General features: G+C 39.5%; 48 protein-coding genes, 1 pseudogene and 1 riboswitch (1 of these 50 running past the window's edge). Of the genes and pseudogenes, 20 read left to right on the top strand and 29 right to left on the bottom strand.

Annotation, left to right across the window (positions count from 1 at the left end; genetic code table 11):
* Positions 1 to 177 carry the 3' end of an alternative ribosome rescue aminoacyl-tRNA hydrolase ArfB gene (arfB, locus tag IQ259_RS12010; RefSeq protein WP_193884932.1) on the top strand. Its footprint begins 237 nt before the window's first position, so the window shows 177 of its 414 coding nt (coding positions 238–414); the start codon falls outside the window, past its left edge; the stop codon is at positions 175 to 177.
* A gap of 13 nt (positions 178 to 190) precedes the next feature.
* Here the strand turns inward: arfB and gntT are convergent, their stop codons facing one another.
* Positions 191 to 1,549 (bottom strand): guanitoxin biosynthesis MATE family efflux transporter GntT, encoded by a 1,359-nt coding sequence (gntT, locus tag IQ259_RS12005; RefSeq protein ID WP_193884930.1) that lies wholly within the window; start codon positions 1,547 to 1,549, stop codon positions 191 to 193.
* Positions 1,550 to 1,795: 246 nt separating this feature from the next.
* Positions 1,796 to 4,732: a zinc-dependent metalloprotease gene (locus IQ259_RS12000; protein WP_193884928.1), complete on the bottom strand. Its 2,937-nt coding sequence runs from the start codon at positions 4,730 to 4,732 to the stop codon at positions 1,796 to 1,798.
* A 673-nt stretch (positions 4,733 to 5,405) separates the two neighbouring features.
* Here IQ259_RS12000 and IQ259_RS11995 point away from each other — a divergent pair.
* Positions 5,406 to 6,329: a DMT family transporter gene (locus IQ259_RS11995; protein WP_193884926.1), complete on the top strand. Its 924-nt coding sequence runs from the start codon at positions 5,406 to 5,408 to the stop codon at positions 6,327 to 6,329.
* A gap of 96 nt (positions 6,330 to 6,425) precedes the next feature.
* Here IQ259_RS11995 and IQ259_RS11990 read toward each other — a convergent pair whose 3' ends face one another.
* Both IQ259_RS11990 and msrB read right to left on the bottom strand, forming a co-directional pair.
* Positions 6,426 to 11,036, bottom strand: a complete 4,611-nt coding sequence (locus IQ259_RS11990) for a tetratricopeptide repeat protein (RefSeq protein ID WP_193884924.1) — start codon at positions 11,034 to 11,036, stop codon at positions 6,426 to 6,428.
* Between the two features lie 296 nt (positions 11,037 to 11,332).
* On the bottom strand, positions 11,333 to 11,827 hold the full coding sequence (msrB, locus tag IQ259_RS11985; protein ID WP_193884922.1) for a peptide-methionine (R)-S-oxide reductase MsrB: 495 nt from the start codon (positions 11,825 to 11,827) through the stop codon (positions 11,333 to 11,335).
* A gap of 530 nt (positions 11,828 to 12,357) precedes the next feature.
* Here msrB and IQ259_RS11980 point away from each other — a divergent pair.
* Positions 12,358 to 12,765, top strand: a complete 408-nt coding sequence (locus IQ259_RS11980; protein ID WP_193884920.1) for a DUF2267 domain-containing protein — start codon at positions 12,358 to 12,360, stop codon at positions 12,763 to 12,765.
* Positions 12,766 to 12,855: 90 nt separating this feature from the next.
* A complete protein-coding gene (locus IQ259_RS11975) occupies positions 12,856 to 13,083 on the top strand; it encodes a hypothetical protein (RefSeq protein WP_193884968.1) in 228 nt (75 codons plus the stop codon).
* 218 nt (positions 13,084 to 13,301) lie between these two features.
* Here the strand turns inward: IQ259_RS11975 and IQ259_RS11970 are convergent, their stop codons facing one another.
* Together IQ259_RS11970 and IQ259_RS11965 are read right to left on the bottom strand one after the other, a co-directional pair.
* On the bottom strand, positions 13,302 to 13,508 hold the full coding sequence (locus IQ259_RS11970; protein WP_193884919.1) for a ChaB family protein: 207 nt from the start codon (positions 13,506 to 13,508) through the stop codon (positions 13,302 to 13,304).
* A gap of 20 nt (positions 13,509 to 13,528) precedes the next feature.
* On the bottom strand, positions 13,529 to 13,990 hold the full coding sequence (locus IQ259_RS11965; protein WP_193884917.1) for a pyridoxamine 5'-phosphate oxidase family protein: 462 nt from the start codon (positions 13,988 to 13,990) through the stop codon (positions 13,529 to 13,531).
* A gap of 278 nt (positions 13,991 to 14,268) precedes the next feature.
* On the opposite strand from IQ259_RS11965, the gene IQ259_RS11960 reads away from it, so the two are divergent.
* From IQ259_RS11960 to metK, 3 genes are all read left to right on the top strand, one after another.
* A complete protein-coding gene (locus IQ259_RS11960; protein ID WP_193884915.1) occupies positions 14,269 to 14,823 on the top strand; it encodes a DUF5132 domain-containing protein in 555 nt (184 codons plus the stop codon).
* Positions 14,824 to 14,959: 136 nt separating this feature from the next.
* Positions 14,960 to 17,971 carry a cation-translocating P-type ATPase gene (locus tag IQ259_RS11955; RefSeq protein WP_193884913.1) on the top strand — a complete coding sequence of 1,004 codons (3,012 nt, stop codon included), beginning with the start codon at positions 14,960 to 14,962 and terminating at the stop codon, positions 17,969 to 17,971.
* Between the two features lie 54 nt (positions 17,972 to 18,025).
* The gene (gene metK / locus IQ259_RS11950) at positions 18,026 to 19,210 is read left to right on the top strand and encodes a methionine adenosyltransferase (RefSeq protein WP_193884912.1); all 1,185 of its coding nucleotides are present in this window, start codon (positions 18,026 to 18,028) and stop codon (positions 19,208 to 19,210) included.
* A 690-nt stretch (positions 19,211 to 19,900) separates the two neighbouring features.
* Here metK and IQ259_RS11945 read toward each other — a convergent pair.
* Together IQ259_RS11945 and IQ259_RS11940 are read right to left on the bottom strand one after the other, a co-directional pair.
* Positions 19,901 to 20,734, bottom strand: a complete 834-nt coding sequence (locus IQ259_RS11945) for a metallophosphoesterase (RefSeq protein WP_193884910.1) — start codon at positions 20,732 to 20,734, stop codon at positions 19,901 to 19,903.
* A gap of 87 nt (positions 20,735 to 20,821) precedes the next feature.
* Positions 20,822 to 21,652 (bottom strand): metallophosphoesterase, encoded by an 831-nt coding sequence (locus tag IQ259_RS11940; RefSeq protein ID WP_193884908.1) that lies wholly within the window; start codon positions 21,650 to 21,652, stop codon positions 20,822 to 20,824.
* Between the two features lie 167 nt (positions 21,653 to 21,819).
* On the opposite strand from IQ259_RS11940, the gene IQ259_RS11935 reads away from it, so the two are divergent.
* Positions 21,820 to 22,164: a hypothetical protein gene (locus IQ259_RS11935; protein WP_193884906.1), complete on the top strand. Its 345-nt coding sequence runs from the start codon at positions 21,820 to 21,822 to the stop codon at positions 22,162 to 22,164.
* Positions 22,165 to 22,247: 83 nt separating this feature from the next.
* On the opposite strand, the gene IQ259_RS11930 is transcribed toward IQ259_RS11935, so the two are convergent.
* Positions 22,248 to 23,933 (bottom strand): DUF262 domain-containing protein, encoded by a 1,686-nt coding sequence (locus IQ259_RS11930; protein WP_193884905.1) that lies wholly within the window; start codon positions 23,931 to 23,933, stop codon positions 22,248 to 22,250.
* Positions 23,934 to 24,156: 223 nt separating this feature from the next.
* Positions 24,157 to 24,266, top strand: a riboswitch (cobalamin riboswitch).
* Here IQ259_RS11930 and cobG point away from each other — a divergent pair.
* The 3 genes from cobG (at position 24,240) to IQ259_RS11915 (ending at position 27,156) form a co-directional block, all read left to right on the top strand.
* The gene (gene cobG / locus IQ259_RS11925; RefSeq protein ID WP_193884903.1) at positions 24,240 to 25,820 is read left to right on the top strand and encodes a precorrin-3B synthase; all 1,581 of its coding nucleotides are present in this window, start codon (positions 24,240 to 24,242) and stop codon (positions 25,818 to 25,820) included. (Overlaps the previous riboswitch by 27 nt.)
* Positions 25,821 to 25,822: 2 nt before the next feature.
* Entirely contained in the window at positions 25,823 to 26,449 is a 627-nt protein-coding gene (locus tag IQ259_RS11920) for a precorrin-8X methylmutase (RefSeq protein WP_193884901.1), read from the top strand.
* A gap of 2 nt (positions 26,450 to 26,451) precedes the next feature.
* Entirely contained in the window at positions 26,452 to 27,156 is a 705-nt protein-coding gene (locus IQ259_RS11915; RefSeq protein ID WP_193884899.1) for a precorrin-2 C(20)-methyltransferase, read from the top strand.
* A gap of 361 nt (positions 27,157 to 27,517) precedes the next feature.
* On the opposite strand, the gene IQ259_RS11910 is transcribed toward IQ259_RS11915, so the two are convergent.
* From IQ259_RS11910 to IQ259_RS11890, 5 genes and pseudogenes are all read right to left on the bottom strand, one after another.
* Positions 27,518 to 30,010, bottom strand: coding sequence for a glycoside hydrolase family 31 protein (locus tag IQ259_RS11910; RefSeq protein WP_193884897.1), 2,493 nt, complete (start codon positions 30,008 to 30,010; stop codon positions 27,518 to 27,520).
* Entirely contained in the window at positions 29,967 to 30,152 is a 186-nt protein-coding gene (locus IQ259_RS11905; RefSeq protein WP_193884895.1) for a hypothetical protein, read from the bottom strand. Before IQ259_RS11905 ends, IQ259_RS11910 begins: the two co-directional genes overlap by 44 nt.
* 70 nt (positions 30,153 to 30,222) lie before the next feature.
* Complete coding sequence (locus IQ259_RS11900) at positions 30,223 to 31,026, bottom strand: hypothetical protein (protein WP_193884893.1); 804 nt, start codon at positions 31,024 to 31,026, stop codon at positions 30,223 to 30,225.
* A gap of 213 nt (positions 31,027 to 31,239) precedes the next feature.
* Positions 31,240 to 31,506: pseudogene (locus tag IQ259_RS11895) on the bottom strand (hypothetical protein); the annotation flags it as partial.
* Positions 31,507 to 31,657: 151 nt separating this feature from the next.
* Complete coding sequence (locus IQ259_RS11890; protein ID WP_193884891.1) at positions 31,658 to 31,957, bottom strand: hypothetical protein; 300 nt, start codon at positions 31,955 to 31,957, stop codon at positions 31,658 to 31,660.
* A 422-nt stretch (positions 31,958 to 32,379) separates the two neighbouring features.
* Here IQ259_RS11890 and IQ259_RS11885 point away from each other — a divergent pair, with 422 nt between their 5' ends.
* A complete protein-coding gene (locus tag IQ259_RS11885; protein WP_193884889.1) occupies positions 32,380 to 33,411 on the top strand; it encodes an AI-2E family transporter in 1,032 nt (343 codons plus the stop codon).
* Between the two features lie 403 nt (positions 33,412 to 33,814).
* Here IQ259_RS11885 and IQ259_RS11880 read toward each other — a convergent pair whose 3' ends face one another.
* The 4 genes from IQ259_RS11880 to IQ259_RS11865 form a co-directional block, all read right to left on the bottom strand.
* Entirely contained in the window at positions 33,815 to 34,390 is a 576-nt protein-coding gene (locus IQ259_RS11880; protein ID WP_193884886.1) for a DUF411 domain-containing protein, read from the bottom strand.
* A 165-nt stretch (positions 34,391 to 34,555) separates the two neighbouring features.
* Complete coding sequence (locus tag IQ259_RS11875; RefSeq protein WP_193884884.1) at positions 34,556 to 34,981, bottom strand: anti-sigma regulatory factor; 426 nt, start codon at positions 34,979 to 34,981, stop codon at positions 34,556 to 34,558.
* A gap of 3 nt (positions 34,982 to 34,984) precedes the next feature.
* The gene (locus tag IQ259_RS11870; RefSeq protein ID WP_193884882.1) at positions 34,985 to 36,658 is read right to left on the bottom strand and encodes a SpoIIE family protein phosphatase; all 1,674 of its coding nucleotides are present in this window, start codon (positions 36,656 to 36,658) and stop codon (positions 34,985 to 34,987) included.
* Positions 36,659 to 36,844: 186 nt separating this feature from the next.
* On the bottom strand, positions 36,845 to 37,561 hold the full coding sequence (locus tag IQ259_RS11865; RefSeq protein WP_193884880.1) for a response regulator transcription factor: 717 nt from the start codon (positions 37,559 to 37,561) through the stop codon (positions 36,845 to 36,847).
* 516 nt (positions 37,562 to 38,077) lie between these two features.
* On the opposite strand from IQ259_RS11865, the gene IQ259_RS11860 reads away from it, so the two are divergent.
* Both IQ259_RS11860 and ftsE read left to right on the top strand, forming a co-directional pair.
* Positions 38,078 to 38,830 carry a WecB/TagA/CpsF family glycosyltransferase gene (locus IQ259_RS11860; RefSeq protein ID WP_193884878.1) on the top strand — a complete coding sequence of 251 codons (753 nt, stop codon included), beginning with the start codon at positions 38,078 to 38,080 and terminating at the stop codon, positions 38,828 to 38,830.
* A gap of 160 nt (positions 38,831 to 38,990) precedes the next feature.
* Positions 38,991 to 39,728 carry a cell division ATP-binding protein FtsE gene (gene ftsE / locus IQ259_RS11855; RefSeq protein WP_193884876.1) on the top strand — a complete coding sequence of 246 codons (738 nt, stop codon included), beginning with the start codon at positions 38,991 to 38,993 and terminating at the stop codon, positions 39,726 to 39,728.
* Positions 39,729 to 39,743: 15 nt separating this feature from the next.
* On the opposite strand, the gene IQ259_RS11850 is transcribed toward ftsE, so the two are convergent.
* Both IQ259_RS11850 and IQ259_RS11845 read right to left on the bottom strand, forming a co-directional pair.
* Positions 39,744 to 40,535, bottom strand: coding sequence for a hypothetical protein (locus IQ259_RS11850; protein ID WP_193884874.1), 792 nt, complete (start codon positions 40,533 to 40,535; stop codon positions 39,744 to 39,746).
* Between the two features lie 148 nt (positions 40,536 to 40,683).
* On the bottom strand, positions 40,684 to 41,277 hold the full coding sequence (locus tag IQ259_RS11845; protein WP_193884872.1) for a hypothetical protein: 594 nt from the start codon (positions 41,275 to 41,277) through the stop codon (positions 40,684 to 40,686).
* A gap of 436 nt (positions 41,278 to 41,713) precedes the next feature.
* On the opposite strand from IQ259_RS11845, the gene IQ259_RS11840 reads away from it, so the two are divergent.
* Positions 41,714 to 42,616, top strand: coding sequence for an alpha/beta fold hydrolase (locus IQ259_RS11840; RefSeq protein WP_193884870.1), 903 nt, complete (start codon positions 41,714 to 41,716; stop codon positions 42,614 to 42,616).
* 97 nt (positions 42,617 to 42,713) lie between these two features.
* Here the strand turns inward: IQ259_RS11840 and IQ259_RS11835 are convergent, their stop codons facing one another.
* Positions 42,714 to 43,247 (bottom strand): DUF4330 domain-containing protein, encoded by a 534-nt coding sequence (locus IQ259_RS11835; RefSeq protein WP_193884868.1) that lies wholly within the window; start codon positions 43,245 to 43,247, stop codon positions 42,714 to 42,716.
* Between the two features lie 653 nt (positions 43,248 to 43,900).
* The gene (locus IQ259_RS11830; RefSeq protein ID WP_193884866.1) at positions 43,901 to 44,848 is read right to left on the bottom strand and encodes an ADP-ribosylglycohydrolase family protein; all 948 of its coding nucleotides are present in this window, start codon (positions 44,846 to 44,848) and stop codon (positions 43,901 to 43,903) included.
* Positions 44,849 to 45,335: 487 nt separating this feature from the next.
* On the opposite strand from IQ259_RS11830, the gene IQ259_RS11825 reads away from it, so the two are divergent.
* Positions 45,336 to 45,872 carry a hypothetical protein gene (locus IQ259_RS11825; RefSeq protein ID WP_193884864.1) on the top strand — a complete coding sequence of 179 codons (537 nt, stop codon included), beginning with the start codon at positions 45,336 to 45,338 and terminating at the stop codon, positions 45,870 to 45,872.
* A gap of 461 nt (positions 45,873 to 46,333) precedes the next feature.
* A complete protein-coding gene (gene sir, locus IQ259_RS11820; protein ID WP_193884862.1) occupies positions 46,334 to 48,298 on the top strand; it encodes a sulfite reductase, ferredoxin dependent in 1,965 nt (654 codons plus the stop codon).
* A gap of 120 nt (positions 48,299 to 48,418) precedes the next feature.
* Here sir and IQ259_RS11815 read toward each other — a convergent pair whose 3' ends face one another.
* Together IQ259_RS11815 and IQ259_RS11810 are read right to left on the bottom strand one after the other, a co-directional pair.
* Positions 48,419 to 49,216, bottom strand: a complete 798-nt coding sequence (locus IQ259_RS11815; protein ID WP_193884860.1) for a hypothetical protein — start codon at positions 49,214 to 49,216, stop codon at positions 48,419 to 48,421.
* Between the two features lie 202 nt (positions 49,217 to 49,418).
* Entirely contained in the window at positions 49,419 to 49,781 is a 363-nt protein-coding gene (locus IQ259_RS11810; RefSeq protein WP_193884858.1) for a four-helix bundle copper-binding protein, read from the bottom strand.
* A 787-nt stretch (positions 49,782 to 50,568) separates the two neighbouring features.
* Between IQ259_RS11810 and IQ259_RS11805 the strand changes: the two genes are divergently transcribed.
* Positions 50,569 to 53,154: an adenylate/guanylate cyclase domain-containing protein gene (locus IQ259_RS11805; RefSeq protein WP_193884856.1), complete on the top strand. Its 2,586-nt coding sequence runs from the start codon at positions 50,569 to 50,571 to the stop codon at positions 53,152 to 53,154.
* A gap of 80 nt (positions 53,155 to 53,234) precedes the next feature.
* On the opposite strand, the gene IQ259_RS11800 is transcribed toward IQ259_RS11805, so the two are convergent.
* Positions 53,235 to 53,822, bottom strand: coding sequence for a DUF2808 domain-containing protein (locus tag IQ259_RS11800; RefSeq protein ID WP_193884849.1), 588 nt, complete (start codon positions 53,820 to 53,822; stop codon positions 53,235 to 53,237).
* Between the two features lie 289 nt (positions 53,823 to 54,111).
* Between IQ259_RS11800 and IQ259_RS11795 the strand changes: the two genes are divergently transcribed.
* Complete coding sequence (locus IQ259_RS11795) at positions 54,112 to 54,603, top strand: DUF4149 domain-containing protein (protein ID WP_193884847.1); 492 nt, start codon at positions 54,112 to 54,114, stop codon at positions 54,601 to 54,603.
* Positions 54,604 to 54,797: 194 nt separating this feature from the next.
* Here the strand turns inward: IQ259_RS11795 and IQ259_RS11790 are convergent, their stop codons facing one another.
* From IQ259_RS11790 to IQ259_RS11780, 3 genes are all read right to left on the bottom strand, one after another.
* Positions 54,798 to 55,100, bottom strand: a complete 303-nt coding sequence (locus IQ259_RS11790; RefSeq protein ID WP_193884845.1) for a TMEM165/GDT1 family protein — start codon at positions 55,098 to 55,100, stop codon at positions 54,798 to 54,800.
* 42 nt (positions 55,101 to 55,142) lie between these two features.
* Positions 55,143 to 55,571, bottom strand: coding sequence for a TMEM165/GDT1 family protein (locus IQ259_RS11785; protein WP_193884843.1), 429 nt, complete (start codon positions 55,569 to 55,571; stop codon positions 55,143 to 55,145).
* A 149-nt stretch (positions 55,572 to 55,720) separates the two neighbouring features.
* Positions 55,721 to 56,071: a YkgJ family cysteine cluster protein gene (locus tag IQ259_RS11780; protein ID WP_193884841.1), complete on the bottom strand. Its 351-nt coding sequence runs from the start codon at positions 56,069 to 56,071 to the stop codon at positions 55,721 to 55,723.
* Positions 56,072 to 56,199: 128 nt separating this feature from the next.
* Here IQ259_RS11780 and psb30 point away from each other — a divergent pair, with 128 nt between their 5' ends.
* The gene (gene psb30, locus IQ259_RS11775) at positions 56,200 to 56,334 is read left to right on the top strand and encodes a photosystem II reaction center protein Ycf12/Psb30 (protein ID WP_193884840.1); all 135 of its coding nucleotides are present in this window, start codon (positions 56,200 to 56,202) and stop codon (positions 56,332 to 56,334) included.
* A 112-nt stretch (positions 56,335 to 56,446) separates the two neighbouring features.
* Here psb30 and IQ259_RS11770 read toward each other — a convergent pair.
* A partial coding sequence (locus IQ259_RS11770; protein WP_228014493.1) for a DHH family phosphoesterase occupies positions 56,447 to 57,671 on the bottom strand: 1,225 nt, incomplete at its 5' end.

Genomic DNA, 57,671 nt, shown 5'->3' with positions numbered 1-57,671 from the left:
CAGGAGAAAAACCGGGAGGAGGCTTTACAACGACTCAAGCAACTTATATTAAGCGCTGTCATACTACCCCAAATCCGCAAACCCACCAAACCAAGTCGCAGTTCTCAAAAAAAACGTCTTGATAGTAAAACTAAGCGAGGACAGATTAAATCGGCTCGAAGACAGGTTATTGATTAAAATGTGAAAAATACTAACTAGATGGTAGTGGTTGCTGATTTTCTAAAGTTTGGCCACCCAATGTCCGAGGTATTTGGATTGCCAATACGGTCATATTAATTACCATATAAGCTACAAGAGACATCCACAGAAGTTGGTTATTGTGAACATACCATGCTGTCATAGCTAGAGGAAAAAAGCCCAATCCAAAGGCAATTAAGACGGCGTTACGTAGGGTAGCACCTTCCTTTAAGCCGATGAAGTAACCTTCTAACATAAAGGCGATCGCGGTTAATCCCAAAAGCGGCAGCAACCAGATAGTATAAGTTGTGATGTGTTTGTTGACTTCGGCGTGATTAGTTAACAATCCAAATACTGCATCGGGAAACAGCACTGACACTGCGGCAAAAGTTAATGCAATTACCAAACTAGTTAACACAGAGACAGTTAGTAGTGAACTCATCTGTTCTTTAGCACCTTTGCTGTAAAAGTTACCTGTCAGTGTTTGAGTTGTCATTCCCACACCTTGCACTGTGAACTGACTCAGCAAAGCAATCTGTAAGAGCAAACCGTTTTCTGTTAAGATTTCCGTTCCCATTGCTGCACTGAAGTTGGTGAAGATGGCATAAGTAGAAATCAGCACTAAAAATCGGATGAGAATGTTACTCTTGAGCGCCACAGTATCTTTGAGGGCTACCCAATCAAAAACTTCTTGCAAGGCGGCTGGTAAAGTTTGCCAAGGAATACTAAAGCAAGCATATATAATCCCAGTTATCAGCGCCAGATATTGACTAATAGCCGTTGCTAGTCCGGCTCCCATGCTTTCCCAACCCCACCGCGAAATCATCAAATAGTCTAGCAGCACGTTAGAACCATTACCAATCACAGACATCAGCAAGACTACGCTATTCTTTTCTTGTCCCATAAACCAGCCGATGAACACAAAGTTCAGCAAAACAGCTGGCGCTCCCCAAATTCTGGCTTGGAAATAATCAGCCCCAGCGATTTCAATGTCTGGGGAACCACTCAAAATTGTAAAGCCTATCTTTTGTAATGGGTATTGCAGCAACAGAATTAGCAAGCCAATTCCTAGGGCAATTAAGCCACTACGTATCCCTGCTAAGAGTACAGCTTTGTGGTCATCGAGTCCAACAGCTTGTGCAGTCAGCGCATTCACACTAGAGCGTAAGAATTTTAATACCCGGTAAAGGTAGTCAAAAATAATGGTTGCTAAGATGACTCCCGCCAAGTAACGAATGTCTGCTAGGTGTCCCAAAAAGGCAATGTCAACTAAACCTGCTAAGGGAACCATCATGTTGGATAGTACGCTAATGCTTGCCAGTTTGTAAAAGCGAGGCAAGAAGTTGTACTTGCTTGAGACCGCAATTGTCATAGATTGTTGTCTGTACTGGAATTTATCTTCCAGTCTGAACTATTTCCCTAAAAAATGACAGATTATATCGGCATCCTATTTGATTTAAGTAATCAGACAGAATTAATTACACAAATTTTTGACTGTAACCTGTAACCTTTAACCTGTCACCTATCTCCACCCATGAATTTTATTGTGTCCGACTACTTAAAAACATTGAGAGCTTCAAATTCCCGACTTCTTAAAAAAGTCGGGGATCTTGTTGTTCTAATTTCCTTGCAATGGTGCATTCAAAGCTTTTTCAATGCGATCGCGTGTTTCGAGAATATGGGCTTTGCTATACTCGTCTTGAGAACTTACCTGGGCGAGTTTTTCGTCTAATTGCTTGAGTTTATACCAAGCTAAAGTCCGGGCATCTTCTGGGACATTTTCTTTACGCAACACCATACCAATTAAGAGGTTAAGGTATTCTCGTTGCAGTCCTCGCCGCAGACTGGATATTTGCAAATCTGATCCTTGTGGTTTAACTACTTCTGTCCAAATTCCACTTTGCAGCGTATCAAATAATTCTGGTAAAGTCAGTGCTTTTTCTGCCTGAGTTTTGAGTTCCATATCTTTGAGACGGTTGAGGCGATCGCCTGAAAGTAAATCGCGCAACACCGCACTCTGTAAGAATAAGACTAGTTCGTGAATGGGATAATCTAAACGTCCAACCCGTGGATAGCTGCCCCAGTGCCGCCAACGGGAAGGTGCTAATTTATTCAAGAGGTCTGGGGAAAATTTTAAGGCATCTTCAGCAAACACATATTTGTGGAGAGTTTTTAAAGCTTGCCGTTGTTCTTCTAAGGGGACTGGTTGAAATGGTAAACGATTTTGGCCGCGCTGTTTGCTAGAGTCAATATCACCACCTTTGATCCGGTAAAATGACTGTCCACCAATATACTTACTGACATAGTAAATTTGCTGGAAATAGTTCCCTAACACTGTACTAAAGCGATCGCTTATATCGCTATAGCTTTCCCCGGCAGTGGGGTAACCTCTGTTCAGACGTTCCCACATCACCCGTGAATTATCTAGCTGCCATTGGGAATAAATCAGCACGTTGTTACTATTGTCCCAAGCATTGGCGGTGGGGTCGAGGTCGTAGACATCCTCATCTGTGGAATAACTCAACTCTGGCTTATAGGATTGGTTAGCGATTTCCTGCAACAATGGTTTTTCTGCTATGGGAGTTGTCGCTTGGGTGGAGATATAACCATATTTAATTACCCATTCATCATAAGCCCCCACCGCACTTGGAAAATAATCGCCTTGCTTTGTCCCTTGAGGTGCAATGTTTGGGGGAATGTAATCCATGACAGAAGCCGTCAACCCTTTATTGTGGGTGATATCTTTATTGTTCATCTCCTGGGGTGATAGTAGGGTACTACCCCGGAAGTTATGTCGCAAACCAAGGGTATGACCGACTTCGTGGGCAATAATTAAACGTAAATATTGATTGATATATGCTTTTACTTGGTCTTGGCTGGGTGTACCGTCTTTCAAAAGGGTCATCGCTAGGGAACCAAAAGAAAACTGGTTAGCTGCTTCTATGCCGTAGCATAAATCATACTCTCCAGCTAGTTTGGATAAATTTTGCAATAATCCATTCTGTTCTAACTGCGGCGAATTTTCGTCTTTTGCAGTTTCACCACCACAAAGAAAGCGATTTTGCATCCATGTTGATAAGGATGTGCGGTTTTGGGTTTGGTTGGGTTGGACAATTTTACGATACTCACCCTTCAGCAACCGCACAAAACTGGCATCTACTAAAATGTCTGCATCTAAAATTTCTCCAGTTAGGGGGTTAACCCGCGATGGCCCCATTGCAAAATAACCATCAACTGTATTGATCCAGCGAATTGTGTTGTAGCGAATATCCGCAGGGTCCCAAGTAGCATTATCTGGCATTTGTCGGGCTTCGATGGCATCTTTAAACCCTGCTTTGAGAAAAGCTTTGTTCCACATCAGTATGCCTTCTTTGATGGCATCACGGTACTCAAAGGGAACAGCATTATCAATCCAGAAAACAATTGGTTTTTTGGGACGGGAGATTGCAGCTTTCGGGTTTTCTTTTTCTAAATGCCAGCGATTGATATAGCGGACAAAGGGATCGCCGCTGTCTTTAGTTAAGTCTTGGTAAGCAGTGATGAAATAACCAACTCGTTCGTCAGCTAAACGAGGGCGATAACCATTATTTGGCAGTTGTGAGAGACTATAGTGGACGCGCAAAGTAAAGCCGCGATCGTCAGCCAGTGAGGCAAAACGCAGCTTTTGATTGTTGCGAACAATACCACCACTACCAGAAAAATTCAACACCGACTCAATTTCGACGTTATGAGGAAAAGCCTTAGCATCACCAAAGTATGACTGATCTGTAGTAGTTTTCACACCTAAACTCGCAGATAATCCCGCTAAGTCGGACAGTAACAAGTCATTTAGGTCGATGAGGATAGTTTTGCGTTGGGGATGAACGCTTTTGACAGGTAACATGTACAGAATCGAATCGCTAAATGAACGGGCAAGCGATCGCGCTTGTGGATCTCCTTCTCTTGTGCGAAAATTTACGTTTCGCACGACGAAGTGTAATTTGTTTTCTACACGTTGCCAATAAAATAAAAAATCTTGCAAAGGTATACCACTGTAAATGCCTCGTTCGCCAATTCCCGATTCTAGTGTGGCAGTCGCTAGGTAATTATTATTTAGCTGTTCTGGTTTAATTTCGAGATAAATTTTATTCTTTTTTTTACTGCGATAGAGGGTAAACAGTCCCTCTTTTTTTTCTGTATCTTTAACTACTTCATCAAATTTTTCTAAATCGTCTTTGGTTGGTGGTTTAACAGTTGAATTAGGCTTAGTTTCTGGCTTTTTAGCTGGTTTACCAACTTCTAAAAATGGTTGTTGTTGTGCTTGTTTTATATCTTTCACCACCCAAGTAAAAGGTTGACTTTGGACTTTTTTATTTTGATTAATTACCCAAACTTGCGATGATGGTAATTTTTTCCAAACCGCTTGTGTGGCAGTAGTGTTAGTGTTAACTTCTGCAATCTGGTTAATACGTAAAGCTTTCATGTCTCCGGGATTACGCGATGACTCGGCACTAGCAGTTGCTATTCCTACTAAAAAACTATGCAACAAAATCACATAAAAAGTTACTTTATTCATTTAGTCTAGCCCTGATAAAGATTACTAGTTAGTTTTTAATGTTTTACAAAGAAAAAATTTTGATGCTATTAGTAAAATCAACCTAAAAATACCTAATTTATCTGATATCCAAAAGAGATTTTTGTCTTCAGTTTTTATAGATATTTTTCTATTTTTGTTGTACTGTGGCAATCTTCCTAACAATTTCTTATGGAATAAACAGTACGTATTATTGTGCCAGCACCTGAGTAACGATGCTGGTAAACCTTACACAATTTAGGCAAAAACTTCTAAAAAATATAAATTCACTGATAAATAAGCAAATTTTAGCGCCAAAACTAAAGTTTATTCCCGATAAAAATCCCTCTTTGCCTGAGATTTAGCTGTTGTTAAGTCTTTTTGTCAATAGAATATATAGGATTTCTATTTGATTTTTGAACAAAACTCAGTACACATTTATTCTTTCTTCCCTGTTCCCTGTCACCTGTTCCCTATCTCTACGAGTGATTCAAAAATCAAAGCAGGTTACTATATATACTACTTTATACTTTTATCTTTGGCATCTCGAAACTAGACTCAACAATAAAAAATTAAGAAATTTTTAAAGATTTCTTGTTAATAGTCATTTGTTATTCTCCTTCTTGTTTTTAGAATTTAGCACTTTTTTTAGCCAGAGTTTTGATAGCATAACTAAATGTCATTACATCAAAACTCTGGCCGCTGGCGTTTAGGGCTGGCATTATCTCTACTGACTGTTTTCTTGTGGGGAATTTTACCTATCGCGCTGGTGGTGATACTGCAAGCGCTTGATGTCTATACAGTGATTTGGTTTCGCTTTTTGGTATCATTTGTGCTGCTAAGTGTCTATTTAGGGGTGCGTGGTAAATTACCAAAGTTACGACAATTGCATTCTGCTGCGTGGAAGTTGTTAGCGATCGCTACACTAATGTTAGCGGCTAATTATTTTTTATTCATGCAAGGTTTAGCGCTGACATCCCCTACAAATGCAGAAGTACTGATTCAATTAGCGACTTTGCTATTAGGCTTAGGTGGGTTAGTAATTTTTCAAGAACGTTATACACTCCGTCAATGGATTGGTGTTAGTGTACTTATTTGTGGTTATATTATATTTTTCCGCGACCAACTAAGCAATTTAATTACTGCACAGGGTACATATATTTTTGGTAGTAGTTTAATAGTATTAGGAGCAGCGGTCTGGGCAGTTTACGCCTTAGCACAAAAGCAGCTATTACAATCATTATCTTCTGCTAATATTATGATGCTGATTTATGGAGGGTGTGCTTTATTATTTACACCTTTAGCTAAACCAGCAACTATTTTACAACTGAATACTTTGCAGTTAGGAATATTAATTTTCTGTGGTTTAAATACTTTAATTGCCTATGGTGCTTTTGCCGAATCATTAGAACATTGGGAAGCGTCAAAAGTTAGTGCAGTCATTGCTTTAGCTCCCATAGGGACATTAATATCAGTTGAGTTAGTGGCAATATTCTTACCTGCTTTAATTCCAGCAGAAAATATTACCCTTGTTGGCATTATAGGTGCAGGTTTGGTAGTAAGTGGTTCTATGGCGATCGCTTTGGGTAAAAATAGTTAATTAACGCCATGTGGAACTTATTCTTAAAACCCCTCTCCATAAAATTATTTTGCATTTATCCAACGTCACTATTTTAATTGAGCGATCGCCATATCATCACAACCCATTACCAATTAAAATAAATGGCGACCAGTAATAAGGGTGAGAATAATCACTTTCGTTAGTACCGGGTTTGCTCCGTAGTAAACTTAATTGTGCTTGGCGTAAAGCTTCAGCTTTCGTTGGGCGATTTTTATTACCTAGATTGCGGTAAAATTGCTGCATGAGTAAACTGGTGCTGCGATCGTCCACTAACCACAGAGAAGCTATTACAGCCTTTGCACCTCGATTCAAAAAGGAATACGCCACACTAGCAATTTCTACTCCATCTTGACGAGAACCTGCAAGGGCTGTTTGACAAGCAGATAAAACAACTAAATGAATATTGCTTAACCCTGTTAAAGTTTGAATTTGAGGAATTGCCAGTTTTTCACCATTTCCTAACAATAAATAAGAAGCATCTTTGCTATCAGGAACAAATTCACCATGAGTAGCAAGATGTAAAATCTTGTTACCAGTAAGATTGTCTCGCAGATTCCGAAAATCAAAAGCATTGTTGAGAAACTCTTGTCCTGGATATATACCTTGTTGATTTTTCTGCGTTTTAACAATTGCATTCAACTCTATGGGGACATTTTCTAGCGCATCGAAACCAGCAACCGCTTGAGAAAGTCCCATTGCTAAAACCGAAGCATTTTGCGTTCCTGCGGGTAAAGTAGTAGCAGTATCTGTTAAATCTGCGGACAAAACATTGTAGATTGTGTAATTTTCAATTAAATATTGCTTACCATCAAACAAAGCACTCATAGGGACATAGCGTGTTACCCTATCAAGAGCAAACACAAGATTTTTTACTTTATTTTCTTTCAGTTCTGCTTCTAAAGGTTTGATTAACCAGTTATGCAGTTTTTGACTAACTGACTGAATTTGAGCAATTTCCTTAGCATCACAATCAATATTTTGGCATCGTCCTATAAACTTGCGAAATTCTTGGACTGTATTTCCTAATTCTTCTCGTCCAACTTTGACTTCAAACTTTTTAGCCGCATCGCCAGAATACAGCAGCAACCAAAGTTTATCTTCTAGTACCAATGGGTAAATCATCACTGTACCTGGTTGTGCTTTGACTATTTCTAAAACTTTCGGACTGTCAGGACGAAATGCACCAGGATCTTTTGCTAAACGTTCTCTAATTTCTGTTTCAATTTTATTTAATTCTTGATTAAATTCAGCAACTACGTTTGTAAGTTTATCGTTGAGTTTAGTTTTATCTTTGCAGTTAGTTTGTTCACACTCGCTAATTTGTTTTGCTAAAGCAATAATCGATTGATTAGGTGCAGCAATTTTTGTCTCATTCGGATTTAAAATAACTTTTGGCTTCTCTGTTGGAGAAACGCCAGTAGTAGCAAAATCTTTAATTTCTTGAATCTTGAGCAGTTCTAAAACCTGTGTTGCTTCTTGTTCTCGATTTTGAGATATTAATAAACTTGCCAATTGACGATAAACATCAGAGGTTGTTACTTTACCAAAATCAACCTTTGTTTGCAAAAAAGAAGCTTGTAACTGTGGTGGTAATCCTTCAATATTGCGGCGGACTTGTTCAATACCATTAATGGCTTGTTTGTAGTAAGTAATAGCAATATTTGGTTGATTTAATTCAGCATAAGCACGACCTAAACCAGCATCAATACCCCAACTACCACCTGTAACTTCTGTAGGTGTTTTAATTGCTAATGCTTGTTGATAAGCTGTAATTGCTTGCTGTTTTCTCCCAAACTTGCGATGTAAATCTCCTAAAACATTGAGTGCATCTTTTTCATAAATTGGGTTCTGTACTTTTCTCGCAAAGGCTAAATAAATTTGGATTTCTTGGATTGCTTGTTGATCATTACCTAATTCACCATAAGCAAGGCTTAACATTCGATGTGGTACTATCTCCCAAACTGGTTTTTTACTTTCTTTTAAAATAGCTAAACTTTGTTGGGCAAAGTCTACAGTTTTTTGTCCTTCTCCGGTGTTGTAGTAGTTACCTGCAACAGCCAGTAAAGCAAAAGCTTCGCCGTTGCGATTTTGTAGTTTTCGCTGTTTCGTTAATAGTTGTTGATAAAATTCGTTGCTTTTTTGATAATCACCCAAATCGCTGTAAATATTGCCAAGAGTATTTAGTGGAGATATTTCAACAGAAGGGCTTTTGATTTCTTGAGCAATTTTTAAACTTTGCTGGGTGAACTCTAAAGCTTTGGGATAATCTCTCAGATTTCTGTAAACGTTACCGAGATAAGCTAATGCTTGAGCTTCTGAAGGGCGTGCTTGAATATCTCTGCTAATTGCTAAACTTTGTTCTACTAATTCTTTGCCTTTTTGGTAATTACCAATATCGGTGTAAGCACTACTCAAATTAAGTAGTAATTGTGCTTCTGAAGGACGATCCTTAGTTTTTCTAGCTTCTAATAATGGTGGTTCTGCGACTGCAATAACTTTGCTATATTCACCCAAGGAATTATAAATATCAGCTAGATTAATTGAAGCGGTGACTTTACCTAAGAAATTGTTAGTTTTTTCTGCTATTACCAAGCTTTGTTGAGTATATTTTATGGCTTCCTTATATTCTCCTCTTACATAGTATATTCTACTCAGCCTTAACAAAGGAATTTGTAGTGCGAAATCGCTTTTTAACTCCCTTGCTATTACTAAAGACTGATTGGCAATTTCAATAGCTTTTTGTGTATCCCCAAAGGAAAGATAAATTTCACTTAGACTACTTAAAGCTAAAAATTCTTTACCACGCTGATTGGTTTTTTTTAAAATTGCTAATCGTTGTTGAGTAAATTCTACTGCTTTTTGATAATTACCTTGTTTGTTATAAATATCACTAAATATATTTAAAGCTTCGGCCTCTAAGTTTGGGTTTTCTAAGCGTTTAGCAATTTCTAAAATTTGCTGCGCTGACTCAATAGCAGAGTTATAATTTCCTTGCTTTATGTAAATACTACTAATTTGCTTTAAAGCTCTTACTTCTAGCGGCGGTTCTTTAATTTGGCGAGCAATTACTAAAGCTTTCTCAGTCACTGCAATAGCTTTAAGAAAATCTTTCAAGTTATCATATACAAAACCTAAATCAATTAATGCATCAGCTTCTAATTGCGGCTGATTAAGATTTTGTACTACACTTAAACGTTGTTGAGCAAAATCTAACGCTTTATTATATTCTCCAAGACCAATATGAATAAGATTTAACAAACCTAAAGCATCCGCAGGTAATCTCCGAGCATAATTTTGTGTTATGGGCGACAATTCAGCAATTTTTATGTCTCGTGCTTTCACTAAACTCTGTTGACAGGCTGCTATTGCCTTTTGAAACTCTCCCAAGACATTATAATTACTACAAATAGAGTTTAAAATTAAAACCTCATCAACGAAATCTTTTTGTTCTCTAGCAATTTCTAATTGCCGTTCGTTCAACTCAATTAATTGACGATATTCTCCTTGTATATTATAAATTACTCCTAGCTGAGATAGAGAATTATACTCAGTATTAAGCACCTTAATTTGTCGAGCAATTTTAATTGCTTGTTGAAATAGTTCGATGGCTTTTTTATTATCTCCTAAATATCTGTAAGCCACTCCTAATGATTCTAATGTACTTGCTTCTTCTGCTTGCCGATTTAATTTTTTGGCAAGAATTAAAGCTTCTTCTGCTAACTTGATTATTTGATTAGATGCTTCTTTGACTTGAGATATCATGCCACGTGAATCAGCATTGGAAGCAATTAACTCATATTGATTAGTAATTGCTATTAATGTTGTAAGTTGGAAATTTTCTGCTCTAATTTCCCGTTGAACTACTAACGCTTGTTGATAAAAATCTAGAGCGCGGTCATTTTTATTTAGCCGAGCATGAGTCAGTCCAAGATTATAGAGACTTCTGCCTTCTAAGTCACGGTTTCCTACTGCGCGACTGATAGCTAAAGCCTTACTATACCAGTCTAAAGCGTTAGGATAGTTTGACATATTCAAGTGAACTGATCCTATTCTAACTAAGGTATATCCCTCTTGAAATTTATCTCCTAAGTCTTGATGTATTTTTAATGCTTGCTGTGAAATTTCTAAAGCTTTCTCAGCTTGTTTTAAATAAGAATAAGTCAAACCTATTCTACTGAGAGTAATACCTTCTCCAGTTTTGTCTTTTACTTCACGGCGAATTGCCAAAGCTTGCTGTAATATTTCTAATGCTTTCTCATTTTGATTTAAATTAGAGTAAGCTGCACCAATATTATCAAGAGTTTCGCCTTCATTTGCACTGTCTTTAATTTCTTTGTGAATTGCTAAAGCTTGTTGTAGTATTTCTAATGCTTTCTGATATTGAAATAATAAGTTATAAATCTGTCCTAAATCGTTTAGAGTTTGCCCAATACTTTTTTTATCATTAATTTTGCGATAAATAGTTAGTGCTTGTTCATAAGTTTTTATTGCATCTTCATAATATCCACTGCGATATTGTTGTACGCCTTGTTCATAAAGTTTATCTGCTTCGGCTTTGCGGTTAGATTGAGCTACAGTTTGTGCTAATGTCTGCTTGATTAATATATTGTTTGCTGATATTGCTACAGGTGAAAATAGAGAAAGTAGGAGGGTGGTGATGGTGATGTTTTTTAGTTGGGGACGCATGGTTATTTCTCTGGGGGAACAATTTGTTGAATGAGTAAAAATTGAGAGGTTCAGATTCCCGACTTCTTTAAGAAGTCGGGAATCTTGTTGTTCACAAATGATTTAGGACTGCCATAGACAGAAATACAATATATGAGTACGTTTTTACAAAAATATATAACTCTTTTTAATAACTCGGAATAAAGAAAAAACCCAGCTTTATTACAAACTGGGTTTTTGAAGTTGTTAATTATCTAAATATGATAGCGATCGCACCACATAATACAATGGAATACAATGAAGCGATCGCACCTTAATTAAGCCGGAATAAACTCTAACGCCACACCATTCATACAGTAACGTTGACCGGTGGGTGCAGGGCCATCACTAAACACATGGCCTAAATGTCCACCACAACGTCTACAATGTACTTCAGTGCGAGTCATAAACAACGACCGATCTACAGTAGTAGCGATCGCACCTTCAATTGGTTGAAAGAAACTTGGCCAGCCCGTGCCACTATTAAATTTGGTATCAGACTTAAACAGTGGTAATTCACAAGCAGCACATACATAAGTACCTTGTGCATACTGCTTATCAAGGGGGCTAGTAAAAGCGCGTTCAGTTCCGTGTTTACGCAAAACATGAAACTGTTCTGGTGTTAGGCTTTTGCGCCATTCTTCTTCAGATTTGGTAACTTCATACTCAGTGTTAGAACTTGCCACAATTTCTGCCCTCGGATTAATCAACGGTGATAATAAAGCTGCACCTGTTAATACAGCACCAGCCTCTAAAAAATAGCGTTTCTTCATATATTTATTATTAGTTTTTGCTTAATTGCATTTCACCATACATAGAAATTGTGTCGAAGCGTGATGCTTCCTATCTCTAATAAAACATATAACTGTTTTCAATTCTGTGCAAGACATGTTTTCTGACTCCGTATCCCATTCCCACGATAAACGTCAGATGTTTCATTAAAACCACACCTTCCATTAGATAGATATTTGAAATCAAGATATCGCTCCATCAGTCAGAGGACAAGTAATTGTTCGCTTTTTAGGATCGGGGCAGAAGATTGTAAACAGTCACCAGAATTAATTAAGTAGAAAGGTGCAAATAAACCGAACTATGTAACGGAAAGTAAAGTAGCTTGAAAACCTCTTCCCTTCTGCCTTCTGCCCTCTGCCTCCTGCCTTGTCATAACGACAATTTTTAACACCGACCTGGTTACTCATCTGTCATACATATTTTCAAAATGCACATTGACTTGTGAGTGTCTTTGTTTATTAACACAAAGTAGTCAGCCAAAATTACATGTTAATCAAAATCTGGAAGAAAAATGAAACACGATGAGTTTATTGGACAGGTGCAACATCGCGCCCATCTTAGTTATCGCGGTGATGCAGAACTTGCCACTCGCGCTACTTTAGAAACTTTAGCCGAACGCCTAGCAGGAAGAGAGCCGTTAAATGCTGCGGCGCAACTGCCAAAAGGCTTGGCTCAATATTTGCAACACCAATATGCAGGTGCTGGCACACGTTTTTCTCTAGATGAATTTTTTCAGCGCGTCAGTTTAAAAGAAGGCGCACAACTTCCTGACGCTGTTCATCATGCTCGTGCGGTGATTGAGGTATTGCAAGAAACAATCAGCCCCGGTGAAATTAATGATATCCGCTCTCAACTTCCATCAGAATATGACCCATTGTTTGATTCAGGAAGTCAAGGACGGATGCGGGTTAATACTTAAAAATTTAACAACAATCTGCTGAAATTATGGTGGCTATGCCTGTTGCCGTAGCTGAATAATAAACAAACTTTAAATCGGAGTAATTAGCGTGTGAACTTACAAATCTATGAATTGAAAGAAACAGCAACTCAATTACTAGCAGCTATGCTATCTAATCCCCACATTTACCCGCAAGTCAGTGATGAGGGAGGTTATGGACAGATGGAACAGCAGTTAATTATTGTGGCTGTAGAGATGGCTGAAAGCTTAATTCAGCATATCAACAATGCTCATCCCCATAGTGAACCAGAACTAAATTCTAAAAACGAATCTTGTTGATGACTTTTAAAAGAAGAAATAACCTGGGAATATCACAAACTTTTAGCTAATCATCTTGAATTTTCAAGACTTTTACTTTTGCTCGTTCAAATCCCCAGGATGGAAGTTTACTACTACTGCCAGTAAGAAAAATAACTTTTACCATTTCTTTTATCGTCTAACTAAAGAAAGAGCTTTTTTCGCTCTTAACTCTATAAGCAGTAGAATTAATTACACACTTAATTATTCGGCTTTTTGTGCCACTGCCCATCCTCACCTTTTTCATAATCGCGCTTTACTGCACTCCAAGCAACACGAAAAGCACGCTCTTCTTCACCATATTCTTGTTCAGCGTTGTTAAATGCAGCCCGAAAAATTTCTTGGGCGTGTTTGGGCAAGTATTTTTTGACTGAATCTGGTAATTCGTCAATCTGTTGATAGGGCATAAAATTTTTACCCTGCTGATTTAAACTTGTGATAGTAAAGATAAATTTATAGTTTGTGGGTGATAACTAGAACGACTATCCCAATAATCAGCTTGTTTAATACTGACCTTGAGTAAAGCTAAATCTGGTTCATTTAATCCTTGCGGAAACCAAGTTTGTAATTCTGGTGTCCACAGTTCTTCAAGTTTCTGGCGGTCTTTTATTAGTTGTGCTGTTCCAGAAATGGAAACATAATGCTGTTTTTCGCATGATGTAAAACTAACATTTACTTGCTGATTCTGTGCAATTTCACTCACTCTATGAGAATTAGCGCTAGTAAAAAACCAGAGTGCAGCATCTGCATCTATCTCATCATTTGAGTACATAGGACAGCTGTGCAAGCTGCCATCATTATTAACTGTAGTCAACATGCCATAGTCAATATCTTGAATTAATGTTTGCAATTGTTGAATCTGGCGATCGCGATCTGTGGAAGTTGTCATGACTTTATTTTTTCTATTAGTTATTGTGTAACTATTTTTTATTCTTAACATTTATATTGGCTAATTTCCTGAACCTAAAGAGAGAATTTCACTTCGTCAACTAAGAAATCCCCAATTTTTGTAAGAAGTCGGGGATCTGAATCACCTTTAATAACTAATCATAATTATTGCTAGAGGCATAAATTTCATATTATCTTTGTGACTTTTGGATGATGGAAAGATTTAATAGTTTGATTACGCTTCTATAGTGATTAGTCGCTTTTAGAGGATGTATACTCATGGAATCTACCTTCGATTGGCAAAAAGTGAATTTACCCGAAATTGTTGACGGGTTGACTGCGATTATTTTTACACCTGTGATTGTGCCTGTGGCTGAGATAATCAAACAACCTGTAGTCAAAACAGCTATTCAAGAAGGTGTGACTTTATCACAAAGGTATCAAGAGGTAGTTGCAGATACAGTTGAGGCATTTGAGCATGTAGGTGCAGCAGCAAGAGGAGAGCGCACTCTCCAAACAACAGAGCGATTTAATTATAGAAATACTCAAATATCTCAACCTTATTTAACAGATGGCAAATCTGCGGTAACTAAAGATTTGTTAAATATAATGTCTGATTTTAATGCTGATGTCTATAAGATGACTAATGGTGCTGCTGATTTGCGGTTAATAGTACCATTAGGACTTAGTTTATTAGCGCTAACTCAATTAATCAAACAGGGTTTTAAATTTGAAGATATCCCTTGGTACATACTAGCGTGGTTTGCCTTTGATAGTTTCATAAAACTTAATGTTACTGAGGAATCACAGCGAGTAAACACAGAGAAAAACTAATCATTGGGTGATAGCTTTGAAACTCTTAACATTGCCAATAACAGCAATCTAGGTGGTATCTACTATAATTTTTTTACAAGGGATAAAAATCCCAGATTGCAGTTTTGCAAGATAAAGTACGGGGGCAAAAATTGCAGTGATTCAAGCAGTACACACCAAAGTTAAAGGCAGAGCTAGATATAAAATCAAAGAACTTCATAATTCAGCAGTTCTCAAAGCTTATCTAGAGCGATCGCTCTTAAATTATCCAGAAATAAGTTATGTTTCTGCTAACCCATTAACTAGCAAAATTTTGGTTTATTTTAAACAAGAAAAAAGTTATAAAGATATAGCCAGAATACTTGAAAGTATTTTGTTAACTTACAAAGAAAAAAGTCAGTTAATTCCAGCAAAAAAAGTCGTAAAAAAATTAACTAAGCCAACCATTACCAATCCCAAAGAGCAAAAGTCAGAAAACTGGTATTTAATGCCAGCCGATAAAGTTCTCCATAGCTTAAATACCTCTCAAACCTTGGGATTATCCCACGAGTCCGCCACTGCAAATCTGCATAAATATGGAGCTAATGTCCTTTCTCAAACAGAAACACGCTCTGATTTAAGCATCATCATTGAGCAATTTCAATCTCTACCAGTGGCTTTATTAGGAGTTGCGGCTGGGGTTTCTATTTTTACTGGGGGAGTGATTGACGCGGCGGTAATTTTAGGAGTTGTATTACTGAATGCTGCAATTGGTTACACCACAGAAAGCCAATCAGAAAAAATCATTCACTCCCTGAAAAATCGAGAACCAGCATCAACTTTGGTAATTAGAGACGGCAACCTGCAAGAAATCCCCACAGAAAATGTAGTTTTAGGGGATATTTTAGCTCTCAAACCTGGTAGTTATATAGCCGCAGATGCGCGACTAACTGTAGCAGAAAACCTTAGTATTGATGAATCGGCTTTAACTGGCGAGAGTTTGCCTGTAACTAAAATCAATGACTCCCTTATTGGTGAGGATATCCCATTAGGCGATCGCTTGAACATGGCTTATAAAGGCACATTAGTTACAGGCGGTCAAGGTTTGGCGGTAGTTGTCGCCACAGGTCGATATACCGAAATGGGCCATATCCAACAACTAGTTGGCCAAGCCACCGCAATGGAAACCCCTCTAGCTAAACAACTAGACCAAGTAGGCAGCCAGTTAGTATTAATCAGCATGGGTATTTGCGGTCTAGTCTTTGGTTTGGGAGTGTGGCGGGGATATGGCTTAGTGCAGATGCTCAAATCATCTATTTCCCTCGCCGTAGCTGCGGTTCCCGAAGGCTTACCCACCGTTGCAACTACCACCCTGGCTTTAGGTATCCGCGACATGCGCCGTAACCGCGTCCTAGTGCGTAGCCTTAGTGCAGTCGAAGCCTTGGGTTCCGTCCAGACAATTTGCCTAGATAAAACCGGGACACTGACAGAAAACAAAATGTCAGTTGTCGAAATGCAAAACAATAGGCATAACATCAAAGTAAGCGACGGTGAGTTTATCTCCGGCGAACAAACCATTAACCCTTACAGCAACGATGAACTGTTAAAGCTGATTCATGTGTCAGTACTCTGCAACGAAAGCCAAGTTAGCCGCGAGGGGAATGGTAAATATGAAGTCACAGGTTCAGCCACCGAAAATGCCTTAATTTATATGGCGATTAATTCTGGGGTAGATATCATCGACCTCAGACAAAAATATCCCCTCGTGCAAACCAACTTGCGTTCAGAAAATCGTAACCTCATGAGTACAATTCATGAAACTCATGATGGTAAAAACTTTGTCGCAGTCAAAGGAAGCCCCGCCGAAGTTGTAGAACTTTGCCAAACATGGGTAAAAAATGGGCAAATAGTCCCATTAACAGCAGCAGATAAAAGAGCGATCGCTATTGAAAATGATCGCATGGCAGGTAAAGCCTTACGAGTATTAGGCATAGCCTACAACCACATTAACGAGTGGCAAACCAACAACAATCATGAATCAGACCTAATTTGGTTAGGTTTAGTAGGAATGGCAGACCCCATTAGGAAAGGCGCAAAAGAACTAATTGGGGACTTTCATCAAGCAGGAATCGCCACCGTCATGATTACCGGAGATCAAAGTCCAACAGCTTATGCGATCGCTAAAGAATTAGAATTAAGTCGAGAGCAACAACTAGAAATCCTCGACTCCAGCAACCTAAATGACCTTACCCCAGAAGCTTTAACCGCACTCAGCGACAAAGTAGATGTCTTCGCCCGCATCAGTCCCAGCAACAAACTGCAAATTGTCCAAGCCTTGCAAGCCGCAGGTAAAGTTGTCGCCATGACAGGCGATGGCATTAACGACGCACCCGCCTTAAAAGCCGCCCAAGTCGGAGTCGCAATGGGTAAAGGTGGTACAGATGTAGCCAGAGAAGTTGCAGATATCGTTCTCGAAGACGATAGACTCGAAACCATGATTGTCGCCGTCAGCCGAGGAAGAACCATCTACAAAAACATCAGAAAATCCGTACATTTCCTCCTCGCCACCAACCTCAGCGAAATCACAGTCATGACAGTCGCCACCGCCGCAGGTATTGGCGAACCCTTAAACGCCATCCAACTCTTATGGTTGAACTTAGTTACCGACATCTTCCCCGGTTTGTCCTTAGCAATGGAAGCACCAGAACCAGAAGTCTTGAGTCAACCACCTCGCAACCCCAACGAACCAATCATCAAAAAATCCGACTTTGGCAGAATCCTCTTTGAATCATCTACCTTATCCGTCAGCACCTTATCAGCCTACGCCTACGCCCTCCGCAGATATGGCTTGAGTCCCCAAGCCAGCACCATCGCCTTTTTCACCCTCACCTCAGCCCAACTTTTGCATACAATTAGTTGCCGTTCCGAACAACACAGCCTATTTAGCAAAGAAAAACTCCCTCGCAATAACTACTTACATGCAGCCTTAATTGGCTCATTTGCCATTCAAATTTTAGCGATCGCAATTCCACCTTTGCGAAACCTCTTAAAGATTACCCCCATTAACTTTGTAGATATCGCCGTCATTTTTGGTAGTGCATTGTGGCCCCTCTTAGTGAATGAAACAACAAAATCTATTCAGCCACAAAATACTGCTTTACCCTTTCTACTTCCAGAACACATAACTTAAACATTTCTTTCTTATCTTTGCGTCCTCTGCGCCTCTGCGGTTCGTAAAAATCTTATGAAAAAAGACTTCATGTTCACATCAGAATCAGTCACCGAAGGGCATCCTGATAAATTGTGCGATCAAATCAGCGATGCCATAGTAGATCGCTTTCTACAACAAGACCCCTACGCCAGAGTTATTACCGAATGCGCTGCTGCTACAGGCATTTTGTTTATCGCTGCCCGATTTGAACCAAACGCCAATGTAGACTTTACAAACATAGCAAGACTTGTAATAGAACAAATTGGTTATGAACAAAAACAATTTAACAGTAAAACCTGTAGTATTTTGACTAGTTTGCGAGAATTACCTGCTGGACAATCTCACTTATTTGATGAGCATAATTTATCTGATGAAGAGATAGAAAAAATTACAGTTAGCAATCAAGTTACAGTCTTTGGCTTTGCCTGCAATCAAACATATACACTCATGCCATTACCTATATGGCTGGCACACAAATTAGCCAGAAAATTAAGTGAAGTCCGACACAAAAATATCCTACCCTATTTAACACCTGATGGTAAAACACAAGTCGGAGTAGAATACCGCGATCGCCGTCCCTATAGAATTCATAGCATAACAGTTATTGCCAGTCAAAACAAAGCCAGTAAACCTGATTTGCAGCAACTACAAAATGATATTCAAGAAACAGTAATTAATCCTGTATTTGACACAGAAGAAATTCGCCCAGATGCCAAAACTAGAATATTTATTAATCCCGAAGGAGCATTTATTAAAGGCGGGCCTGCGGTACATTCAGGATTAACCGGCAGAAAGAATGCCATAGATACCTACGGCGAATATTCCAAACATAGTGGTTCAGCTTTGAGTGGCAAAGACCCCATTAGAATTGATAGAATCGGAGCCTATATCGCGCGTTATGCAGCCAAAAATGTAGTCGCTGCTAAACTTGCTGATGAATGCGAAGTGCAGCTAAGTTATTCCATTGGTTTGTCTCGTCCGGTGAGTGTGCAAGTAGAAACCTTTGGTACAGGTAAAATTTCTGACGAAGAAATTACCAATCTACTAGAAAAGCATTTTGATTTCCGCTTGGCAGGAATTATTAAAAAATTTAATTTAAGACATTTACCGACCATTTATCCAGGTGGTTTTTATCGACAACTCGCAGCCTACGGCCATGTAGGCAGGATGGATATAGATTTACCTTGGGAAAAAACAGATAAAGTTAGTGTGTTTTGAGAGTGAATAACCGGAACAGATAGTCTCAACATTCTCAAGTTGATCAAGGGCGCTTTCATACAGGCAAGGATTTGATTGTGCCTGAGAATGTGTTTTTGTTGTTTCAACTACCTTACTGCAACGTCTTTTAATAAAACAGTGATTAAATAATATCAAAATCTTAAGAAAAATTCCTCTAATATTAAGACAAGTTAATGGTAGTCAACTTTAGTAAATAGAGATACCACTCAAAATTAGAGCGTGCTAAATTAAGAACAAGGTACAAAAAGGTTAAATTTAAGTGAAATTAAGAACTTGAAATTAGAGCCTGTACCTCCTGCTCTAAGATCCGCGCGATCGCAACTCAACTGTCACATCCTATGGAAGTGTTTTTGCTTTGAGTCTATTGATTTTGTTGGAGGTTTTTGAACATACAGCCAGAAATGCCTGCCTATTAGAATCAAGGATGTTGAAGCCTGAGAAAAACGATTGCGGAATTTGTCCACCTTATTTGAGTTAGTTCTTCTGTTTTTTCCATCTTCTCAAACGATTGCATATTCAATAAACCGCCTGAAGTTACTGATGTTGATCGGTCGTAGCTTTTGGCGGTTAATCGTTTTAAGGATGTAAACACCCTTTCTGTCGCTTCCCGTAGGGTAAGCGAAAGGATGAAATTGATATTTCACACTACACTCTTCATACTTCAATTGATCATTGACTAACTAAAGTAATCACAGTAACTTCAGGTGGGCAAAAAAAGCGTCCTGGTCGATAAGTCCCTAAACCACGATTAACATATAACTGATTATTGGCTACTTTGTGAAATCCTTGCGCCCACTCCCAATATCGCACTACTTTTGAGCAATCGCCCAATAAAAAAGGTACCCATCGCCGCAGTTTTTTCGGGATTTGCTTGAGTAACTTTTTATAATAAAAAACCGCAGGGCCAAAGCCGGGAATAACAATGTGACCGCCGTGAGTATGACCAGATAGCTGTAAATCAACTCGCCACTGTTCTAATATTTTGGCAGTATCTGGGTTATGAGATAAAACGATGCGGGGAATTAAGGGGTCTAGTTGGTTCATAACTGGTACAGGATTAAACTCCCGTGACCAATAATCAGCTAAACCTACTATTGGTAATTCTTCTCCTAGTGGATAGGCGATTTGATTCCAAAGAACATTTACGCCAATACTAGAGAAAGCATTTGTAACTTCGGCTTGGGAATGACTGTAATGTATATCATGATTGCCGAGTACAGCATAAATACCGCAGCGACTTTGTAGATGTTTGAGTCGCAGTACAAGTTGGTGAATTGGCGTAGGATCATCAGTTACATAGTCACCAGTTAAAACAATTAAATCAGCTTCAGCTTCATTGCTAACTGCGATCGCTTCTTGTAACATGTCTTCTGACAGGCGCATACCATCGTAGTGAAAATCTGATAGCTGTACTAACGTTGTACCTTCTAAAGATGGCGGAAGTTCGGCAATCTTAACCGTTAATTTATCTACGCTTAAACGTCCTGTAAACAACCAGTGCATAATACAACATAGACTCCTCATACCAGCGTCTACAGCTTATCAAATATCAAAATATATCTTAAAAAATTGTAAAAACTTAACAACAATTTATTTATTTTGTAGAGTGATGACCGTTACTTCTGGCGGACAAAATAGCCTTCCTGGGAGATAAGTTCCTAAACCACGATTTACATATAATTGATTGCTTCCGATACGATGTAAACCCTGCGCCCATTCCCAATGACGGATGACAAAATTTTCTCTGCGTAAAAATGGGAAGTAGCGCCGGATTTTGTAAGGGATTTTTCGCATTATTATTTTACGATAAGCTACAATCACCCCTAGTCCAGGAATAACTATTTGACCGCCGTGAGTATGACCAGACAACTGCAAATCAACCCGCCATGCTTGTAAGCTTTCCGCAGTATCAGGATTGTGGGATAAAACAATGCGGGGTGTAGTTGCGTTTAGCTGATTCATAACTACAACGGGATTAAAATCTGGAGAATAACGGTCAGCTAGTCCAACTAGTGCTAATTCTTCGCTAAAAGGATAGACTATTTCATTCCACAAAACACTCACTCCAATGTTAGTTAGGGCGCTAGTAATTTCGGCTTTTGAGTGTTTGTAATATATATCATGATTACCGAGTACGGCATAAATACCAGTTTGAGCTTGCAATTGCTTCAGTCTTGAAACCAGTTCGTGAATTGGTTGCGTACTAGTAGTAACGTAATCACCAGTTAATAGTACTAAATCTGGTTTGACTTGGTTGCTAAGTGCGATCGCTGCTTCTAACATCTCATTAGACAACCGCAAACCATCATAGTGAAAATCTGACATCTGCACCAACTTCTTACCTTGTAACGATGCAGGTAAACCCGCAATCTTAACCGTTATTTTTTCTACACTCAACGGCCCAGATAATAACCAGTGCATAATAAATTTAATAAACTTCAATCATAGCGTTTAAAGCTTAACTAATAATCTGCTATTTGAAAGTTGCCAGGAAAACACTTTTTAGAAATTTGATATTATTAAACTCTGTATTTTCTGTACTTGTGGGTTTAGTATAAAAATAATAGAAATAAAGAACTTCAAAAATAATGACCGACTCTGTAGAACAGCCACCAAGTAGACTCGACCAAATTGAACAAATGCTGTTACTTACAGTTACTACAGTAGGAGATATTGCCAAACAGCAACAAACCAATACTCAAGCGATCGCGCAAGTCACTACCAGACTGGATCAATTAACCCTCAAAGTAGATCAATTAACCCTTAAAGTTGATAACTTGACTGATGACGTTAACTTGCTCACTGATTACTTTACCCAGATAATCACTAATGCGGAAAGCGATCGCGCAGCATTCCAAGCAGAAATTCGGCGTATTTGGGAGTATCTTTTACAGCAAGGTCGGAATGGACATAATGGTGATACAGGTGTATGAAAACACTTTTAGCAAAGTTTACTTAAGTGCGATCGCTCTCTGAATGGCAAGATGATATGGATGCGATCGCGCATAGTCTAATATTATAAACGCCAAACTTTTTTCAACTTCTCAATTAAAAGTTTTTGCCGTCTTTCAATAACTTCCGGTGTCCATTCTTTTTCCATAAGCACTTGTGTAGTGAGTGCAAAGTTACAAATACCTTTTTTAGTTGTGAAATATTTTTGCTTCTTTTTTTCAAAATCGTAGTTTTGAGCTTCGGAATTTTTACGAGAAGATAGCAAAACTAGATTCCCTAAACTATGAACGTATTTATCCCGTTTTTCCTGACTAGGAAACCAAGTAAACCAATTACTATTAGCATATGGATTTTGTGGTAAAACGTGTTCAACTGTAATATTGGGAAAATCATAGGTGGCTTTTCCTTCAGAGAGTGCAGTATCTAAGCGCAGCAAGACATAAGTTCTAATTTTTTTCATTAAATAAAAGTCACTTTTCAAGACATTGAAAATCCCTTTTTTTTCCTCAAGACTCAATTGTAATGGTGAGGATTGCGTATATAAATTTTCTTGTTTTTCGATTGCGTGTAGTAACTTACTATAACGTTCAATACGTTCATTAATGTTAGCACGCTGAATCATTAAACCAGACGCAAGCCTATCTAAATCTGAAAAGAATCGCAATAACAAATCCGGATTATTATAATTTTGCGATAAATAGAGAATAGCTGGTGGTATCCAATCAGAATTATCAATAAATTGCAACCATTGAAACAATATATTAATTTCATCTGTCCATAAATTTCCTTCATAAACTTGATGCTGAATATCATAAAAAGCTTCAGCTAGAGGAAGTAAAGTTTTATCAATAAACTCTTGAGGTTTTTCAGTAGGTATTGGTGTAACCTGTTTATGAAATTCCTTAAGTATGCTTTCACGGGGTTTTGACTTACCATGAATCATTCTTATATAAGAAAAAAGGCTCTTAAATATTTCTCGCCCTAACTTTTCTTCTGCATTTTCCCACTTTCTACTATAATTTTCTTGCTGCTTTGTTGTAATTTCTCCAATAATTTCTGCCTTAAATATATCTGCATGAGATAAATCCATTCCTCGGCTATTCAACACAGAAAATATTCGATATGCTGAATCAATATCAGGAGTCGACACTACTACTAAAAAGCATCGTTTAGTGATAAATTTAAAAATCTGAATAATTTGAATTTCAGATAAATTTTGAAGTTTAGCTAAAAACAATAGCGTATTTTCTTTACAATTTTTACAGCTATCTGAAAGTTGTTTATTATTTAATTGTTTTAATTTATCAATACCTGATTCTGCTTGAATATATTCTTTAAAAAACTGTGCATCTCTTGGACGTAGAGTTAAACGGTAAATATTATTTTCTGGCTCGAAGTCATCTTCTTGATATAAATATTTAGTAATTTTGTGTTTATCTTCTTTAGAAACAAATTCTCTCAAAGCTGCTAATAATATGGTTAGCGTTGTGAGACGCTGTTGTCCATCAACAACTTGGGCATCTCGTTTATCTCCTTTGATCAGTACAATACTGCCTAAGAAGTATGGATTAATATCATCAATCTTCTCGTCACTATCGCCCAAAGCACTGACTAAATCTTCAAACAGTTCTCCCGCTTGTTCAGTTGTCCAAGCATAGGGACGCTGATATAGAGGAATGGTAAAAACAAAATCATCACTAAATACTTTATGAATAGGAAGTTGATTAGCCTGAATTGTGACTGTACTCATTGGTATATCCTTTAGCGGCGTAGTAGATTACACTTTCACTAAAGTTAGTTTTCCCAACTTTCAAGGCAATATTTGAGAGCAGTACAATCTATAGAATTTTATTTAATTGGCAAAAATTGAAAGACTCAGATCCCCGACTTCTTCAAGAAGTCGAGGATCTATTTGTTTACCAATCATTAATGAAAAATGTGAAGCGTTGAGCATTCTGAAGGCTGTCTCATGCTAAATTACTAAAGCTTAGGGTTGGGAAACTCCGGTGAAATTCCGGGACTGTGCCGCAGCTGTGAAGGGAAAACCCAAGTCAGAATGCCAACTCTGGGTGTGTGTTCAAAACACAACGATTATCTACTCTCTGCGTCGCACAGAGAAGGAGTTGGAACTTTGGTTTCGGGATTTACTGCCTGTCCAGGCTTATTTTACGCTACATCTGCCAAAGATGGCATTTTATCTCGCCTCAGAATACCAGGCGGGATACTTAATAGTAAACAATGTCAGGCGATCGCAGAGATCGCAGATATTTACGGTGGTGGCTATGTGGATGTCACGAATCGCGCTAACCTACAAATCCGCGAAATTAGTCAGGATATCAACAGCGAAGTTTTAAAACAGCTACAAGATTTGGGTTTGGGTTCTCGCAATTCGGCTGTAGACCACATCCGTAATATTATGATTAGCCCAACAGCAGGTATCGACACAGCAGAATTAATCGATACTCGCCCTTTAGTTAAAAGCTGGGATGATTATATAGCAGTGCATCCTGAACTATCAGGACTATCGGCGAAGTTTAGTGTTTGCTTTGATGGTGGTGAAAAAGTTTCGGTAAGCGATCGCCTCAATGATATCCTGTTAGCATCTGAGATAATAGACACTCAAGTTTACTTCCGCTTGCACTTGGGTCTTACAAAAGGAAAACCACCCATTGATACAGGAATTTTATTGTCACCAGAGCAATGTTTGTCAGTTTTGGCAACTTTAGCTCATGTTTATTTAAATCATATTGATATTAACAGTAAGCGCAAGCTGCGTTTGCGAGAAGTGGTGAATAGTTTAGGATGGGAAAATTATCTTCAGCAAGTTGAACAGTGTTTAACTTTTTCTTTAACGCGTTGTGAGAAGTTTATTCAGAAACCTTCTTTACTCGAAAAACAAGCATGTTTCTGGCACATTGGTATTCATCGCCAACGACAGCAAAATTTATTTTATATTGGTGTAGTCTTACCTTTGGGTCGATTGGAAAGTAAACAAATGCGACGTTTGGGCGATTTAGCGGAAAAATATGGTAGTAAGACTATCAGACTCACTCCTTGGCAAAATTTGCTCATTACTGATATTCCCCATAAGTTGATTTTTGATGTTCAAAGTGAAATAGCTGACTTAGGGCTAGATTCTACAGTCACTAATATTAAAAGCGCATTGGTTGCGTGTTCTGGTAAACGGGGTTGTGCTGCTTCCGCTACAGATACCAAAGGACATGGGTTAGCATTAGCCAATTACCTAGAAACTCGTGTTAAGCTAGATTGCCCAATTAATATTCACTTTAGCGGCTGTGAAAAATCTTGCGCCCAACATCAAAACAGTGACATCACCTTACTAGGTGTCAGCGATGGGCTACATCCCGCCTTAGGCGATCGCAACACAGAAACTTATCACATTTATGTTGGGGATAGTAACAGTTACGAAAAATTCGGTCGCCAAATCTATCAATACGTGAGTTTTGCACAACTTCCTGCACTTATCGAACAAATGCTCAAAGTATATAAAATTTATCGCCTCAATCCTGACGAATCCTTTGGGAAATTTGTCAATCGATATAAGCATACCCAACTAAAAGAGTTGTTTTCTCAGCCATCAGAAATTTATCTGCGTTCATCTGCGGTTTGTAATTGAAAATGTCCGACTATATCCGAAACGCCAACGAAATCTACCGTAACTCCTTTTCTATCATTCGGTCAGAAGCAAACTTAGATTTGCTGCCGCCAGATGTAGCAAAAGTTGCTGTACGTCTCATTCATGCCTGTGGAATGACGGATATTGTTACAGAATTGGGATATTCATCAACAGCAGTGCAATCTGCACGCGCAGCACTCATAGCCGGAGCGCCAATTTTATGCGATTGTCGGATGGTTGCGGAAGGAGTCACAAGACGGCGACTACCAGCCAATAACGAGGTTATCTGCACACTGAATTATCCAGCAGTCCCAGAACTCGCTCAAAAGCTTGGTACAACGAGGTCAGCCGCTGCTTTAGAATTATGGCGATCGTACCTAGAAGGGTCAGTTGTTGCCATTGGCAATGCACCCACCGCACTATTTAGGTTGCTCGAAATGCTAGACGAAAGAGCGCCTAAACCTGCGGTAATTTTAGGCTTTCCTGTGGGATTTGTGGGAGCAGCCGAATCAAAAGCCGCATTAGCAGAAGATAGCAAAAATGTACCATTTATAACATTACACGGTCGGCGGGGTGGAAGTGCGATCGCCGCCGCCGCAGTTAACGCCTTGGCAACAGAGGAAGAATAATTATGACAATTAAAGGCCGTCTTTATGGAGTTGGTGTAGGCCCTGGCGATCCGGAACTATTGACGGTGAAAGCACTGCGGCTATTACAGGCTGCACCTGTAGTCGCCTATCAATCAGCAACAGATAAAGAGAGTATAGCGCGGGCGATCGTTTCTCAGTATTTGACTGGCAAGCAAATCGAAGTCGCCTTTCACCTACCCCGCGCCTTGGAACCAGAAAAAGCCAAGGCTATTTACGACAAAGAAGTTGAGCCAATTGCCCAACACCTGGCTGCTGGACGCGATGTAGTAGTACTGTGTGAAGGTGATCCGTTTTTTTACGGTTCGTTTATGTATGTATTCACACGCTTATCTGAGCATTACCACACAGAAGTTGTCCCTGGGGTTTCCTCTCTCATGGCTTGTCCAGTAGCTTTGGGTGTACCGTTCACCTACTACAACGATATCCTCACCGTTTTACCCGCCCCACTACCAGCAGAAGAACTAATAACACAACTGCTAACTACCGATGCAGCAGCAATCATGAAATTAGGCCGTCATTTTACCAAAGTGCGAGATATCTTGCATCAATTAGGACTAGCATCACGGGCTTTGTATGTTGAGCGAGCAACAATGGCACAGCAGAATATTATACCATTAAATGAGGTTAACCCAGCCGAAGTACCTTATTTTGCAATGATTATCATCCCCAGTAAAAATCGGCTGTAATATTTTAGAGCATTCAGGACTTGCGCCAATATTTGTGAGTGTTGTAGTTACTCGGATATGATTCCTCTAGTCAATATAAAATTCTTGAAAATCGACCATTGCCTGTACCTAATCTCTTGATTGGTGTATATTCAGAATAATTAGTTGTTCGTATTTAGTAAGGGTAATAATTGAAATTTAGGCTATTTATTAGCCTATCTTAATTAAAATCAAAAATTTCATTTCTGTAATCAGGATTGTATTCATCAAGTTTGTACAAAGCCATGTTTTTCCTCTTGTAAAAACTGTTAAAATTTATTAGTAACTAACTTAAATATTAGTACTCAATCCTCTTTGCTCCGCTTCAAATTCATCTTGGCAACTAAGAGGGTGACATAATGCCCAATCCACACCAATCTGAACTATGGTGTTCAGAATTGGTGAACACTCCTTGCCAGCAAACTTGTTCAAACTGCTTTACATTCAAGCATCGTCCTTGATTAACAACTTCATTGCCGTCAACCCAAACTTGTTGCGGTTCAAAACCGTGGAGGTGCAATTGAACACCCGCATAAGGAAAAGCATAGCTTCCCTGTTGTTTCCAAGTGAGTTCTAAGCAGTCTTGATTTTGTGCTAGGTAAAAATTATCCAACCGCGATTCACCATAGCCATCTCCCGCATCGCTGTAAACTTGGCCTTCACTGGTTAAAAGTGCAAGTACATAGAGGTGGAGAATTAGTTGATTATCTTCCTCCATTGGTAAGATACTCCCCGCCTTTACTAATAGCGGTATCTGTTCCAGAGATGCTTTTAAGTTGACTTGCTTTCCTCCTTCTAGAAGTGCATCATCCCAGAAGTTATACCAGTGTCCTTTTGGTAATGTGATCACTCGTGAGGTTGCGCCTTCTTCGGCGATCGCACAAACTAAAAGAGCGTCGCCCAACAAAAAGGCATCATCGACACTCCAAAGTTGAGGATTTTCAATATCTGCCCAAAATAAAGGACGTACTAAAGGATGTCCGGTTTGAGACGCTTCCCAAGCTAAGGTATAGAAGTAGGGCATCAAACGATACCGTAATTGCAAAAAACGCCGGACAATACTCAGGGTTGGTTCGCCAAAACTCCAGGGTGTACGGGGCTTAGTGTTGTTGGCAGAATGGGTGCGGCAAAATGCCATAAAGCAGGATATCTGAAACCAGCGCAAGTATAATTCTGTACTGGGATTGCCTTTGAATCCACCAATATCAGAACCACTATAGGGAATTCCTGATAATCCGAGGTTTAAAACTGTGGGAATGGTTTGGCGTAACCCTTCCCAGCTAGTTTCAATATCGCCCGTCCAAGTCCAGGCGTAGCGTTGCAAACCTGCCCAACCAGAGCGCGAAACAATGAAAGGTCGTCGTTGAGGTTGGTACTCAGCTAGGGCTTCGTATGCAGCCTCAGCTTGAAGTAATCCATAAAAATTATGAGCTTCGCGGTGATCGCCACCTCTGCCTTCCATAGAATGCCAAGTTGAGTGCGGTGGTAGTGAAGGATCGCCCCAAAGTACAAAAACCCCTGGTTCATTCATATCATGCCAAAATCCAGTGATGCCTAGATCGAGCAGATATTCATATTGTCTGCTCCACCAGTGACGGGCTTGGGGGTTAGTAAAGTCAGGGAAAGCGCATAAACCTGCCCAAACTGGAGCGATCGCAGGTTTAGCATTTGGGAGTTTGCAAAATACATCCTGGGCGCGTCCCTCCTCAAATAGTTTGTTTTTTTGAGATGCTTTGATACCAGGATTAATGATGGTAATCAACCGTACTCTCTTTGCTGCCAATTCTTCGGCTAACTTAGAAATATGGGGAAAGCGATCGGGGTCAATGGTAAAGGCACGAAAATTATCTAGAACATCAATATCTAGATGTATTGCACTCACCGGAACATCATGAGTCTCAAATCCCTTTGCTACTTCCCGCAGTGCGCTTTCTTTATCATACCCCCAACGTGATTGGTGATAGCCAAACGTCCAACGCGGTGGTAGGGGTGGGCGACCTGTTAATTCTGTGTATCGCTCCAACAATTGAGGCAATGTGCCAGCAGTAAAGTAATAGCGCAATGCCCCACCTTCAAGCTCTGCTGTAGCTAACTCTTGGAAACTAAAGTTAGCAGGAAAGGAGTTTTCATAAAAAATTAAGTAGCTACCTCCTTCATGCAGATCCAAATAGAGGGGAATGCAAAGATATAATGGGTCAGTTTCCGTCTTATATATGCCTCCTGCATCATAGTTCCACATCCGGTAGGTTCTAGCTTTATTTTTATCGTCAGATGTGCGGAGGTTTAACGGAGCCGCCCTTTCTCCCAAACCATAAATATGTTCTTCTGGACGCAGTTTCGCTTGATGTAGCCAAGCCTCATTTTTTGCTTGGCGCGATAGCTTTGTTGGCCGCTGGGGAGGTAGTTCTTCTCGTAGTGTCTGCCCTAAAGAATTTTGAAATTTTAAACTGCCATCAACGCCAACAATAACTTTTAGCAGTCGACTAGAAATTGTCCAGCACTCTTCCATCTCTTGAAACGTCGTCTCTATCTCTGACCAATCTTTACGAGAGATAGCGTAAGGAATAGGAGATATCCCAGGTTTCCAGTCAACGCGGACTAAATCGGCGCTCAGGAAGCAAATTTCCAACTCAATGTGTTTGAAGTGGAATTGTCCGCCTCTGTTAGTTGCTTCAGCCCTGTGAATTTCTCCAGTTTCCTCAACAGCTTCTAAAGTTCGAGACTTACGAAATTGACGTTCTAACCAATCTCGTTGCAGTGAGTAGAACAGCGACCCTAAAAATCGTCGAAGTTTAATTGTTCGTAAGTTGAGAAATGCTTCGTTGAGGAGATTCATACAACCTCATAGAAAGTACAGCATTTAAGATGGCAATGACAATATAACTTCTCACTACCATAGCGATCGCTACCAGTAGAACTAATACCCCTGCTTGACCCAATGCCTGTAATAAACCTCCGCTTTGGGAATTGTCACTCATTGCCCTGATTCTTATTTATCTTGAGGCTATTTATCCAAAGCTTTCCTGATAGATAATGCTGTAGGATACATTATTGCGGAATTGCTGAGGGATAAACCTCTGTTGCAACTAACACAGGTTTATTGCTGTATTCTGCTTCTAGCTGCTTTTGTAAAGTCAAATCCCATTTGAGGTCATAATCCCGTTCTAGTTCAGCGACAACAAATGGACGCAACACACCTGTTACAGCGACTTTCTCACCTTCATTGACAGTTCCTTTAGGAGTACCAGCGCGTATAACTAACAAGTCTTGTCCTCCAAATAATTTGTCTTCATCTAAGGTGAAGGAATTCGCATTTCTAATATCTTCTACTTCACCTGTTACCGCCAAGTTTTTCCCATAGTAGAGATTGGGGTTTGTGGTAATTTCACCTGGTTTAGGCGCAAGTGCAATTGATTGAGCGATAATTGCAGGTTGAGTTTCGTATTCTTTGTACAAGTTTGGATCTAAACCCAAGTTGTAATCTCGATTAATATCTGCAATCACAAACTTCCGAACTGGGCCTGTCGCTTGAATTGGTGTATTTGGGTCAGTAGGCAAAGTGAAAGTTTTACCCGAAGCATTTACAACTAAAATGGGGTTAGTGCCAAAAAATTGCTTATCGGCGATTGTGAAAGTTGACGGCCCTAATTTTCTAACGGGTGTACTTCTAACCGTTACAGTTTTACCAATTAGTTGATTAGTATTGTCTGCGACTTCTTCTGTAGTCACATTCGTTTCTGGCACTGCGGCTTCTCGCTCTAAGTTGTTGGTACAAGCTCCAAGCAACACTGTAAAAAGTGCTAAAGTAATAGCTTCTTTAGAACTTCGCTTAGTTGGAAAAAAGTTAATCATTTCAAAATCTTCATTTAGGTTGACTAATATCAAGTTCGGATGATTTATTATGCAGAACTCTCTACGTTGTTGCCTCTATCTTAATGATGACTCTTCAAGTGAACCTGATATTTTTGGACGATCAAAAAAATTTTGATTTGTTGTGTAAGCGTTTTTGTGCTTTTAAAAATAATGCCGTAAAGCACATTAATTCAAACATACTTGACCATCCTTTTAAATTCTCAATACACCTTGATTATTACCGAAATTGGTTGTTTCATCCAACGAAACTGCAAGTGTATCTTCAGAGGTAGACATGGGCATAACTTTTAGCAGTCTACCGTCTTGGCGTACCAAAGTAATACTGATAGGTGTTGGTAAGTTTCGTAAGACAAACTCTTGTCTACCTGCAAGATATTGTGGCTGTGTATGACCAATTGCTTGATAAGAGATACCAGCGTTTGTATTATTTTTCAATCTCACATTGACTGTACCTGCTGTATCAAAAGCCAAGAAATACTTTCCTAAAAGCCACAATACTATGCCAGATAGTACGTAACGATCCGTACTGGAAATTCGTTTCAGTAATGTTTCTGGTTGATGATTTATCAGCAGATATTGTTGAGCAAATATTTGCGATCGGTGCTGATGATTATGTAAGCAATTTCCCATATTTAACCACAGAAATAGCTGCACTATGAACATGAAACTTTGATATTTCTTCATTGATGGTTTTGTCTACAAAGCCTTCAAATTCTTGGGGATTACTTAATTCCGGTGCAGTCAGAGATGTTATTACAGGCTGCTTTGGCTCAGTTGGTTGCTGCTGTTGAGGTTCTGAAAGCGGGAATTGGGGTACATCTCTAGCCAAGCTAGGTAAGCCGGACATCAAAAAAAATAGGATGCCTATCAATACCCAACGAATGAACTTAATCGGTTCATATTTATACATGGTGCAAATTTCCAAACCCTACTACTTAGATAAGTCTTAGTTGCTAAGGTTCCTACTGTATGACTTCAATAATCCCTGTTCAGGCTCTTCAATACTTTCAGAGTTTTCTCTAAATTGTCTACTCCAGTTAAATAAGATTGAGCCAAACACGAAGATAGCTAAACTGACAAAAATCAATACGAAGGCACGTATCAACATATTACTGGGGCGTGGTTTTTGCATTTTTCTGAGTACAGCCTTCAAGGGTTGCTTATTTTAGATTAGTCGCTTATAAAACACCTAAATTCTGCCGTAAGGCGGATATATCGTTGGTCTTAAAAAATCATTCTTTTAGCGGCTTTTTAAATATGGTAGTACAGCTATTTTGAAGTAATTAAACTCAGCACAATAACTGTAAATCAGATAAAAATGGGGGCTACATTGTGCAATTCGGACAATTAATAGGGTTTCTTGCTCTTGTTGTATCTCTTTACATTTTATGGCAAATTCGGCAAATACTTTTAGTCGTATTTGCATCTGTAGTTTTAGCAACAGTCCTAAATCAACTAGTAAGTTTCTTGCAACGATTTCGTATCAAGCGAGGAATTGCAGTTACCATATCAGTTATTCTTTTATTGGTCGGTTTGGTCGGTTTTTTTGCACTGATTGTGCCGCGTCTTATTGACCAATTACAACAATTTGACAATATTATGCCTATGGCATTAGAACGGTTGCGATTATGGAACAACTGGTTACAAAATGTAATTCCTGACCAACTATTAGAAAATATTCAGGGACTTAGGTATCTGACTCAAGGTTTACAAGATTGGTTAAATCGGTTAATAAACAACTTTTTTCGCTTGGTTAGTAGTTCGCTTTCTATTATTTTAAGTTTGCTGCTGTTTGTAGCTCTCACCATCATGTTATTAGCCAATCCATCGCCTTATCGACACGGATTTATACTGCTATTTCCTGCCTTTTATCGTCGGCGAGTTGATGATATTCTGAATAAGTGTGCAGTTTCGTTGACTGGCTGGATAAAAGGCACGCTCCTAACTATGCTGGTTATTGCAACATTGAGCTATATTGGACTGTCGATTTTGGGAATACCATTGCCATTAGTTAATGCTGTTTTGGCAGGATTATTAGAATTTATCCCAAATGTTGGGCCAACCTTAAGTGTGATTCCGCCTGCACTACTAGCATTAAGTGAAGAACCTTGGAAAATTGCCGCTGTTATAGCTTTATACTTTGGAATCCAACAGGTTGAAAGTCTAGTTATAGTGCCTTTAGTGATGAAAAGCCAAGCATCTCTTTTGCCAGCAGTTACTGTAGTAGCAGTGGTCTTTTTTGGCAGCTTTTTCGGATTTTTAGGTGTATTTCTCGCTGTTCCACTAGTAATTGTATTTCAAACGTGGATAAAAGAAGTTTTAGTCAAGGATATACTCAACAACTGGCAAGAAACGAGCAATTGAATTCATCTCATTAATCTTGCTCTGAAGCCAAGTCTATTTTTCACACAGTTCCTCATACTATTTTATTGGTTCTTCGTTACTTGTTATGCTAAAAAGGTCTATAAATTAGCTCATATCCCTTGCTGGGCAAGAAAGACAGCTTTATTGATTAGGCGTTTTAGCTTCTGTAAGAAAATCCAGATTGTAACTGCCTGAAACCCTTGATTTTAAAGGTAAATCCCTAATTTGAGTTCAAACTTTAGCATAACACTTACGGAAGAGCCATCTTATTCAATTTGTCAAGTTTTCTTTATACCAAATTAGATGAGCTTACCCTGGCTCATTTCAGTTTAAAATTAAAGTCGTTTTCAAGAAGATACTGGATTCTTAATTTTTTTGACTTGCTGCTAAATCATGCAAAATTTCAATCATATTTCCACTGTTTAAATATTGTAATTTCGCCTTTTTGATTAAATGTCATGACAGTAAACGGCTGCTTTATATTTCCCGATTCCATTCCTGGTGTTCCTACAGGCATTCCTGGAACCGCTAAACCTGCAAGTTGAGGCTTTTGCTTCAAAAAAAGCTTGATATCATCAGCGGGGATATGCCCTTCCATTACATAGCCATCAATAATTGCTGTATGACAAGATGCTAATTCTGGAGGTAAATTGTACTTTTGTTTAATTGCCTCCATCTCATCTGTCTTGATATCTTCTCTGATTTTAAAACCATGCTGTTGTACGTGTTCTAACCAAGCGCCACAGCAGCTACAGGTAGGACTACGATAAATAGTAATTTCTGGTTTTGCTGAATCAGGTTCAGTTTTATTTTCCCCGATATTGCCAGCAATAACCTCCGGTCTGTTGGAGGCGATCGCAGATGTAGAACTAGTGGCTAAAATGCTCACATCGGCAGTTATGGCCACCACAGTAATAATTATTATTGCTAGTGAGGCACGCAGTAATGTACTAATTACAGAAGAAAAAAGTTTATACATTGTTAATACCTCCTTTACTAAGAATTATCACTCAAAAGCTGCCGATGCGCTAACGCGAACCACCGGTGACTGCTGTTAGCGCAGCGTTATTGACGTACTCTTAGGTCGAAGCAAGCTAAGTGTAACCTCTTAGTTAAGAGAATAGCTTTGTTTAAGCCGTTCTGATTATTTTGCCAATTCTGGGATGGTAGCTTCTAATTTCAGACAGTTAGCGCCATTAACTTGTAATTGATACTCTACGTTATCCATTAAACGATTCATAATCAGCCATCCATAGCCGCCTTCTTGTTTGTCTACAGGGTTCGGCGCTAGGTAGGTAGACATATCATAACCTTCACCGTAATCCCAAACTTCTAAGGCAATGTCTCGGTCTTTCAGTTCCAAACGTAGTAAGACTGGCAAATTCGGCTGCTCTTTGTGGGCATGACGTACCACATTAGAGTAGGCTTCTACCAAAGCCAGTCGTAAACGACTTGATTGCCGAGACCAATCAACAGATTCTCCTAGCTGGACTTTCAAGCATCCCAGCAGCCAGCTTTCGACGATATTTAAATAATTTAAATCACTTGGTATATGAAGCTCACTTTTCATTACTTATAAAACCTCGAGTGAAAGTATAGTTTGATCGTCTTCTTGAATTTGATTATTGGCTTGGATGCGAGCTAGTAAATTGTTCAGAGAAAGTGGTTGTGGCTCCATTTGTAGAAGTTGCCAAAGACCTTCTTGATTCAGCATAGAGTGGCTAACTGCCGAAAAAGCACCATCTACTTTTCCGCATTTTAGTAACTCATTTGATACTGTTGCTTCAGTAATCCCATCACTAGCGAGTAATAAGGTATCTCCAGAAGAAAGAAGTAATCGTCCTGACTGTGCTTGCCAAGTAGGCAAAATGCCTAAAGGAATACTGCGTACTTTGAGATAATTTGGTTGTTGGGTTGAGACGGCTTGGCGTGACCAAAGTAAAGGGTAAATATGTCCGGCATTAGCGTAGACTAGTTCTCCAGTAGTAGGGGTATAACAAGCTAATACGAGGGTAATAAAGCAATTGTTGCTGATTAAGTCATTGCATAGAGCGTGATTGAGATTCTGTACGATCGCATTTGGTTCGGCTGGTGTTTCTTGAGATAACTCACGGCGCAATACAGAAATTGCACTAGCCATAAACAAAGCCGCCGGTACACCTTTTCCCGAAACGTCACCCACTGCTAACCATAAATCCCCTTTGGGGTGGACGAATACTTCAAAAAAATCGCCGCCAACTTCTCGTGCCGGATAACAGCAAGCTTGTAACTTTGCACCTTTGATCTCAGGTAAACTTTGACGCAGCAGATTATTTTGAATTTGGCGTGCTACCTCTAACTCGGCACTAATTTGCTGTTGCTTTTCTTGAAGGCGTTGGTAGAGTTTTGCCTGGAAAAGGGCTAAAGCTGCTTGATCAGCTACACCCGTGATTAATTTGATGTCTTCATCTAACCAAGGGCGATCGCATCCCAACTGATAAAGCGCAAGTATCGCTAGTACTTGTTGCTGATAGGTAAGAGGCACCACCAAATGATTCAGGGGGCTACCATTAAAGGTTTCTTGATTAAGTTGGTAGTAACGGGTTTCTAGAACTTTTTCAATCAAAAGACTGGAGTCGAAACTACAATCGAGTAAACATGATTTCGAGTCTTGATAAGAAAATTTATCACTGGTCAAGCGATCGCCTTCTACTGGGATCAACAAGCAACAAGTAGCATCAAATGTTTGTCCAATAGTGGCAACAATTTTCTGTAACATATTGCCATAATCCAGGGACTCCCGAATTGCTGTTGTCACCTCATTAAATAAAGATTCTCGTCGTAGAGAACGACGCAACTCTTGGGTGCGTTGCTTAACTAGGCGATATGTATCTGTAGCTTGTTCAACTAATACTTTTAGCCTTTCAGGATTCCACGGTTTAGTGATGTATTTGAACACCTGGCCGGAGTTAATCGCATCCACCAAATCTTCAACATCAGTAAACCCAGTTAGTAGAATTCTAATCGTATCGGGGAACCTGTCTACTGTGCGACTAAGAAATTCAGTGCCATTCATTTCTGGCATTCTTTGATCTGAGATGATCACGGCCATCTCACCTTCTTTGTCTAATATTTCCAGCGCACTCAGGGCATGATTGGCTTTAAATACTTGAAAATCTCGCCTAAAAGTGCGGTAGAGTAAGTCTAAGTTATCTAGCTCATCATCAACAATCATGAGCTTCAATTTTTCTACCTCTGTTTCAGTCATATTTGACTTTTATTTCCAATACTTGTACGGCGAGATAACACAATTTTTATCCCACCCAATGACTACTTACAAACAAGTAAAAAGCCAGCCCTAATTATAGAAGTTACCCGCTTTGAACCAAGAAATTTACTCAAAGTTAGCTTCTTCTCTAAATTTATTTCAGGGTGTAACAACCCTGAAATAAATTCATCCGACCAAACCAGAACGTAAAGCTCTTACTGCTGCTTGGGTACGGTCATCAGCGCATAGCTTGTTCAAAATATTGCGGACGTGCGTTTTTACAGTCCCAACTGTAATATAAAGTCGTTCAGCTATAACTGCATTGCTACAACCTTCGACAATCAACTGTAACACTTCTAACTCGCGTTCTGTCAGGGTATAAGGGTCAAATACCTCCTCATCTTCCCCAATTTCTTGATTTTGGGGGGTGTTTTTATTGTTTGTTGAAGCCGTTTCTAGTTTAGGTGAATTTTGCTGTGCCTGTTGTAACACAATTCTGGCGATCGCTGGATCAATCCAAGCGTTGCCATTGTAAGTAACTCGGACTGCTTCTAGCAAATTATCAAACTTGATATCCTTCATACAATAAGAGTCTGCGCCAGCCGCAAAAGCTGCTAGAACTGCTTCTTTATTATCTCGAAGTGTTAGGATCAGGACTTTTGTAGCATCTTCTCCCATGATGGTAGCTTTAATTTCTCTTGTAAGTGCAATACCATCCTTATCTGGTAAACCAATATCGATGATCGCAATATCAGGTTGTAATCTTTTTAACAATCTTATGCCTTCCGCTGCATTGCCAGCTTCTCCTAGCACTTCAATCTCTTCTTTTTGCTGTAGTGCTGTCCGAATACCAACACGGGTGAGGTCATGATCTTCGATCAGAACAATACGGATTTTACTCATTGTCAACTTCTGCCCGTTAAACTAACTGAACTGTCAAACCGAGTTGATTCAAAAATCTTAATAGATTGCAGTTGAAAAACATTTGTAAAAAATAAATATAGAAGTTTTACTGAGGGAAACAGAGCAAGTTCATGATGGCTACTAGCCTGAGATTAGTGAAAAGCTAAACTCCTTTTTTATGAGTATACTGGTTGATTTACGATAGATTCATATTTGTCAAGTATTCATTATGATGAGCAAAATGCTATCGCTAGTAAAAATTGCATTGACATGATGGTTAGTTATGAAACATCGCAAAGTGATAATATTTCTAATGATTAGAAATATTTATCACAAAAAAGCTTGGTATAGGTTGCAACTTTGTCTTGCACCATCCGCTCAGACTATGAATTGAAGGACTTTTAGCTCTACAATCTGAGCATCACCAGTTGTCAAAAATTGCCCAGGCGACTTATTAAAAAATTTGATAAACTATCGTTCGAGACAATCTGGTGTGAGACTAATTGAGAATAGGCTATGTCTAAACCGCCTAAAGTATTTTCGGTACTGGGAATACCAGTTCATGTCATGAGTAACTATCCAGGCTGGTTGCTAGAATGCCTGCAACACAGCAGAGGTACTCATGTGGTGACACTCAATGCAGAAATGACTATGCAAGCAGAGCGAAACAGCGCCCTAGCAAAGGTAATTCACAATGCTGAGTTAGTGATTCCCGATGGTGCTGGTGTTGTTCTGTATTTGCAGTGGCTTTTCTGGCAAAAAGTTCAACGTTGTCCAGGAATTGAACTAGCAGAGACATTGCTACAAGAAATTGGACAAAAGCAAAAAGCTACAAAGGTATTTTTCTATGGCGGCGCACCTGGAATAGCGACAAAAGCCGCAGATTTTTGGAAGCAGCAAGCCCCTGATTTAAATATAGTAGGGACTCATTCTGGCTATCATTCTCCAGAAGAAGAAAACATATTACACCAAACCCTCGTTCAATTACAGCCTCAAGTAATTTTGGTGGGCTTAGGAGTACCACGTCAAGAATTATGGATTGCCCAAAACCGCCATTTATGTCCTCAAGCCATTTGGATTGGCGTTGGTGGTAGTTTGGATATTTGGTCAGGAACTAAAACACGCGCTCCCGCTTGGTTAGGAAATAATCATTTGGAATGGCTGTATCGGCTTTATCAAGAACCGTGGCGTTGGCGGCGGATGTTAGCTTTACCAGAGTTTGCAGTCAAAGCGTTTGTTTATCGCTTGACCGCGAAAAATGCAGTTTAGTCTTAACTACTGTGGTTTTTACTGAATACTTCCAAAAATTTTAACTTTTGCTCTTGAAATTGAGATTCCCAGGTGTGGCCTGGGAATCCTTATTTTTAAGAGAATCTTAAATTGAAATTTTTAAGGTGTTTAGCTCTAACCAAGTTTATAGATTTTTCAAATGAGAACCGTTGTCAAAACTGATCAAAATATTCCAGGAAAGGATAGTACATCTCCACAGCAAAGCAGTAGTAATACTCCTCTTGTGCAATTACGCTCTGTGACAAAAACCTATGAAAATGGCTGTCATGGATTGTTAGATGTAAGTTTAGAGGTCAAACAGAAAGAATTTCTATTTATCACAGGGCCAAGCGGTTCTGGTAAATCAACACTCTTGAAACTGTTATATGGAGAAGAATTAGCTACTCAGGGAGAAGTTATTGTCAATGACTGTAATGTAACAGCTTTGCGGGGCGATCGCTTGTCACTGTTGCGGCGACGCATTGGGATTGTTTTTCAAGACTATAAATTAATTCCCCAAAGAACCGTAGCAGAAAATGTGACATTTGTGCTGCAAGCACAAGGTTACACTCGTAAGGAAATTCAGAGGCGTTTAGAACCTACTCTCAAGCTGGTGGGTTTACTTTCTAAAGCTGACTGTTTTCCCGATCAACTTTCGGGAGGAGAGCAACAACGAGTCAGTGTAGCACGAGCGATCGTCGGCACACCACCGCTAATTTTAGCTGATGAACCCACAGGAAACCTCGACCCAGATAATTCCTGGCAAGTGATCCAAATTCTCCAAAAATTAAATACCTTTGGAGCTACAGTTATTGTTACCACCCACGATGAACAACTGGTGCGTCGATGCAATCATCCTGTGGTGCAAGTCCGTAATGGCAGATTGTATCGTAAATAGTCAAAAAAGTTTTACTCAGCACTCAGCACTCAGCACTTTACTCTGAGACTTTTGAGTTTGGACTTTTAACTTGGCTGGTTTTAGAGGAGTGGCTGTACTGGATGGTAGATTAGATAGCTTGTCTAAGGTTTGTAAACTCTCAAAAGCTGCCTCTCGAATTACGGCAACTTCCTCCCTCGTGAGCAGAAGTTGTAAGCATTGGACAACTTCTTGCTGTAGCGCAGCATTAACTGGCTGACGAGAGATAAATTTAGTTAATTGACGCACAGCTATCAAACGTTTTAATGGATCTTGTTCTGTTAAATTGAGCAAGAACTGATCAAAGATGTCTTGTTTTTGATTGGTATGACCCCTGAGAATTTGCCACAGCAGCAAAATCAAAGTTAAGAGTGTTCCCAAACCTTGCAAAATAGTACCAGTAGCAATCCAAGGGCTTTGGGAGTCAATCCAGATGGCCGCTGCCATATAAGTGGTAATAGTAGCAAGGCCACTACTACCGACAGCTAAGACTAATCGACGATTTGGACTTTTGAGAAATTTTTGAATTTCTGCCCAACCTAATTGCCAGTTCCATTGCTGGAATGAGTAGGTGAACAGCATGACCCCAACACCCACTACAAGGGCTAATAGCAGTTTCCAGTTCCATAACAGCATTGCTACAACTATTGTTAGCAAGCCAAGAACGCTTCCTGGACTGGAAAAAGGCTTGAAATTTTGCTGCTTTGGACTTCCTGCCTTAAACGCTGGAAGTGACCAGTTGGGTATCTGGTTGATCAGTTGCTGCAAAGAAGACGAAGCCTTTGCCACAGTGTTTACCTAATTGTTTACGAGACTTTCTAATATATAACTTTTACCAGGGATTAGGGACAGGATGAACTCAAAATTGGCTCATTTATAATTTATTTTTTGTCATTGGTCAAAACTAATGACAAAAAATAAATGACAATTGTCGCGATTAAATACAAAAACGAAAATCGTCAAGGGTGAATTGGCCGTCAAACGCACAGAAGGTAACAGAGTGAATGTTTTTTGCACTAACAGACAATAAGGTGTTAGGGGGTACTACCGAGTCAGAATTAGCAAGGTTGGCTCCGGAAAGTACTGTTTGTCTCAAAAGTTGACGATCGCGATCGTAAGCAGACATTACTAGCCGTTGCGAACTAGTAACATAGGCACTAACATAGTTCACTGGGTGTATAAAACTAGCTTCGAGAAATCCGCTTTTCGGTGAACCCATCAACACTATCTGCCCTGAATGTGTAGGAAATGCCGGGTTTGAGGGTTGTATTGCGATGGAATTTTGGAAAATTACACCCCAGCGCTCATACTGACACTCTACAGATTCAAAACATTTTAAGTCTTCTAAGTTTAAACACACACAAATAGGGATACCTGCTTTAGCCTTTTCTAGAGTTTCTTCCAGCTGTCCCCGCCAAGCTGAAGCTATATGCACATCGCCGTTTTCCAATACATCTTTAAAATCTACAAACTTTGGTGCTTTATCCGATTGAAGAGTAGCCTGCTTTACCACAACGCCCCGCCTTACCATTACCTAGAGAACCATTAGATAAGTAATTATATCTAAAGCTGTTTTTGCTGAACGCAGAATAGCTGCTAATCTTAGGTATTTCAACTATTCTGGGCGCTCACAACTTTCCGTGAGTTTCCTGATAGATTACCATAAAAAACTGATACATCTTGTATAACTAAAGTAGTAGAGGCTACTTGGATAAATCCTTTTATATGAGTATTTCCAGGCAAATATATTTCAAATCACAGACAAAGAAATCACTGAATCTTTACACGTAAACCAGTAATTTTACATCTACTTAATCTGGCGGAGGCTAGAGGTAGAAAAATTGAGAGTTTGCTAAAAATAGCAAGTGTGCAAAGTCTAAATTTAACGGATTGGGTGTTTGGGGTGAAGCGAGTGTTAGCTACACCCAATAGCTGTAGTTATTAAATAAACGACAAACCAAATATATATGTTTCAACCACAAGGAATTGAACAACGCTCTATCATGACATCGCTAGGGAGAATGGTGTACTATACAGCCACAGGTTCACCTTGGCAGGATCAGGCGATCGCCAAACCGGAAAAACAAACTCTAGTGTTTCTGCATGGCTTTGGTGGTGGGGCTTCTGCCTATGAGTGGTCTAAAGTTTACCCTGCTTTTGCTAGTGACTATCACATTCTTGCCCCAGATTTAATCGGTTGGGGTAGATCAGAGCATCCGGTACGGAATTACCAGATTGAAGATTATTTAACGACGATCCGGGAATTTTTTCAACAGACTTGTACAGGCCCCGTGACTGCGATCGCATCTTCTTTAACCGCAGCCTTGACAATTAGAGTAGCGATCGCTCACCCTGAATTGTTCAAGTCTTTAATTCTCACCACACCCGCAGGACTTTCCGACTTTGGTGAAGACTACTCCCGCAGTTTTTTTGCTCAGTTAGTTAGCGTACCTATCATTGACCGCTTGCTGTACAGTACTGGTGTTGCTACAGAAGCAGGTATCCGTAGTTTCTTGGAGCAAAGACAATTTGCCCAAGCTAATCGAGTTTATCCAGAAATTGTTGAGGCTTATCTCCAATCTGCCCAGCAGTCTAATGCTGAATATGCAGCGCTATCTTTTGTGCGGGGTGATTTGTGCTTTGATTTGTCCCTTTATATTCAACAGTTGACAACTCCGACAGCTATTATCTGGGGACAAAAATCCCAATTTACTGGCCCCGAAATTGGTCGCCGTTTAGCGGAAAAAAACCCCGAAGCGATTCGCGTATTTCAACAGTTAGAAGATGTGGGATTAACACCACAGTTGGAACTACCAGCAGTCACAATTGGATTAATTCGACAGTTTTTACCAATAGTTAATAGTCAATAGTCAATTGACCAAACAATATGAAGTGTAAAGTATGTAGACTTAACGGCTCTGTTCATAAATGGATAATTTCACACTTCACACTTCATACTTCAGTTGACTATTTGTCTTGCACTCGCACATCAATGACAGTTGCATTGAAGTTGTAGTTATAGCCTTCTAACTCAAAAGGCATACCTATTTTGACCTTGCTGTTACCTAAAACAGGGCCACTAGCAGTGGTTTGAGCTTTACCTTCTAAAGTCACAAGCATATCTGTACTGAAATTGTTGCTTCTAGGATCTGGCAATTCTTTAACAGAACCATCTGGTTGAGTCGCTGTTACGGTTCTAGGTAGCAGTTGAACAGATTTAATCCCAATCTGACCGTAGGGTTGATTGCGGATAATCACATTAGTTTTACCACCTTTTTTAAATCCATTGTCAAATAAGCGTTCAGGGTCACGCACATTCAAACCACGAACAGCTAAATCTACTTCAATGGGTGCTGTTTTCGTACCAACTTGGGCAACAGAACCAGAAGTACCAGGAAAAAAGAAGATCCCAACTATGACTAGCAGAATTACAAGTGCAGCACCTAAATCCAGAATGTTGATTTTACCGAACAAGCGACCTTTAGAATCAAAAATAGCCATAAAAACTTTTCCTAAATACAAACAAAGTATTTGATTGTAGCAACAAAGTTGATCAGGGAAACAGCAACTTTCCCGACTGGGGTAAGACTTTAAGATGGCTGGGCGTTGTATTCTTGCGACAGTGTATCATGAGTTAAAAAAATCAGCGTGCAGTCAACAAATCATGTAACCCAAATTTCGTATAAATCAATAGACCTCTTGCATAAATCCAAATTATACCCTCAGACTCGAAGTCTGGAGCTACATAAACAAAGCTTGCTTTCACAGCTAAATACCTTAAATTAAGTAAAAAACTAGTTTTTAAAATTATAAATTCGTGTTGATGAACATTTGTGCAAAAATTATAGGCTCTTGCGTCTTTTTTATGGAGAATTAAGGCTCTTCAGTTCATTTTATGGAACAGAATAATAAATAAAACATAATCACAGCTTGTATCTCTTACGGTGAATGAGTTTTAATTTTTTGAAACTTTCTATAAAACTGCCATTTTAATGCTCTACCATAAAACCAAAGCAAGAGGCCTAATTATTTGAAGAAAAAGTGAAGTTAAACCAGAAAATTTAGACTTGAGAACAATCTTCTGGGTTTGGCTTTTAAAAAATACCAGTAATATGAGTCATATCTACGGAATGTGGGTTTGACCCTTGACTCTTTTAATTGTGAGTGTAAACAGCTACACTAAAACGCCTAGCTAAATTAACAATGTCCTGTTTGCGAGCAACTTGGTTAACCCATAGTTGAGGAATACCTTCAATACCGTAGTAAATTCCAGCTAACCCACCAGTTACAGCCGCAGTTGTATCTGTATGTCCACCTAAGTTAACAGCTTTTAACACTGCTTCTGCATAAGATGAGCTATTTAACAAACACCACAACGATGCTTCCAACGTGTCAATGACATAGCCACCAGAATTAATCTCTTCAATTGGTAAGCTGGCTATCTCACCACCGAATACTCTGGCAAAATGAGGCATTTCTTCAAGAAATTTTGGCTCAGAATAAATAGCTTGAATTTTTTGTAAGCCTTGAGAATAGGCTGTTAGCAGGTTGTAGCCTTGCAGTAGTTCAATAGCGATACTAGTATAAATGCCACAGGCCATTTGCGATCGCAAATGAGCATGAGTAATACAAGACACCTGATGCACCCGCAAAATTAATTCTGGGAAGCCTAGGGTTTTGTGGTAATAAGCCATCGGCAAAATTCTCATTAAAGAACCATTACCGTTACTCATTTCGCTGGTTCCCCCAGCTTCTAAAGGCGGAACTCCTTGGTTGATAAGCATCATAGCTGCATGAGTACTCTCACCAATGCCAAATATTCCTCCTCTAGGAGTCCAGTAAGCTTGTTTATACCAACGCCAGAAAGACTGAGCTATGGCATCCAAGGAATATCCTCGACAAAGACTTTCTGCCAAGCAAAACGTCAACGCACTATCCTCTGACCAAGTTCCTGGTGGTTGATGCCACGTGCCATAACCTAGCATCTTCGTGACTGGGACTTTGATTCGTTCAGCGCGGCTGGTAAACTCCACTGGCACACCCAAGGCATCACCGACACATAAACCCATCAAACCAGATAACGTTTGTGTAGCGGTTAACATTATGCCATCTCCACGAAAATTGCCAAAATTTCATAGCCAGAATACAGAAGCCAGAAGATAATTTAACTAATACAATGCACTGGTAACAGCAAACTTGATAAATTCAGGCTTCTAAATTCTTACAAATAACTTTATATATTTCTGCTAGAGCTTATTGCCATATCTGCTACAGCTTATTGTTATAAAGTCTTGGAAATTTCAGAATCACAAACACAAATTTGAAATTTTATATGCTGTGTAAAATTAATTTTCGTGCTGAGAATGTGCCAGTTTTACAAGCGCATACTCTTGGGTAATTATCTCGAATACATTGATATGGATGTGTATATGTAAAAATTCCCTTAAAAATAATATAGCCAATATGATATTAACTCTTCTGCATCAATAGCAACAACAACTTAATAGATTTCGAGAATTATCTGGAACCTTTTTACACCATTTACGACCAAGTATATAACAGTGAAATTTACAAAACTTGTGCAAAATTATGAACCGTTTATTTCAGTCTTTTGTGACAATTTCTGCATTATCTTCTTTGGTTATTATGCCCCTGGTAATTAATGCTGGTCAAGCTGCGGCTCAACAGAAAAAAGGTACTGATGCTAGTTATGTTGGTGCTGGTGTTGCAGCTGGCGTTACCAATGGCGGACTCAACAATGATGCTGCTAATTTTGGTGGTAATCTTACAGGTCGGGTTAAGTTGGGAAACACCCCATTTTCTGCACGCGGTAATGTTCTCTGGAATGATCAGACGAGTACTATCATCCCAGAAGTTTCTGTAGATGTGCCAATTGCTAATAGAACTAATGCCTTTGTGACTGGTGGCTATTCTTTTCTAGATAAAGATGGTTCACCTAGTCCTTTAGGCAATAGAGATGCTGTAGTAGTAGGTGCTGGTGTGGAATCAGAAGTTGCTAATAATTTCCTCGTCTACACAAATGCTAAAGTTGGACTACGTGCTTATCAAAATAGTCCGGCTTCTGCTGTTAGCATTAATGGCGGTATCGGTTATCGCTTTAAATAACTTGCTCTATCAGAAGTTAGAAGTTAATTCTTGAGTAGGGACAATTTTTGTTCTTAAATTTGAACATTTCAAGATGCTAGACAATCGAAAGACCTAAGCAGGTAGACATAATTATTGGTTATGCTCCTGCTTTTTATTGATCAACTGAACACTCATACTGTAAGTTGGCCTGTGGAATTATAGCCGAATATTGTGGATAGCGTTGTTGAACTTTGGAAGTTGATAGAAAATCAGGTTTTATTGACAAAAGTCAAGGAAAACCAACAAACTTTGAGTTGATTTATACCACCTACTTATATATGCTGGTTTTGTTAAGTGTAAAACTACCGACAAAATCGGCTTTTCGCCGTGTTACAATTGTCGTATTCCTCATATTTCCGACCGGATTACCGGGAATAACCGAGCCAAAGCGAAGTTTTTGGCTCCCATTGCTGCTTTATTGAGAATACTATACAACTCTCATGGTTAAATCTGCTCCTCCCCCACTCGCCAGTCGTAAGCCCTCGAAAGTAGAAGGCATCAAAGAAAATAGTAATTTTTTGCGTGAACCTGTAGCAACACAGATTCTTGAGGATACGACTCACTTTAGCGAAGATGCGATCCAAATTCTCAAGTTTCATGGCTCCTACCAGCAGGATAACCGCGACAATCGCGTTAAGGGACAGGAGAAAGATTACCAGTTTATGCTGCGGACAAAGAATCCAGGTGGGTTCGTACCGCCGCAACTATATCTAGCTTTAGATCAGCTGGCGGATGAATATGGGAATCAAACTTTACGTGCTACTACCCGTCAAGGTTTCCAATTACATGGGATTTTAAAGAAGAATCTCAAGACAGCGATCGCTACAATAATCCAAAATCTAGGTTCGACGTTGGGTGCTTGTGGCGACATCAACCGCAACGTCATGGCTCCACCAGTTCCTTTCAAACATCGCTCTGAATACCAGTATGCTTGGGAATATGCCCAAAATATTGCTGACTTACTCTCACCTCAAACTGGCGCTTATTACGAAATTTGGCTAGATGGGGAAAAAGCCATCAGTGCAGAAGAAAGTCCAGAAGTGAAGGCAGCGCGGCAGCGCAATGGTAGTGGCACACTTGTTCATGACAGCGAAGAACCGCTTTATGGTACTCACTACATGCCCCGGAAATTCAAAGTTTCCGTGACAGTACCAGGTGATAATTCCATTGATTTATATTCCCAAGACCTGACTTTGGTAGTGATTACCAATCCTCAAGGCAAACTGGAAGGATTTGATGTCTTTGCAGGTGGTGGTTTAGGCAGAACTCACAATAAAGAAGAAACCTTTGCCAGATTAGCAGACCCAATTTGCTATGTAGACAAGGCTGATGTTTACGAGATAGTCAAGGCAATTGTGGCTACTCAAAGAGATTATGGCGATCGCAGCGATCGTCGTCACGCCCGATTAAAATATTTAATCAATGATTGGGGCGTAGATAAATTCCGCGCCAAGGTTGAAGAATATTTTGGTAAACCAGTCGCCCCCTTTAAACCACTACCAGAATTTAAATATGAGGATTTCCTCGGTTGGCAAGAACAAGGCGATGGCAAGTTATTCTTAGGTATTTCTATTGACAACGGTCGAGTCAAGGATGAAGGTTCATTACAACTCAAAACGGCTTTACGAGAAATTGTCGAGCAATTTAACTTACCCATCCGCCTAACACCCCACCAAAATCTGATTTTCTGCGATATCGCCCCAGAAAACAAACCAGCCATTCAAAAGATTCTCAACCGTTGCGGTGTTGTTTCTGACCCTAGTAAAATCGAACCCTTAGTTCGTTATGCAATGGCTTGTCCGGCTTTGCCAACTTGCGGTTTGGCTATCACCGAATCAGAACGGGCAATACCAGGAATTTTAGAACGAATTCGGGCGTTGTTAGATAAACTTGGTTTACAAAATGAGCATTTTGTGATAAGAATGACAGGCTGCCCCAACGGCTGTGCTCGTCCTTACATGGCAGAATTGGGTTTTGTCGGTAGTGCGCCGGAATCTTATCAAGTTTGGTTGGGAGGTTCACCAAATCAAACACGACTAGCGCAACCTATCGTAGAACGTTTGCACCACAATGATATTGAAAGCTTCCTAGAGCCGATTTTTGTTTATTTTAAGAAATCGCGGCAATTAGAAGAAAGCTTTGGTGATTTTTGCTCACGCGTTGGTTTTGATGCTATTCGAGAATTTGCGGCTCAATACCAGCCAGAAACTGTCGAAGTTACAACCGCAGAAATTCCACCCCAAGTAGCAGCAACTAAAAAGAAATCTGCTCCCAGTAGATCACGTCCACGAATTAGTCTTTATGATGAGGTTTACAGCAAATTAAAAGAAACTGCTACTAGTCAAGGTAAATCAATGACGGAAGTTGTTAATGAGGCATTAAAAATTTACTTGCAAATAGATTAACTAACGGCAAGATTCAAAAGCTTTCTGTGTTTCTGTGGTTTAAGAGTAGTTTATCGAACCACGGAGGCACAGAGGACACAGAGTTAAAAAGAGAGTAGTTTTTAATTACGAATTAGTGTATTACTCTATTTCTTCACAGCGAATTAACAAGGTTTCCATTGCTTCTGCTAAAGAAATTAAATCTATCCAAGAAGAACCAGTGACTAAATTTTGAGCGTGAGCTAATCGGTTGCGTAACTGTTCGGCAGATTTTAAGAAGCGCTCACCAAAGCGTTTTGACTTCAATCTCAGTTGTTCAAGAAGTTCTGGTTGATTTAAAATTAATTCTCGTTTGTCGCAAAACTGGAGATAATCTAATAAATCTGTGGCTTCGTTTCTTTCTTGACTTTCTCGCCAGAGATGTTTAGCAATTTCTAGCCGTTCGGGTTTGAGGAATTTCTGCCAGGAATCTTGGGGATAGTAAAGTCTCACCAGCCGCAGTAAATTCATTTCTAGCAGCGTCACCAAGCCAAATAGTAGCATTCGCACTGGTGCTTTTTGTAAGTCGCCACAAGTCACAATCCCACTGACTTGATTGCAATCTAAGACAAATAATCGGGGCGTTTGTCGCAGAATGGGCAATAACTTCATTAGTGGCGTGGAAATGGCAATTAATTCTTGGGAATGAAACACCCGTTGATAGTCGCCACACTTGCCTGATTTAGCCTTGGTTAAACTAGAGCGCTCAACATAACCGGTGATCATATCTTCCGTCTCAATGCCGACAACATCAAAATCTTGTGTCTGCATCCACCGCAACACCTCTGCTACCTCTGCTTGCGACGACACAGCTTTTAGAGGTTCTGCCACATATTCAATTGTAATGTTGTTCTCAAATAAACTTCGCAGGTCTTGCGATCGCGATTTTAGATGTTTCATCTGCCTCTAGCCATCAGACTCAGCAGGATAAGTATTTCATTTCAGACTACTTTTTTTCAGTGCAAGCTTTGAACTTATCATTTGAGATGAATCTGTGCAATAAATTCTGACTTTTTGGTTCACAAAACTTCAAGCGCCCAGACTTCTAGAGCCTGAGCGCTTGAATAATAGGTTGCAGAGAAACTTCTGCGAAGTAGTTAAATTAAGCAGGCATCATCTGCATAGAGCGACAGGCTTCTGCACACTTGCGACAGGCGGCGGCACATTCCATCATTTTGGAATCATCACTCATTTTTTCACAAGCCATTGCACAGCGATCGCACATTTCCGCACATAGCATACAAGTGCGTCCCATGAATTCAGAACCACCCATCATCATATTCATACACATCATGCACATCTCAGAGCAATCCCGCATCATGCCCATCATGCTCGTGTCCATATGCTTACCACCTTTGCTCATGCAGTAAGTCATAGTTTCCATACACATTTTGTGACATTCCATGCAAGCATTCATGCAGGTTTGCATTTCAGAGGTCATGGATTCAGTCATCATCATCATCATAAGAAAACTCTCCTGATTTTTTGATGCTTCAATACCGTCCTTTTTAGGACTTACTTATAACAATAATCGGAGATTTTAAAGTGGTCAATAGAAGTTTTTATATCAATTTTTTAAGTCATTAATTCCGATAAGTTTACCGTAATTAATTAACAATCACACATAAATTAGTAAGGTTTTTCGGCAAATTATTGACAGTCAAAGTTTTTAATTTACGGTTACAAGCTGGAGATTGTTTTCATTGGTCAGAATTGTATCTAATTGGTGAATCTAGAGCTATCTTATAGCCGCAAATAATGTCACTTTTCTTTAAAAAGCAAGGTTACAAAAATGTTTTTAACATTATATTTTTTTTTAAAAAATTGCATTTATCTAAAGATAGATATTTATGAATAGATTTAAGAAAACTGTTTTTTAGTTATTTATAAACAGATGTCTCTCACCTATGCTCATCTTTAAATTAGATTCATCGGAAAACTCAGGACAAATAGTTAAAATGCACAAAACCTATAAAACTATCGTAGTATACTAATTTTTTTCTTTTCAGAAATTTAGGCTGTTAGTTTAGTCAAAGTTTTGGGCATTATATGGATATTACTCATATTTGTCATCCCAATAATCAATCCTACTCAGGATTGATAAAGACAGGGGTAAAGCAGGATGACGCTGGCTCAACGAGCGATTAAACTGTGGGTAATGTCAATCATTTGTGGCTAAAAGCGACACATAAATAAAATTAATGACATTGTTAATTATCCCTAAAGTCTAATCCTGCTATAGAAAAATACTTATGACAGTGCATCAACGTAGTGTTGGGGAGACCGCTGATTTAATTATTGGTGTTCACAACCAAGAAAATCACCAATTACAACCCAATTCTGCCCCTGTGGGTGCTCTTGCCAGAAGAAAAGGAACTATTTCGACGTTTCTTGCTCCCCTGACTCAAGATACTTTTAAACAAGTTGTGACTGAGGTCGAGCAAAAGTTACAGATTGTCCATCAAACCCTGTCAATGTTAGATTCTCATGGGTTTGAAACAATCCTGCAAGAAATGTTGCACTCTATTACCCTTAAAACTGGGGAATTATTGGGAGCCGACAGGACAACTATATTTTTGTTAGATGAAGAAAAACAAGAATTGTGGTCAATTGTCGCTGAAGGAGAAGGCGATCGCTCACTAGAAATTCGCATCCCAGCTGATAAAGGGATTGCTGGTGAAGTCGCAACATTAAAACAAGTAGTTAATATACCCTTCGATTTTTATAACGATCCACGTTCGATATTTGCCCAAGCACAAGAAAAAATCACTGGCTACCGCACTTACACAATGCTGGCTTTGCCACTGTTAAGTGAACATGGGCGGTTAGTAGCAGTAGTACAATTACTAAATAAATTAAAATCACCACAAAATATTAACGCCTCACTAGCAGAACGCATTGATACTATAGGTTTTACTCACAAAGACGAACAATTATTTCAGGAATTTGCCCCTTCAATTCGCTTGATTTTAGAATCGTCGCGCTCTTTTTATATGGCGACGCAAAAACAAAGAGCAGCGGCGGCTTTGATGAAGGCGATTAAATCTTTGAGTCAAAGCAATCTGGACTTAGAAGATACCCTGAAGCGAGTAATGGATGAAGCCAAGGAACTGATGAATGCTGATCGCAGTACTCTTTGGTTAATCGATCGCGATCGCCATCAATTGTGGACGAAAATTACTCAAGATGATGGTTCTACTAGGGAGTTACGAGTCCCTATAGGTAAAGGTTTTGCTGGTATGGTAGCTGTATCTGGCAAAACCCTAAATATTCCCTTTGATTTGTATGATCATCCAGACTCGGAAACAGCTAAACAAATTGACCAGCAAAATGGTTATCGTACCTGTAGTTTATTGTGTATGCCAGTGTTTAATGCCGATCAAGAATTGATTGGTGTGACACAGCTGGTAAATAAAAAGAAATCCGGTGATTTTCCAGCTTACAATCCAGCTACTTGGCCAAAAGCTCCTGAATGCTTCCAAGCTAGTTTTGACCGCAACGACGAAGAGTTCATGGAAGCTTTTAACATTCAAGCGGGAGTGGCGCTGCAAAATGCACAGTTGTTTGCCACAGTCAAGCAACAAGAACAAATGCAGCGAGATATTTTGCGGAGTCTTTCTAATGGCGTAATTTCTACAGATAAAACTGGGTTAATTATCGCCGCTAACGAAAGTGCTAAACGCCTTTTAGGGATAGAAACAGAAGACCGTTTGGAAGGTAAATTAATTAGTGATGCGATCGCTATTAAAGAAGGCGACTTTAGTAAATGGTGTCAAGATGCCTTACATGCGAATGACCTCAAACGCCGCCAGCAGTATTATCCTGATCGCACACTTGTAAATACTGACACTGAACAGCACAGTATTAATTTATCAATTAATTCCATTGCTGATGCCAGCGACCAACAGCAAGTAAGAGGCGCACTGGTGGTGATGGAAGATATTAGCGATGAAAAACGCCTCAAGAGTACGATGTACCGCTACATGACCCAGGAATTAGCGGAAGAATTACTGAAATTGGATGATGCGAAACTTGGAGGCGATCGCAAGGAAGTTTCGATTTTATTTTCTGATATTCGCGGCTACACCACTTTGACAGAAAACCTGGAAGCGGAAGAAGTAGTGAGTATGCTGAATGAATATTTTGAATCAATGGTAGAGGCAGTTTTTAAACATAAAGGTACTCTCGATAAATACATCGGCGATGCCATTATGGCTGTGTTTGGTTCCCCTCTACCTTTAGAAGAACACGCTTGGATGGCGGTACAAACATCCGTTGAAATGCGCCACCGTTTACACGATTTTAACCAACGTCGTTACGCAGCTAATAAACCTAAAATTAATATTGGTATTGGGATCAATTCAGATACAGTCATTAGTGGAAATATTGGCTCAAGTAAGCGAATGGAATTTACTGCCATTGGTGATGGTGTTAACTTGGGTTCACGCTTAGAAAGCGTCAGTAAACAGTATGGTTGTGACATCATCCTTAGTGATAATACTTTTAAACCATGCCAAGAATATATTTGGGCAAGAGAATTAGATTACATTCGCGTTAAAGGCAGAAATGAGCCGGTATCGATATATGAATTAGTAGGTTTACGTTCTGATCCAATTCAGAGCGAAAAAATGTCAGTCATCGAACACTATCACAAAGGTCGTGAATACTACCTCAAGCGTCAGTTTACCTATGCTAGGGCTGAATTTGCGAAAGTTTTAGCATTTGACAACCAAGACAAAGCCTCGATGTTACATCTTCTGCGTTGTCAGCATTGGTTACAGTCACCACCAACCATTTCAGATTGGGATGATGGAGTATGGACATTTAATGAGAAGTAATTAGGAAAGTAATCGGACAGAATTAATCACACACATTTTTTCCTGTAACCTGTAACCTGTAACCTGTAACCTATCTCCATCTATCGCCAAAAGCTACGAAAACCAGGTCGGAAAGCTGAGTCACCACTACTGTAAAAATGCAGTCGTCCAAATCCTAGAAATTGACCGTGGGATTTTTCTCCTGGCGGAAAAGCTGTAACTCCAAACAGATACGCACCGCCACTGCTTGGATTTTGCCAGGGTTTGAGACCAACTGTAATTGTTTTGCCTGGAGACACAGGTTGGTCAAATGTGAGAGTGACAGTTCGTGTTTTGCGATCGCGAGTTACATTTTGTAATCCGATCTTTTGTCTTTTGCTGGAAGGCTTACCTTCAAAAGCAACACTTTTGTTCAAATCATAGTCAATATTATCAAATCCGTCGTTCTGGTTAATCGTTAGACTTTGTAGTGGTTCTCCGGCATTTTCTGGCAAGCTGATGGTAAAGTAATATGTCGCACCCACAGCATAAACCGCGTTGTAGGTAGTGATTGCATCAAGTAAACGCGGTGGTTGTGCAAAATACACTGTGCCATCTCGTAATTGAATTGCATAACTCTGTGGCAGGAGATACCCCATAGTTAGGGTTATGCTGGCGATCGCTGCACCTAACAATATTCTAGGACGCATGACTTTTACTGAATAATTACTTAATTAATATTGTATATTGAGTGCGTCAAGACTGCATTGTTTCAGTAGTACTCGGTGCTGAATTACTACAGCAACATATGTTCTTATTCCAGGTATCTCACTAGTTTAATTTTGCAAGTAAACTTATTTTTTACTTTTCTTTACATTTTTGTTACTAATTTTATCATCATAGTTCACACTAATTTGTAAATGTTAATTGATATTTGTTGTCAAAGTAACTATTTAAGTTAGACACTAAGAGTATCAAGATAAGCAATTATTTCATATCATGAATACCCTTTCTACAGTTGAATTTAAGTGGTCAATTTGGCAACCCGCCATTCTATTGACCTTGGGCTTTTGGCTAGGTGCTAGTCTAGTTTTAGATTGGGTAATTATGCCTAGCCTTTATCTTTCTGGGATGATGAACGAAGCTAGTTTTACAACAGCTGGCTATGCAATTTTTTGGAATTTTAATCGCATCGAATTGTTATCTGCTGCCGTAGTTTTAACTGGTGTATTGGCTTTAAGTAAAACCAAAACATACTGGCATCCTAATACCATTGTTTTCGCTATTGCATTGCTAACTATATCTCTGCTAGAAACTTATTTCTTGACTCCACAAATGTGTGCAGCAGGAGTTCATCTCAATATGTTTGACGAAGTTGCAGTTCCAGCAACCATGAATTTACTGCACGGTGGTTACTGGGTGTTAGAAATTCTCAAACTTATGACTGGTGGGATATTGTTAAATCAATGTTGGCGGATGCAGGCTGAATAATGGAATGATTAAGGCTGACGCACAGACGCGGTGATTATTGTTGATGCAGATGCCAAAATCATGCCGCAATTATGCGACATCAACTGTTTTATCATTAGATATCTACCAGTCTTAAAGAAAAGCTTAAATCTAAGGCAAAGGCGCAAAGATTAACTATAGTTTTTACGCCTTTTTAATGTATATAAATGAGAGATTTACGGGATCTGTTCAGAATCTTGTGATTCTTCGTTGTTAAAAAATAATAGACGTAAGGCCAGGATTGCAAAACCAACAGCCGCGATCGCTTTTAATATCCGTGTAGGTAATAATTCTGATACGGCTCCCCCTGCTAACGCACCTAAGAAGCTTGTCAATAGCAGTGCGCCTGCTGTGCCAAAAAATACAGCCTTCTGAGATTGACCACGACTTGAAAGCGCGATCGCGGCTAACTGGCTTTTGTCACCTAATTCTGATAAAAAGACTGTAATAAAGCTTAGTCCTAAAAGATGCCAATCCATAATATTTGGGAGTAAGGAATAGGGAATGGTGAAGACTGTTAATTAACCGTGCAGTACATCCCAAAACAGGGTGAGGGAAATCAACAGCAACATCAACCCGGCTGATTTGTCTAAGGTTTTGGGACTGAAGCGCTTAGATACCCAACTACCCAAAAGGACACCTAGTAGACTGCTTGTAATTAATGCTGCTCCTGAACCTAGAAATACTACCCAGGGTGAATGAGACTCTGCACTCATTAATAGGGTTGATAGCTGGGTTTTATCACCAATTTCTGCGAGAAAGATAGTAACGAAAGTAGTAGCGAATACAGCAACAACTGATTCCGGCTTTTTAGAACTATCAGTAACTACCGGCTGAACTGGCTCAAGAATTGTAGTAGCTAGATGGGATTGAGAACTTTCTGTTGGTTCTGGCTGGCTTATATTCTCAGTTATGCCAAAAAGGGTGACAGGTGCAGAGTCAAGTTTCACAGGCAGTAGTTTTATTCCTAGATAATTTTCATATTTTTCTCATTTTCTCAGATAGTTGTCATAAATTGCAACTGTACTGCAAAAAATCCCCTGTTACTATCACGGTCACTACCAATAGCTGTTTAGATGAGAACTAACTTCACATAAGTTTAAATACCCACAGCTTTGTCGAAACGCAACATTTCCAGAGAGCGATCGCCATATACCCCTTCAATTTGTTGGCGACAGCAATCTATAGCAAAATCATTAAGTTCTTCTGGCTCAATACCATACATATCCTGAAATGCTTCTGTTTCTACGCGACAGAAACGCGGACGGTTCGGGTAAATCTGGCATTCTCTTGTATTATGGTCGAAATTAATGCACCATCCGCCTTCACCCACCATACTTAGGTAAAGTTCCAATTCTTCTGGTGAAAGATACTCGTCTATATCAGGGCGATCTGCTGGGTCTAGATTACAGCAGGCTCCACATTGCTTGACACATTGCCATGTTGCCATTTTGTATTTTTTCCTATAATTTTGTTAAGTAAATTAAAAATAGCAGGCCGTTGCCGGATATGATCAAATGCGGGTTTTGCAACTGATTGATTATCGTATGTTTTAAGATAATTGGGAGGAAAGAAAAAATGTTTGACGGTATAATCACCACTTTCACAAGTATCAACTGGGAAGTCATTTTCCAACTACTCTCTGTAGCACTAATTGTCATTGCTGGCCCTGCTGTAATTTTTGTCTTGGCTTTTCGCAACGGCAACCTGTAAGAGTGCTAAGTGCTGAGTGTTGAGTGCTGAGTTGAAATATCAGTATTCATGACTCAGCATTTACAGCAGATTTAGGGTAAATTAGGTACAAATGTTACTGAAAAGTAATATTCTAAGGAACTTCCAACCCTGTTCCCTGTTCCCTATTCCCTGTTCCCTGCTTTATGTATGATAATGCTTGCAGTGCTGCTTGGATAATTGAGTCATACTGTGGTTGAGATAGATCAACCTCTATAGCCTCTTCACGACTTGTTCCTAGTAGACCGATTGTATTTTCTGGCTGCATGACTAAAACTTTGCCTTCAGAATTTTTAATTCTTAGTTCTGGTAAAAAATTATCTTGGTAAATTCCACAAGTGTACTGACGTTGCTTGTGCTGAAAATTTGTTCTGAGTGGCTGGGATGGCGAAGTATAAAAAATTTGGGAAGATGCTGTTGTTAACCTCACGCCTAACAATTCTAATTCAATCGAAGTTTCACCGTTAAAAGTATTTTCGCGCAACTTGTAAGCGACATCTACTCGCTGTGGTAGAGGGAAGTAATCACGCCAACGCCAAGCGATCGCCTTAATTGTATGCTGTTGATCATCGATAGTTTGAGCTAGTGTCACTTTGATACCACTTTTACCAATATTTTTCTGTTCTATCACTTGCACATTAGGTGTCCAAAATATTGGGTCGGGGTTGTCGATACCGCAAGGATGGAGCGCATTTAGCTGTTGGAAAAGTTCGTGATTGATTTGATTCAAACTAGCTTGAGCATCAATTTTTAGAAGTGGTTTGAGGTGTTGCGGTTCTAAGCACTGGTTGGCAAAATCAATTAAACGCGATCGCACCGCCTGTAAATTCTCAGATGCGAAAGAAAATCCTCCTGCGGCTTTGTGTCCGCCAAACTTACCTAATAAATCGTGACAGTATTCTAAAGCTGCAAACACATGAAACTCAGGAATTCCCCGTGCAGAACCGCGAATGTGTCCTTCATCCTCACAAGTACCAATGAATACAGGAACACCGTAGCGTTCTACCAAGCGGGAAGCAACAATACCAATTACACCATGATGCCAATTAGGTTGAACAACAACTAATACCCTGTCATTTGGTAGAGATGTAACATATTGCGTTTCTACATAAGCGATCGCTTCTTGTTCAATTTCCTCACACATTTGCTGACGACTGGTGTTTGTTTGTTCACACTGCATTGCTCTTGTCAGTGCAATTCCCATATCATCTGTAGTTAGCAAATCAATCACAGTCTGCGGATCACCAATTCGACCAACAGCATTAATCCTCGGCCCCAAACGAAAGCCGATATCTTCTGGCTTTAGCGACTTGGAAGAG

This window comes from Fortiea sp. LEGE XX443 (assembly GCF_015206815.1).
Taxonomy (GTDB): domain Bacteria; phylum Cyanobacteriota; class Cyanobacteriia; order Cyanobacteriales; family Nostocaceae; genus Nostoc_B.
Note: the sequence above shows the minus strand (reverse complement) of the source record. Positions and strands in the feature narration are given on the sequence as shown.

What these genes read in the sequence shown, in the direction of transcription:
- gntT (WP_193884930.1), bottom strand. Translation starts at nt 1,549, where the DNA reads ATGACAATTGCGGTCTCAAGCAAGTACAACTTCTTGCCTCGCTTTTAC.
- IQ259_RS12000 (WP_193884928.1), bottom strand. Translation starts at nt 4,732, where the DNA reads ATGAATAAAGTAACTTTTTATGTGATTTTGTTGCATAGTTTTTTAGTA.
- IQ259_RS11995 (WP_193884926.1), top strand. Translation starts at nt 5,406, where the DNA reads ATGTCATTACATCAAAACTCTGGCCGCTGGCGTTTAGGGCTGGCATTA.
- IQ259_RS11990 (WP_193884924.1), bottom strand. Translation starts at nt 11,036, where the DNA reads ATGCGTCCCCAACTAAAAAACATCACCATCACCACCCTCCTACTTTCT.
- msrB (WP_193884922.1), bottom strand. Translation starts at nt 11,827, where the DNA reads ATGAAGAAACGCTATTTTTTAGAGGCTGGTGCTGTATTAACAGGTGCA.
- IQ259_RS11980 (WP_193884920.1), top strand. Translation starts at nt 12,358, where the DNA reads ATGAAACACGATGAGTTTATTGGACAGGTGCAACATCGCGCCCATCTT.
- IQ259_RS11970 (WP_193884919.1), bottom strand. Translation starts at nt 13,508, where the DNA reads ATGCCCTATCAACAGATTGACGAATTACCAGATTCAGTCAAAAAATAC.
- IQ259_RS11965 (WP_193884917.1), bottom strand. Translation starts at nt 13,990, where the DNA reads ATGACAACTTCCACAGATCGCGATCGCCAGATTCAACAATTGCAAACA.
- IQ259_RS11960 (WP_193884915.1), top strand. Translation starts at nt 14,269, where the DNA reads ATGGAATCTACCTTCGATTGGCAAAAAGTGAATTTACCCGAAATTGTT.
- metK (WP_193884912.1), top strand. Translation starts at nt 18,026, where the DNA reads ATGAAAAAAGACTTCATGTTCACATCAGAATCAGTCACCGAAGGGCAT.
- IQ259_RS11945 (WP_193884910.1), bottom strand. Translation starts at nt 20,734, where the DNA reads ATGCACTGGTTGTTTACAGGACGTTTAAGCGTAGATAAATTAACGGTT.
- IQ259_RS11940 (WP_193884908.1), bottom strand. Translation starts at nt 21,652, where the DNA reads ATGCACTGGTTATTATCTGGGCCGTTGAGTGTAGAAAAAATAACGGTT.
- IQ259_RS11935 (WP_193884906.1), top strand. Translation starts at nt 21,820, where the DNA reads ATGACCGACTCTGTAGAACAGCCACCAAGTAGACTCGACCAAATTGAA.
- IQ259_RS11930 (WP_193884905.1), bottom strand. Translation starts at nt 23,933, where the DNA reads ATGAGTACAGTCACAATTCAGGCTAATCAACTTCCTATTCATAAAGTA.
- cobG (WP_193884903.1), top strand. Translation starts at nt 24,240, where the DNA reads ATGCCAACTCTGGGTGTGTGTTCAAAACACAACGATTATCTACTCTCT.
- IQ259_RS11920 (WP_193884901.1), top strand. Translation starts at nt 25,823, where the DNA reads ATGTCCGACTATATCCGAAACGCCAACGAAATCTACCGTAACTCCTTT.
- IQ259_RS11915 (WP_193884899.1), top strand. Translation starts at nt 26,452, where the DNA reads ATGACAATTAAAGGCCGTCTTTATGGAGTTGGTGTAGGCCCTGGCGAT.
- IQ259_RS11910 (WP_193884897.1), bottom strand. Translation starts at nt 30,010, where the DNA reads ATGAATCTCCTCAACGAAGCATTTCTCAACTTACGAACAATTAAACTT.
- IQ259_RS11905 (WP_193884895.1), bottom strand. Translation starts at nt 30,152, where the DNA reads ATGAGTGACAATTCCCAAAGCGGAGGTTTATTACAGGCATTGGGTCAA.
- IQ259_RS11900 (WP_193884893.1), bottom strand. Translation starts at nt 31,026, where the DNA reads ATGATTAACTTTTTTCCAACTAAGCGAAGTTCTAAAGAAGCTATTACT.
- IQ259_RS11890 (WP_193884891.1), bottom strand. Translation starts at nt 31,957, where the DNA reads ATGTATAAATATGAACCGATTAAGTTCATTCGTTGGGTATTGATAGGC.
- IQ259_RS11880 (WP_193884886.1), bottom strand. Translation starts at nt 34,390, where the DNA reads ATGTATAAACTTTTTTCTTCTGTAATTAGTACATTACTGCGTGCCTCA.
- IQ259_RS11875 (WP_193884884.1), bottom strand. Translation starts at nt 34,981, where the DNA reads ATGAAAAGTGAGCTTCATATACCAAGTGATTTAAATTATTTAAATATC.
- IQ259_RS11870 (WP_193884882.1), bottom strand. Translation starts at nt 36,658, where the DNA reads ATGACTGAAACAGAGGTAGAAAAATTGAAGCTCATGATTGTTGATGAT.
- IQ259_RS11865 (WP_193884880.1), bottom strand. Translation starts at nt 37,561, where the DNA reads ATGAGTAAAATCCGTATTGTTCTGATCGAAGATCATGACCTCACCCGT.
- IQ259_RS11860 (WP_193884878.1), top strand. Translation starts at nt 38,078, where the DNA reads ATGTCTAAACCGCCTAAAGTATTTTCGGTACTGGGAATACCAGTTCAT.
- ftsE (WP_193884876.1), top strand. Translation starts at nt 38,991, where the DNA reads ATGAGAACCGTTGTCAAAACTGATCAAAATATTCCAGGAAAGGATAGT.
- IQ259_RS11845 (WP_193884872.1), bottom strand. Translation starts at nt 41,277, where the DNA reads ATGGTAAGGCGGGGCGTTGTGGTAAAGCAGGCTACTCTTCAATCGGAT.
- IQ259_RS11840 (WP_193884870.1), top strand. Translation starts at nt 41,714, where the DNA reads ATGTTTCAACCACAAGGAATTGAACAACGCTCTATCATGACATCGCTA.
- IQ259_RS11835 (WP_193884868.1), bottom strand. Translation starts at nt 43,247, where the DNA reads ATGGCTATTTTTGATTCTAAAGGTCGCTTGTTCGGTAAAATCAACATT.
- IQ259_RS11830 (WP_193884866.1), bottom strand. Translation starts at nt 44,848, where the DNA reads ATGTTAACCGCTACACAAACGTTATCTGGTTTGATGGGTTTATGTGTC.
- IQ259_RS11825 (WP_193884864.1), top strand. Translation starts at nt 45,336, where the DNA reads ATGAACCGTTTATTTCAGTCTTTTGTGACAATTTCTGCATTATCTTCT.
- sir (WP_193884862.1), top strand. Translation starts at nt 46,334, where the DNA reads ATGGTTAAATCTGCTCCTCCCCCACTCGCCAGTCGTAAGCCCTCGAAA.
- IQ259_RS11815 (WP_193884860.1), bottom strand. Translation starts at nt 49,216, where the DNA reads ATGAAACATCTAAAATCGCGATCGCAAGACCTGCGAAGTTTATTTGAG.
- IQ259_RS11810 (WP_193884858.1), bottom strand. Translation starts at nt 49,781, where the DNA reads ATGATGATGATGATGACTGAATCCATGACCTCTGAAATGCAAACCTGC.
- IQ259_RS11805 (WP_193884856.1), top strand. Translation starts at nt 50,569, where the DNA reads ATGACAGTGCATCAACGTAGTGTTGGGGAGACCGCTGATTTAATTATT.
- IQ259_RS11800 (WP_193884849.1), bottom strand. Translation starts at nt 53,822, where the DNA reads ATGCGTCCTAGAATATTGTTAGGTGCAGCGATCGCCAGCATAACCCTA.
- IQ259_RS11795 (WP_193884847.1), top strand. Translation starts at nt 54,112, where the DNA reads ATGAATACCCTTTCTACAGTTGAATTTAAGTGGTCAATTTGGCAACCC.
- IQ259_RS11790 (WP_193884845.1), bottom strand. Translation starts at nt 55,100, where the DNA reads ATGGATTGGCATCTTTTAGGACTAAGCTTTATTACAGTCTTTTTATCA.
- IQ259_RS11780 (WP_193884841.1), bottom strand. Translation starts at nt 56,071, where the DNA reads ATGGCAACATGGCAATGTGTCAAGCAATGTGGAGCCTGCTGTAATCTA.
- psb30 (WP_193884840.1), top strand. Translation starts at nt 56,200, where the DNA reads ATGTTTGACGGTATAATCACCACTTTCACAAGTATCAACTGGGAAGTC.